Source organism: Citrobacter sp. Ce104 (assembly GCF_030334595.1).
GTDB lineage: Bacteria > Pseudomonadota > Gammaproteobacteria > Enterobacterales > Enterobacteriaceae > Citrobacter > Citrobacter europaeus.
In genome coordinates this window covers 117,712-174,692 of the sequence record NZ_JAOWDP010000068.1, presented here as the reverse complement: position 1 = coordinate 174,692, position 56,981 = coordinate 117,712, and the positions used below count along the sequence as shown (strand labels likewise).

Below are 56,981 nucleotides of genomic sequence, written 5' to 3'. Positions count from 1 at the left end.
AGCCAGCCTCGGTTGCTGGCTCAGCTATATCCAGGGGCGATGGCTGGGAAATACCCGCACCGTACAAAACTGGCTGTCCCATCTGCCAGCGCATTATCATCAGCGTGCGCATCATCTGTTCCATAAGCATGGCTTGTCTGCGCTGCTGGTCGGTCGCTTTATCGCATTTGTGAGAACACTACTGCCGACCATCGCAGGATTGTCCGGCCTGAACAATGCGCGCTTTCAGTTCTTTAACTGGATGAGCGGACTGCTTTGGGTTCTGATTCTCACAACGCTTGGCTATCTGCTGGGCAAAACGCCAGTGTTTCTCAAATATGAAGATCAGCTGATGTCTTGCCTGATGCTGCTTCCCGTGGTGTTACTGGTGTTTGGTCTGGCAGGTTCACTGGTTGTGCTTTGGAAAAAGAAATACGGGAACCGAGGGTAAATTATGCTGAAATCACGCATAACGCTCCGACGACTTGCCTGGACCACTACCTTTATGCTGTTTATCGGCGCGCTGCTCCTGACCTGGTCGGTCATCCGCCAGCAGGAGTCAACGCTTGCCATTCGTGCAGTAAATCAGGGAGCCACCATGCCTGATGGCTTCTCTATCTGGCATCACCTGGACGCCAACGGTATTCGCTTTAAAAGCATTACTCCGCAAAATGACGCGCTGCTAATCACCTTTGATTCCAGCGCGCAGAGCGCAGCCGCAAAGGTCGTGCTGGACCGAACGTTACCGCATGGTTTCGTTATTGCCCAGCAGGATGATGATAATCAGGCGGTACAGTGGTTATCCCGCTTACGTGATACCCCGCACCGTTTTGGTTAATCTCCAGGATTCTGAATTAGATCACTCACTTTGGTGATTTCATCATTTAACGCCTATGATTAATAAACTGGGTTTATGACTCAACGCTTTATTACTCTGGAGCATCGGCCTTAGCCACCAGGTCGAATCACAATGGAAGGTTCAAGAATGAAATACCGCATCGCTTTAGCAATTAGTCTTTTCGCTCTCAGTGCCGGCAGTTACGCCTCCACCCTCTGTCAGGAAAAAGAACAGGATATTCAGCGGGAGATTAGCTATGCCGAAAAGCACAACAATCAAAACCGCATCAATGGCCTGAACAAAGCACTCAGCGAAGTTAGGGCTAACTGCACTGACAGCAAACTGCGCGCCGACCATCAGAAAAAAATTGCTGAGCAGAAAGACGAGATAGCCGAGCGTCAACGTGACTTGGCCGAGGCGAAACAAAAAGGCGATGCGGATAAGATAGCAAAGCGCGAGCACAAGCTTGCTGAAGCTCAGAAAGAGCTGAAAGAACTCGAGACCCGCGATTACTAAGTACGGTAACTAGCCACTCAACTGGAGAAAACTATGTCGAAAGATAATGCTACGGAAAACCTGCGCGCTGAGCTGAAATCTCTTGCGGATACGCTTGAAGAAGTACTTAGCTCCTCTGGCGATAAGTCGAAGGAAGAGATGAGTAAAATTCGCAGCAAAGCCGAACACGCTTTGCGCGAGAGCCGCCATCGCCTGAGCGAAACCAGCGATGTGATTGCCAAACAGACCCGTGAGGCAGCGGCTAAAGCCGATAACTACGTGCGCGAAAACCCATGGACAGGCGTCGGCATTGGCGCTGCAGTCGGTGTGGTGCTTGGTGTACTGCTGTCGCGCCGTTAATAATGGCAGATTCTCAACACGCACAAGGTCCAGGCAAAGGCGTACTGGGTATTGGACAGCGGATCCTGACGATTCTCGTTGAGATCGTAGAGACGCGGCTGCGGCTGGCCGTCGTTGAGCTGGAAGAGGAAAAATCCAATCTCATCCAGATCCTGCTGATGCTTGGGCTTACCATGCTGTTCGCGGCGTTTGGACTGATGAGCCTGATGGTGCTTATCATCTGGGCTATAGATCCACAATATCGTCTGAACGCCATGATTGCCACCACCGTTGTGCTGTTGCTTTTAGCGCTTATCGGCGGGCTATGGACGCTGCGTAAGGCACGTAAAACAACGCTGCTGCGCCATACGCGCAATGAGCTCGCTAACGACAGGCGTGCCCTGGAGGATGATGCATAATGAGCAGTAAAGTCGAACGTCAACAACGTAAGGCGCAACTGCTTGGACAGATCCAGCAGCAACGGCTGGATCTGTCTGCCACTCGCCGCGACTGGCTGGAAGCCACCGAAGTTTACGATCGTGGCTGGAAAACGCTGTTGAACCTGCGTGGCTGGGTGTTAGTCGGGAGCAGCATTATGGCGGTTCGCACCATTCGTAACCCAAATCTGCTGGTACGCTGGGCCAAACGCGGTTTTAGCGTCTGGAGCATCTGGCGTCTGGTTAAATCCACCATCAGACAGCAGCAGCTGCGTGGCTAAAACCCCTCTTTCCCCCTAACCTCAAAATTTTTGAAAAATATTGACAGTTTTCCTTGCTAACAATTGTCACTAAGCACGTTTATGATTCTCTCCATCGACAGCAACGACGCGCTCTGAAGCGCCGATGCACAAAAAAACACAATAAGCCGCCTGAGTGGTTTCCTGGAGAGTATGATGAAGAAATTAGAAGATGTTGGTGTACTGGTAGCGCGCATTCTGATGCCAATCCTGTTTATTTCCGCAGGTTGGGGAAAAATCACCGGATATGCGGGTACCCAACAGTACATGGAAGCCATGGGCGTACCAGGATTTATGCTACCGCTGGTGATTCTGCTTGAGTTTGGCGGCGGTCTGGCAATTCTGTTCGGTTTCCTGACCCGTACGACCGCACTGTTCACCGCAGGCTTCACGCTGCTGACGGCGTTCCTCTTCCACAGCAACTTTGCGGAAGGTGTGAACTCTCTGATGTTCATGAAAAACCTGACTATCGCAGGCGGTTTCCTGCTGCTGGCTATCACCGGTCCGGGCGCCTTCAGCATCGACCGTGTACTGAATAAAAAGTGGTAAGCAAACTATACTGAACACATCAAAAAGCGAGGAGATATCTCCTCGCTTTTGCTATCTGAGGAGGCGAAAATCATGGGACAACTGATTGACGGCGTCTGGCATGACACCTGGTACGATACCAAATCAACCGGGGGAAAATTTCAACGTTCTGCATCGGCTTTCCGTAACTGGCTCACCGCGGATGGCGCGCCTGGCCCAACCGGTGAGGCTGGCTTTGCTGCCGAAAAAGATCGCTATCATCTGTACGTTTCGCTGGCCTGTCCGTGGGCGCATCGCACGCTGATTTTGCGAAAACTTAAAGGGCTGGAACCGTTCATTTCCGTTTCCGTAGTACATCCGTTGATGCTGGAAAACGGCTGGACCTTTGACGATAACTTCCCGGCGGCAACCGGTGATACCCTGTATCAGCACGACTTTCTTTATCAGCTCTATTTACACGCCGATCCTCACTACAGCGGACGGGTGACCGTTCCGGTGCTGTGGGATAAAAAGAACCACACCATTGTCAGCAATGAATCTGCAGAAATCATCCGCATGTTTAATACTGCGTTTGATGCGCTGGGCGCGAAAGCCGGGGATTACTATCCACCAGCCTTGCAAAGCAAAATCGATGAGCTGAACGGCTGGATTTATGACAACGTCAATAACGGCGTGTATAAAGCCGGATTTGCCACCAGTCAGGAAGCCTACGACGACGCAGTGGAAAAAGTCTTCCAATCGCTGGCGAGACTGGAACAAATCCTTGGACAACATCGCTACCTGACCGGCAACCAGTTAACCGAGGCCGATATTCGCCTGTGGACCACGCTGGTGCGTTTTGATCCCGTGTATGTAACCCACTTCAAATGCGACAAACACCGGATTAGCGACTATCTGAACCTTTACGGTTTCCTGCGCGATATCTACCAGATGCCAGGTATTGCGGAAACCGTCAATTTCGATCACATCCGCAATCACTACTTCCGTAGCCACAAAACCATTAACCCGACTGGTATTATTTCTATTGGGCCGTGGCAGGATCTAAGCGAACCTCATGGGCGTGACGAGCGTTTCGCATGATTTACACTGGCCCTCATCTGGGGGCCAAATAATTAATACCACAAATATTTACCATCATTTCATTCACGGCTATTCTTAATTTGATTGCTTTAAAAACAAGTAATTGAATGCAGAACGAGGCAAAAATGGATTGGTATTTAAACGTATTAAAGAACTACTTTGGTTTTGGTGGCCGCGCGCGTCGTAAAGAATACTGGATGTTTGTGTTGGTCAACATCATATTCACGTTCGTGCTGGGTATTCTGGACAGAATGCTTGGCTGGGAGCGCGCCGGGGGAGAAGGTATATTAACGACGATTTATGGGGTTCTGGTATTTATCCCCTGGTGGGCAGTGCAGTTCCGGCGTTTGCATGACACCGATCGTTCAGCCTGGTGGCTGCTGGTGCTGCTGATCCCGATCGTAGGCTGGTTGGTGATCATCATTTTCAACTGTCAAAACGGGACTCAGGGGAGTAACCGCTTTGGGCCCGATCCCAAACAGTTATCCTGACGTAGCATATGTAGATGCCTGATGGTGCTACGCTTATCAGGCCTACAACATACTCCGTCTTCCAGGCCGGATAAGGTGCTTAGCACCACATCCGGCGTAACAGTCCAGCTATTTACCTGCAAACAGCTTGGGGATTTCTCGCAGACACCAGGATTTCGCCTCGCCCATGCTGTCCCGACGCCAGGCCATAATAATATCAATTTCGCTTGTCGATTCCGGACTAACTACCCGCAGCCGACCAGCCGCAATATCCTCTTCCACCAGCGGGTACGGCATCGTCGCCACGCCAAGACCGGCCAACAGCGCCTGGCGTTTATCTTCTATCGTACTCACCGTCAGACGCGGCTGTTTATCCAGCAGTTGGACGGTCAGCACCGGACGTTCACGGGCGGTATCCGCCACCGCGATCCCGCGGTATTTCACGCGGGTGACTTCCGATAACGGTTCCGGCTCCTGATGGATGGGATGATCCGGGGCCGCTACATAGACGTTCATCAGCGAGTATAGCTTACGCGAGTTGATTTCTGAGGATGAGCGAAAATGCATATCCGGCGCAATCACGATATCCGCCCGCCCCTGCTCCAGACGCTCCCACGCCCCAGCCAGAACTTCGGTAATAACGGAAAGCTGGGTATTGGCCTTCCCGGCAAGCCTGTCAATCAACGGGAAAAATGCCGCCGTCGGCACCAGCGCTTCGGTGACGATGGTCAGATGCGTTTCCCAACCGCGAGCCAATGCTTCGGCATCGGTGGTCAGTTTATCCGCAGCTTCCAGCAGTACACGCCCACGCTCCAGCAGCATACGCCCGACGTTGGTGAATTTTGTGCGATGACCTGAACGGTCAAACAGCACCACGTCCAGCTCCTCCTCCAGCTTCTGCATGGTATAGCTGAGCGCAGAAGGAACACGCCCCAGTTCGTCCGCCGCTGCGGCAAAGCTGCCGCGTCGGTCTATTGCGTCCATGACGCGTAACGCTTCAAGCGTTAAAGCCCTTTCTTTGGCCATCTCGTTCTCATTCAGGAAATTTGAACATACCGGGCAGAATATCTGGCTAACAATGCAGCGTCTAGCCATTTAACATAAAAGGAAGTAAAGAGAGGTCAAGAACTATGATTACTACCCGTACAGCCAAACAATGCGGGCAAGCAGACTACGGCTGGCTGCAGGCCCGTTATACCTTCTCCTTTGGACACTATTTTGATCCTAAACTGCTGGGTTATGCCTCGCTGCGTGTTCTGAACCAGGAAGTTCTGGCACCGGGGGCCTCTTTCCAGCCACGGACCTATCCGAAGGTGGATATCGTCAATCTGATCCTCGAAGGGGAAGCGGAGTACCGCGACAGCGAAGGCAACCATATTCAGGCCAAAGCGGGAGAAGTTTTACTGCTCGCGACACAGCCAGGAATCAGCTACAGCGAACACAATATCAGCAAAGATAAACCATTAACCAGAATGCAGCTCTGGCTGGACGCCTGTCCGCAGCGCGAAAACGCCTGCGTACAGAAAGCCACGTTGAGCGCCGGTAAGCATCAGCTGTTGGCCTCGCCAGACGGTGAGCAAGGCAGCCTGCATCTGCGCCAACAGGTTTGGGTGCACCACGTTGAACTGCAACAGGGTGAATCGCTGAGTTTTCAGTTACATGGGCCGCGGGCTTACTTACAGTCGATTCACGGCAGATTCCATGCGGTAACATCTGGCGCCGAAAAAGAAGCGCTCACCTGCGGCGATGGCGCATTTATTCGTGACGAAACTAACATAACGTTAGTCGCTGATACCCCGCTGCGCGCTTTGCTGATAGATTTGCCCGTATAGTCAGGGAAAACAACGGAGTACGACTATTGGGCAAGAAATCATCAAAAAAACGCCAGCCGCAGACTGAGCCTAAAAAGCAGGAAACGGTTACCTTCGGTTATGAAGAAATGCTGACGGAGCTGGAAGCGATTGTGGCCGATGCCGAGCTACGGCTGGAAGACGAAGAAGCCGCCTGAGAAGGCGGCTCAGGCTGATGCCGGGTAGCGGCTGCGCCTTACCCGGCCTACAGATTAATGCGCTTTACTGGCCATGATCTCAATGATCTGCTTGTCGGTTTCCTGCATAGAACGACACGCCAGCGCGCACAGGTTACTGATAGATTGCTCCACGTTATGCGCCACAATCCCTTCATTGCCGGTTACAGCGGTATCATCCAGCGCCATCAGCACCGCTTTCCACGCCGCAGATGCACTGGTTGAGACTTTCATCGCACAGCTGTTCGAAGCGCCATCACAAATCATCCCGCTTACGTCGCCAATCATGCTGCTGATCGCCATCGCGATAGTGTTGTAGCGACCATCAACGATCCATGCCATCCCCGCCGCGGCGCCCATCGCCGCCGTGGTTGCCGCACACAGTGCAGACAAACGCGGGAGCTGATGATGGATGTAGATAGCACTCAGGTGAGACAACATCAGCGCACGCGCCAGTTTCTCTTCATCCGCGCCAAAGTGCTCGGCCACCACCATGACCGGAACGGTGGCGGTAATCCCCTGATTACCGGAGCCGGAGTTGCTCATGGCCGGCAGCGTCGCCCCGCCCATTCGCGCATCCGATGCCGCGCTAGTACGGATCAGAATAGAGGTGGAGAGATCGTTCGCCAGCAGGCCACGCGCACATTGCTTCTCAAGCGTGGTTCCGATGTGCAAGCCCCAGTTACCGCGCAGCCCTTCCTGAGACAGTGCACCGTTCAGTTTTGCCGCATCGAGAATGAAGCGGATTGACTCAAACGGTACCGCGTTCACGAACGCCAGAATCTCTTCCAGCGACGTGTGAGACAGTACCGCCAGCGGTGACTCCTGCTCCTCTTCCTCAGCGTTCTGTTCTGTGGTGAACACCACGCCTTTATTGGTCTCGATGCAGACAATGTTGGTATGACCGCCCACAATCGTTACGCACGCCCATCCTTCAGTGCCGTAAACCTTCGCGCGGGAAAAGAGGATATCCTCGCAAGGCTCCTGCAGCATCACAGCAACCTTCCCTGCGGTCAGCATCGCTTTCGCATCGGCGATCGCTTGTGGCGACGCGTCTTTCAGTACCTCTAAACCGGCGCGGGCATTTCCACCCAGCGCACCCAGCGCTGCCGCGACAGGCAACCCGACCATTCCGGTACCCGGCACGGTAACGCCCATGCCGTTTTTCATCAGGTTCGGTGAGACCCACGCATCAATGCGTTCAACCGCGCCGCCCAGCTCAGCGGCTGCGACCGCTGCCGCCAGAGCCAGAGAGATAGGTTCCGTACAACCCAGCGCAGGCTTAACTTCTTCCTGCACCGCGCGGATAAAACTATCCCATAATGGATTCAATGTAGTCTCAAACATAACAACAACCTTTGCTCAGATATCTCAGGAAAATGCCAGGAACGGAGAAATGCACAGCAGCAGGCCCGTGATAATAATCAGATACAGGGAAGCGCCTTTGTATTTGTGCAGTGCAGGAACTTTGTAAACCAGCCAGGCCGGGATCAGACAACCCACCATGCCGAAAATAGGGCTACAAATAGAGGTGAAGCTCAGTACCGGTGCATTCAGCACAATTGCGCTCCACGCCAACAGGATGGCGAAAACCATAATGCCGCGCTGAACCAGGGTCTCATTGATTTTCTCTGCTGGCATTTTACGACGCAGAATGTTCATCACGATCCCCTGAGTGGCTTCACGGAAACCTAAGTAAACGCCGAAGAAAGCGGTCATAACGGCGAAAATGTTCAGAATAACGCTAACAATTTTCACCCAGCCCGCACCCGCACCGTTGATAAACTGCGCGGCAATCGCCAGAGCGGAAATGTTCTGCTCGTAGGCTTTAACCGCTTCGTCATGGCCCATCGCCAGCGTGAAGGAAACGGCGTAGAAAAAGACGGTAACAAACAGGATACCGAACGCAATGTTCATAGCACGCAGGGCTTTATGGCGCGCCACTTCAATGGATTTATTGCGAGAACGGTATGAGATAACCATCGGGCTTAAGGTCTGAATAAACAGAATCGAGGTCAGCGTGAACGGCAGCGTGATGATCGCATTTTTGATCAGCAACGCCATCGGCGGCAGTGAACCTGCGTTATGCAGATGCCACATCCCCACCATTGATACGCCAAGCGCTGCAACCACCAGTAGCTTGGTCAGTACCATGCCAGTGGAGATTTTAAACAGCATTTGTTCACCGCGTGACGAGAGGGCAACCAGGATGCAAATCAGCACCAGTCCATAAAACGGGCTGTCGGACAGCAAACCTTCAGTAACGCCAAAAGTGTGCAGGTAGGAGGCGCTATCGTTGGTAATGGCGGTGGAATAAACAAACATCCAGATAACCAGCATCACAAAATACAACGCACCTAACAGGATGCCCCAGTTCTTACCCAGATAGCCGCTGATCACGCTCGGATAGTCTTTACACTCTGGGGACTCAGCCAGCGTATTAATAAACAGCCGCTGGAACAGATACATGGCTGGGTAGCCGATGATAGAGGAGAGCAAGAACACCCACAGCCCCATCAGCCCTACCTGGACAGGAAGAAAAACAATCCCCGCGCCAATTGCCATACCGATACTCATAATGACCCAGCCGGTGTCCGTGCTGTCGAATTTAATGGCTTCGCGCCATTCACTTTCGGTCATTCCCGCCCGGCGAGCCGGAGCAGACGCGTCGAGTATTACGCTGTTATTTGTTGTTGTTTCCATAATTTCCCGCTCAATGTGTAGGTAGAGGTTTTTATATTTTTTTGTACTGCCTCAATGCGATACGCAGTACTAAGGTGCAGGCGAGCTATTGGAGTAATGAGGAAATCATACGCGCAGGGTCAGAGAAAAACTTCACAAACAAACCCCTGTAATTTCTAAAAGTTAAGAAATATTTTCTCTTTTAAACTCACATAAAGAATTTAATTTCTAATTTTGAAGCCGATCACAACAAAAAAGGTGCACTAAAGTGCACCTTTTTATTCTACTATGTTGATTAATTCATTCATGGCCGGATGGCGGCGCTTACGCCTTATCCGGCCTACAAACGCACCCTTTCATCTCAGGTACAAACCACTTTAATCGCCAGGCCACCGCGCGACGTTTCACGGTATTTGTCGTTCATATCTTTGCCTGTTTCATACATGGTCTCGATCACCTTATCGAGCGACACGCGTGGCTCTGACGTCCGACGTAGCGCCATACGCGCGGCGTTGACGGCTTTTACCGCGTTGATCGCATTACGCTCAATGCACGGTATTTGCACCTGTCCGGCGACCGGGTCGCAGGTCAGCCCCAGGTTATGCTCCATGGCGATTTCAGCCGCAATACAAACCTGCGACGGGCTACCGCCAAGCAACTCTGTCAGCCCGGCTGCCGCCATTGAACAGGCCACGCCAATCTCACCCTGACAGCCCACCTCAGCACCAGAAATAGAGGCGTTCATCTTATACAGCGCGCCTATCGCCCCCGCGGCCAGCAAATAGCGGGCAATGGAGTTCGCATTCACCGGACGACGGAACTTGTCGTAATAGGCCAGGACAGCAGGGATAATCCCACATGCACCGTTGGTCGGTGCCGTGACAACCCGGCAACCGGCGGCGTTTTCTTCGCTCACGGCCAGCGCGAACATGTTGATCCAGTCAATCACGTTCATCGGGTCGCTGGACAAATTATCACTGGAAACCAGCAACCGACGTAATGCCACGGCGCGACGCGGAACGTTAAGCGGGCCCGGCAGGACGCCTTCGGTGTTCATACCGCGTTCGATCCCGGCGTGCATGACGTCCCAGATGGCGGCAAAGCCAGCATCGATTTCTTCTTTGCTGCGCATCGCCAGTTCGTTTTGCATCATCAAGCCGGAAACAGACAGCCCGTTGCGCTCACACAGTTTCAGCAGTTCGCTGGCGGAATGAAAATTGTAGGGCACGTGTGCTTCAACATCATGCGCCTGACCAAATTGCTCCTCTTCAACGATAAAACCACCGCCGACGGAGTAATAGATTTTGCTTAGCAGCGTCTCGGTGCCGTTCCACGCGGTGATACGCATGCCATTTTCATGGCGCGGCAGCGTTTCGCTATGAAAGAGAATATTTTTATCTGGAGAGAAATCGACAACATGCGTGCCCTCTGCAACCGGTAAACGTCCGGTACGGGCCACTTCCTGAATAAAACCAGCGATTGAATCTATATTAACGTTTTGCGGACTGTTACCGGCCAGTCCCATTATGATGGCGACATCTGTCGCATGACCTTTTCCGGTCAGGGAGAGCGAGCCGTAAAGATCGACCACAATATGCGTGGTTCTGGGAAGTTCTCCGCTGCTGACCAACAGATCGATAAAGCTTTTACCTGCGTTCATTGGCCCCACGGTATGGGAGCTGGAAGGTCCAATGCCAATCTTAAAAATATCGAATGCGCTAATCATATCCACACCCTCGGATTGCCGTTCAGTGAAGACCAGGTTTCACACTCATTAAGGATCGGGGCGATCCTGCGATCGCCCCGCAAGGGATTACAGCGTGTCGCCACGTACGGCGATGGCTTCAATCTCGAGCTTCACATCCTTGGGTAAGCGGGCGACCTGTACGCAGCTGCGCGTAGGGTAAATTGCCTTATGCTCATCAAAGAACTGCTGGTACACCTGGTTAATGGTGGCGAAATCGTTCAGGTCGGATACGAAAACGGTCGTCTTCACGATATCGCTCACTTTCAAACCTGCGGACTCGACGATCGCTTTCACGTTTTCCAGGCTTTGACGCGCCTGATCGGCCACGTTTTCTGCCACTTCACCGGTCTGTGGACATACCGGGATTTGACCTGACGTCAACACCATACTGCCCAGATCCACACCCTGTACGTAAGGCCCGATGGCCCCTGGCGCACATTCGGTTGCAATAACTTTTCTCATAGTCCCTCCGGCGTCAGAGCGCCTGGGTGAAAGTACGTGAAATAACATCCTGCTGCTGTTCGCGGGTCAGCGCGTTGAAGCGCACCGCATAGCCAGACACGCGGATCGTCAGGTTCGGATAGTTTTCCGGGTGCTCAATGGCATCCATCAACATTTCACGGTTCATAACGTTAACGTTCAGATGCTGCCCGCCTTCCACATGCGCTTCATGGTGGAAGTAACCGTCCAGCAGACCGACCAGGTTGGTTTTACGCACCCCATCCTCTTTGCCCAGTGCAGCCGGCACAATGGAGAAGGTGTATGAGATACCGTCTTTGGCATAGGTAAACGGCAGTTTGGCGACCGACGTTAACGACGCCACCGCACCTTTACGATCGCGGCCGTGCATCGGGTTAGCCCCTGGCGCAAACGGCGTACCAGCGCGACGTCCGTCCGGCGTGTTACCGGTTTTCTGTCCGTACACCACGTTGGAGGTGATGGTCAGAATAGACTGCGTTGGCACCGCGTTACGGTAGGTTGGCAACACCTTAATTTTCTTCATAAAGCGTTCGACCAGGTCGCAGGCAATACTGTCTACGCGCTCGTCGTTGTTGCCGTATTGCGGATAGTCGCCTTCGATTTCGAAATCAACGGCCAGACCATTTTCATCGCGAATCGGTTTCACGCGAGCATATTTGATAGCCGACAGAGAATCCGCCGCCACGGACAGACCCGCCATACCGCAGGCCATCGTGCGATAGACATCGCGATCGTGCAGCGCCATCAGCGAAGCTTCGTAGCTGTACTTGTCGTGCATGTAGTGGATGATGTTCAGCGCGCTGATGTACTGCACGGCCAGCCAGTCCATAAAGTGGTCCAGGCTCTCCATCACCGTGTCGTAGTCCAGCACGTCATCCATCAGCGGAGCCGTTTTCGGGCCGACCTGGATTTTCAGTTTCTCATCCACGCCGCCGTTGATTGCGTACAGCAACGTTTTGGCGAGGTTTGCACGCGCACCGAAGAACTGCATTTGTTTGCCGATAACCATCGGGCTGACGCAGCAGGCAATGGCATAGTCATCGCTGTCAAAGTCGGCGCGCATCAAATCGTCGTTTTCATACTGTAAAGACGAGGTGATGATAGACACCTGGGCGGCGTACTTTTTGAAGGCAATCGGTAGCTGCTCAGACCACAGTACAGTCAGGTTCGGCTCAGGCGCCGGGCCCATGGTGTGCAGCGTATGCAGGTAACGGAACGAGTTTTTCGTCACCAGCGTGCGGCCATCCAGCCCCATGCCGCCGATAACTTCGGTCGCCCAGATAGGGTCGCCTGAGAACAACGTGTCGAATTCCGGCGTACGCAGGAAGCGCACCATACGGATCTTCATAATGAAGTGGTCGATCAGTTCCTGCGCCTGCTGCTCGTTTAAGATACCCGCTTTGAAATCGCGCTCAATGTAGATGTCGAGGAACGATGCGGTACGGCCCAGCGACATAGCGCCGCCGTTCTGCGATTTCACCGCAGCCAGGTAAGCAAAGTACACCCACTGCACCGCTTCCTGCGCATTACGCGCCGGACGGGAGATATCGCAGCCGTATTTCGCCGCCATTTCCTGCATTTGCAGCAGAGCGCGGCGGTGCTCAGACAGTTCTTCGCGCAGACGAATCGTGGCTTCAAGATTCTGGCCCCACTCCAGGTTAGACTGGAGATCGGCAAACTGCAGTTCACGCTCGCGCACCAGGTAGCGGATACCGTACAGCGCGACGCGGCGATAATCACCGATGATACGACCACGACCGTAACCATCCGGCAGGCCGGTCAGCACGCCGGATTTACGGCAGCGCAGCATATCCGGAGAGTAGGCGTCGAATACGCCCTGGTTATGGGTTTTACGCAGTTCAGTAAACTGGTATTCAAAATCAGCATCCATCTCACGACCATAAGCATCAAAAGAGCTTTTGATCATGTTGATGCCGCCAAACGGATGCAGAGCACGCTTGAGCGGCTTATCCGTTTGCAAACCGACGATTTTTTCCAGTTCTTGTTCAATATAACCCGCATCATGAGCGGTTATCGTGGTGGCAATATTGGTATCGAAATCAACCGGCGCGTGCGTCGAGTTTTCAATACGGATGCCCGCCATGACTTTTTCCCACAACGCAGTGGTCGCAGGCGTAGCTTCGGCGAGGAAAGATTCATCCCCTTCATAAGGCGTATAGTTGTGCTGAATAAAATCACGGACATTAATTTCTTCTTTCCAGTCCGTACCTTTAAAGCCATTCCAGGCTTCGGCATACAGCATATCGCTGGTATCGATATTTACCTTCATGAAAAATAATCTCTCTGCTGAAAATTAATTATGCAAATTCTACTGGTGTATTAATTTTGCCTAACGCAATGGCATCACGCGCAATCATTTTCTCTTCATTTGTGGGAATTACCGCACAAATAACACGAGCATCTTTATTAGAGATAATTCTTTCGCCATGGGAATTTGGCAGGCTATTCATCTCGCTGTCGATATTCACCCCTAAAACGGCGAGGTGTTCAATAACCAGACGACGAATTAATACCGAGTTCTCACCGATTCCACCGGTGAAAATAATCCCATCAAGACGATGCAGTGATGCGGCATGTCCAGCGATATGACGTGCAATACGATGCACAAACGTTTTAATCGCCAACTGCGCACGCTCATGTCCCTCGTGCCAGGCTTTTTCTAACGTACGTAAGTCAGAGGACAAACCGGAAATACCCAGTAAACCGGACTCTTTATTCACTACACGCTCAAGGTCGCTCAGCGTCTGGTTGGTTTCGCTGGCAATCCACGCCATCGCGCCGAAATCGACGTCGCCGCTGCGTGTGCCCATCATCAGCCCTTCCAGCGGCGTCATGCCCATTGAGGTATCAACGCTCTGTCCGTTACGTACCGCACAAATTGACGCGCCGTTCCCCAGATGCGCCACAACCAGACCTGAGTCATCGTGTTGCAGCTCGAGAAGCTCATGCGCTCGCTGAGAAACATAGCGGTGCGACGTGCCGTGGAAACCGTAACGACGAACGCCCAACTCCTCAAAATATTTCCACGGTAAACCGTACAGATAGGCCTCAGGAGCCATCGTCTGGTGGAAGCTGGTATCAAATACCGCGACCTGCTGCACGCCTGGGAAAAGGTGCTGAGCGGACTCGATCCCACTGAGGTTCGCATAATTATGTAACGGCGCTAAAGGCGATACCCGGCGAATATTGTCGATAACTTCCTCAGTAATAATTGCTGATTCGGTAAAGATATTTCCGCCGTGGGCAATGCGGTGGCCAATTAAGGCCACGCTGTCCATTAAATTACGTTTCTCCAGTTCAACGGCAATTGCTTTTAATGCGTCTTCGTAGCTGTGGTGAGCCAGCTTAGCTGGCTCTCCTCCATTAATTGCTATGAACGCATTTTCAGAGTTAATACCGTCTGCAATTCCCGCCATTAAAACGTCACAGTTTGCTGCATCCAGCACTGAGAATTTAATGGAGGATGAACCACAGTTAATAACCAGTACTACCGGAAACTCATTCATTTCACTACTCCGCTCATCCTGAGCTTAAGGATTAAAACAGTTTGTAGACGATGTTCAGGATGGTCAGCAGACCAATCGCGGTAACAAACACGTTATCCAGACGGCCACGGTATTTCGCCAGTGATGGCGCTTTACGGATGGCGTACATCGGCAGCAGGCAGAGCAGAGAGGCAATAATCGGCGCGCCCATTGCTTCAATCAGGTCCAGGATGTTCGGGTTGGCGTAAGCCACAACCCAGGTGGAACCCATGATGAAGATCATGCTGATGGTATTAAGTTTGCCGGCAGAAACTTTTGTTTTATCGCCTTTGTAACCAAACTTCAGCACCAGACCGTTCAGTCCTTCCAGCGTGCCCAGATAGTGGCCGAAGAAAGATTTGAAGATAGCAACCAGTGCGATGATTGAAGCACCGTATTCCAGAACGGTCGCGAAGGTGGACTTCGTACCGGACAGTGAAGCGAAGTGGTTCGCCAGGTAAGAAAGTACCGGAATGTTTTGCGCTTTCGCATCCGCCATGTTTGCCGGAGACAGCGTGAACAGGCAGCTAAAGGCGAAGAACATAACCACGGCAACCATCAACATACTGGCGCGGGAGATGATTTTGGAACATTTCTGCTCGGTGAACTCGCGACCAAAATCTTTCTCATACTCTTCGCGTTTAGACACCACGAAGGAAGAAACGATAGGTGAGAAGTTGAAAGAGAACACCATGATGGAAATACCCAGCCACACGGTAACCAGGATGCCGTCATGGCCAGTCAGTGCGATATTGCTGAGATCAACCTGATCGATAACCGCAGAGTTCCAGTAAGGGATCAGAGACAGAGAAATAAGCACCAGGCTGGCAATAAACGGCCATACCAGGAAGCTCATCACTTTAACCATCAGATCTTTACCGAACCAGATGACGAATGCCATCAGCAGCAGCAGGAACAGTGCCACGAAGCCACGGTTTAACGCGGGCATCTGCAACTGGTTTTCCCAGAAGGTCATAAAGGTGTTGGTAATGGTGACGCCATAAATCCACAGCAGCGGACAAATTGCAAAGAAGTAGAGGAACGTGATAACCACGCCGCCCGTTTTACCAAAGTGCTCTTCAACCGTTTCTGTGATGTTACCGGAAGGATTAGAACCGGAAAGACACAGGCGTGCCAGCGCACGGTGGCAATAGAAGGCAATGGGGTATGCCAGCACCAGCATGATCAGAATGGGGATCAGTCCGCCAAAACCTGCGCGGATAGGGAAGAACAGCACCCCTGCGCCGATGGCTGTACCAAATAAACCCAGTGTCCAGGTGGTGTCCGATTTGCGCCAGGACGACTGTTTTGTCTGGCTGGATACAATGCTATCAGTAGTACTCATATCCTATCCTCAACGAAGTATATTAAGCGTCAACTAAACCAGTAATTTGAGATACACGAGAAAGGTCGATATTACCGCCAGAAATAATGCTGACTGTTTTTCTGTTCTGGATATAGCTATCTAATTTCCCGCTTAATAATGCTGCGCATGCCAGCGCGCCGGCACCTTCAGTCACAACTTTATTTCGCTGAATTAATGCCACCATGCTGTTGCGAATTTCATCTTCGCTGACCAGGACAATGTCATCCACCAACTCACGAACAATTTCATACGTTAAAGTACCCGGGCGGGAAACGTCACAACCATCCGCCAGGGTGCCGGTCGTTCGGTGCGTGGTTATTTCTCCAGCGTGGAAAGAAGCCGCCATGCCGTGAACGTTTTCAGACTGCACGCCAATAATTTTAATGGTCGGGTTAATAGACTTAATTGCCACCGCAATACCAGCAATCAGTCCGCCACCGCCAATTGGCACAATCACGTTATCGACATCGTACAGATCTTCCAGAATTTCCAGACCAATAGTCCCCTGACCAGCGATGACTTTCGGATCATCATATGGCGGAATAAAGATACGGCCTTCCGTTTCCACAATCTCGCTAACCTTAGCGATGGTGTCGTTGAAGTTGTCGCCGTGCAGCACAACTTCTGCGGAATAATCACAGGTTGCAGCAACTTTAGACTTCGGCGCGCCTTTCGGCATCACCACTTTGCCGTCGATTCCGAGCATAGCGCAGGAGAGAGAAACGCCTTGCGCATGGTTACCTGCAGAGCAAGCCACCACACCCTTACATCTTTCAGCTTCGGTTAATGAACTGAGCTTGTTAAACGCGCCACGGATTTTAAATGAACCGGTACGCTGCATGTTTTCAAACTTGAGGAAAATTTCCCCTTTGCAACGTTCACTAAAATAGTTAGAGCGAGGCATTCCCGTTTTATAAATTTTCCCCGCCAGTCTTTTTTTCGCTTCGAGGATATCTTCAATTGCAACTGGGAGATCGTATGTAATGTGCATTAGAACCTCTTACTAGGGTATTAAAGTAAATAGATAGCCGTGACCATTGTCAGATATAGACAGATGGCGTTGATTTCGTGTTAAAACAAATTCAATCTTTAATCAATTTCAATTAATTGCCTTCGTCTCCGACAATTATATGATGAATATTCTTTGGCTAATTCCACCAAAATAGATGCTGCTTTTTTAATTCGATAATTTTTCGACCATACGGCGGCATAACGTGCGACGGGTAAGGTTTCTTCTACCGGGATAGTAATAAACTGGTTTGAGCCAAACGGTGTGGTCATATCGCAGGGAATTACTGTTAAGAAATCAGCACTGAGAACAAGATTATAAATCGTAACGACGGAGTCTGTATTAACGATGTTTTCACTGCTGATGCCATTATTCTGTAACGTGGTAAGAAGTTCGCTGTAGTAACCCATATTCGTTTGTGGCAACACCCACTGTTCGTTTTTCAACGCGCTCAGCGAGGTGATGCCGGTGCATGTTCGGGACTTGCTGGCGACCAGGATAAAGTCTGACTCAAAGAGCGGCTCAACGTGCAGATCGTGCAGTTTCATCTCATCACTCAGCGTACCGATAGCGAAGTCCAGACGTCCGTCACGAATCGCCGGTAAGAAGGAGGAGAGCTGAGCTTCATACATAGAAACCTGCGCTTTCGGAAACACTTCTTTGAATTTTTTAATCATGCCGGACATGATGGTGAAGGCAATCAGTGAAGGAAAGCCAAACGACACATCAACGACCGCGTTGCTCGTCATGCTGTTCATCTCATCAACCATGTTTTTCATTTCACGGGTAATAGATTCAGACCATGAGAGCATCACCTGACCTGCCTGAGTTAATGTCACACCAGTATTTTTACGTACAACTAACTCAATACCGAAATAAGCTTCTACATCATTAATGATTTTGCTGACAGCCGGTTGAGTTAAACCTAATTCTTTTGCAGCTGAGCCGATAGAACCACTTCTAATGACTTCCTGAAAGACCACTAAGTGCTGTGTTTTAGGGAGTGTAATAGTATTCATATCGACCTACGCTAATTACTTTGTTGACGGCAGGAAGTGTACCAAATTAAGCGAACAAGGATATGTGCTACCACTCACAAATCCCCTTGACTTACATTTTGTAAGACTATTATGAAAATTGAAATCACTTAATAATCATATAGATATGAAATATTGATCTCACTTTATCCTGACTTTAATCAAAAAAAGATGGGGGGATAACGATTTTTTATGGCTATAACGACATCATTTTCCCTGCTATTTCTTAAATCCATGAAAGGCTATATTTCAATCAATTACAGAGTAATTATCAGGCAAAACGGTGCTTAAATTTAATAAGCAATTTATCAAAAATAATTTGATTTTATTGTTTATAGTGATTAAATAACGTTATGCATCACGTTTTTCGACCTTATTTGTTTGTAAAGAAACATTACATTTATCAATATTTAAAACAATGAAAACAAACCATCACCATACGTAACATTATTATAACACTTGTTTTGCGCACTTTGTCAGCAACTAATTTTGTGATAGCGATCGATTGCGCGTGATTATTCTCGGAAAAAACGTATCGCATAGCGTTTTGTGTTGTCCATCACAAAACAAGAAATATCCCGAGAGACATTTCCTCTTATAAAAGAAGCCAGCAACATAAATAAGAACTAAATAAAGATTAGATGAATGGAAAATAAAACGCCAGATTCGGGGTAAACCAATCGCAATACTATCAGGAAAATATTTGCCGGATGGCGGTGTAAACACCTTATCCGGCCTACCAAACCAGTTCCACCCATCCCAGTAGGCCTGATAAGCGTAGCGCCATCAGGCATGACAACCAGCTCATACAGCAAAAAACCCGCCGAAGCGGGGTTTTATAAAGAGTGAAGCTGATCGATAAGCCGCGTTCTTTTGAGCATAGCGTCGTGGACAGTCATTCATCCAACCTGCCCAGAAAGCAAAAACCCCGCCGAAGCGGGGTTTTATAAAGAGTGAAGCTGACCGATAAGCCGGGTTCTGTCGTGGACAGTCATTCATCTAGGCCAGCAATCGCTCACTGGCTCAAGCAGCCTACCCGGGTTCAGTACGGGCCGTACCTTGTGAACCCCTATTTGGCCTTGCTCCGGGTGGAGTTTACCGTGCCACGGACTGTTACCAGCCGCGCGGTGCGCTCTTACCGCACCCTTTCACCCTTACCTGATCCCACTTACGTGGGCCATCGGCGGTTTGCTCTCTGTTGCACTGGTCGTGGGTTTCCCCCCCAGGCGTTACCTGGCACCCTGCCCTATGGAGCCCGGACTTTCCTCCCCTCCGCCCGTCTCCCCCGAAGAGGACGACGACGAAGCGGCGACTGTCTGGTCAGCTTCGGCGCGCAGTATAGAGGGTTTGCGGAGCAATGTCACCCCGCACTGCGTATTCCTATCGCCAACGTGGCGGCGATGTTTCTTGAAGCGCGATAAATATTATCAAATGCCCCACGGAAGGCCTCTTCCAGCGTGCCGATGCTGGTCAATACGCTAAACACCGCATCGATACCATATTGATGCACCACCTCTACATCGCGCGTCAGGCTGCCGCCAATACCAATGACTGGCTTGTGGTACTTCTTCGCGACGTTCGCCACACCCACCGGTACTTTGCCGTGAATGCTCTGGCTGTCGATCCGCCCTTCGCCGGTCACCACCAGCGTACAGTCGTGAATATGCTCTTCCAGATTGAGCGCCTGGGTCACAATCTCGATACCGCTGCGCAGCTCCGCGCCTAAAAAAGCCATTAACGCTGCGCCCATTCCGCCAGCAGCACCGGAGCCGGGCACGTCTTTCACATCAACTCGCAGAGACTTTTTAATAATGTCAGCATAGTGAGACAGATTACGGTCCAGTTCGAGAATGCGTTCTTCCGTCGCCCCTTTCTGCGGTCCAAAAATGCGCGAAGCGCCAGAATCGCCAATGAGTGGATTAGTCACATCGCAGGCCACGCGAATGGAACAGGTTTTTAAGCGCGGATCCAGACCCGAGATATCGATAGTATTCAGACTCATCAGGCTTCCGCCACCGTAGCCAATCTCTGTCCCGTTGGCATCGCAAAGTTTCGCCCCCAGCGCCTGCACCATACCCGCGCCACCGTCGTTAGTCGCACTGCCGCCAATGCCTATAATGATGCTCTGCGCACCGCTATCCAACGCCTGCAAAATCAACTCCCCGGTGCCACGCGACGTAGTGACTAAAGGGTTGCGCTTTTCAGGAGGAACCAACGCCAGACCACTGGCTGCCGCCATTTCGATAAACGCGGTTTTACCGTCCCCGGACATGCCCCAGCAGGCATTCACTTTTTCGCCCAGCGGCCCCGTCACCCACGCTGAATGTTCACTCCCTTGCGTCGCGGCAATCATAGCTTCGACCGTTCCTTCACCGCCATCGGCAACCGGAACAGAAACATATTGCGCATCGGGGAAAATTTCCCGAAATCCTTTTTCTATCGCCTGAGCTACCTCGGTGGCAGAAAGGCTTTCTTTATAAGAGTCTGGGGCAATTACGATTTTCATAGTTATGTAGCCTGACTGTGCCGCGCAAGGCAAGAAATACAGGGCGCGCATCCGCGCCCTTCTTGTTAGCGAGTGACTTCCACTTTCGCCAGTTTTTCGTAGTAGCATGCGAGTGCGCTGTGATCGGCTGTCCCCAATCCATCTGCGCGGAGCGCCTGCATCATCTCCATAACTGCAGCAGTCAGCGGCAACTGGGCGCCAACGCCATGAGAGGTATCCAGCGCATTCGCCAGATCTTTGATATGCAGGTCAATACGGAAGCCTGGTTTAAAGTTGCGGTCCATCACCATCGGTGCTTTCGCGTCGAGCACGGTGCTTCCCGCCAGCCCGCCACGGATCGCCTGATACACCAGATCCGGGTTCACACCCGCTTTGGTCGCCAACGTCAGCGCTTCAGACATCGCGGCAATGTTCAGCGCCACAATGACCTGATTCGCCAGCTTGGTGACGTTACCCGCGCCAATTTCACCGGTATGCACCACGGAGCCTGCCATCGCTTTCAGCAGATCGTAGTACTTGTCGAAGATCGCTTTATCACCACCAACCATCACCGACAACGTGCCGTCAATCGCTTTTGGCTCGCCGCCGCTGACCGGCGCATCCAGCATATCCACGCCTTTCGCTTTCAGCGCATCGCTAATTTCACGGCTGGCTAACGGCGCGATGGAGCTCATGTCGATAAGCACTGTGCCCGGCTTCGCCCCTTCAATAATGCCGCCTTCACCCAGCGCCACTTCTTTCACATGCGGAGAGTTCGGCAGCATGGTGATGATCACGTCGCACTGCTCGGCAATTTCTTTCGCCGTGGCGGCAGTTTCAGCGCCTGCGGCAATCACTTGTGCAATGGATTCCGGGTTACGGTCAGCAACCACCAGCGAGTAACCTGCCTTGAGGAGGTTTTTACTCATTGGTTTACCCATGATACCGAGGCCAATAAAACCAACTTTCATTGTCATGTCTTTATCTCTCTCTACTGTCGATGGTGGTTATTTCTTAAAAGAATCAGCCAGTTTCTGCGTGGCTGAACGGAACACGCCAAGGTCGCTGCCAACGGCAACAAACGTCGCGCCCCACTCCAGATAACGACGTGCATCCGCCTCTACCGGGGCCAGAATGCCGCTTGGTTTGCCATGTGCTTTCGCGCGGGCAAAAATGTGCTGGATAGCTTTCTGCACATCAGGATGTGACGCATTGCCAAGGTGGCCTAGCGCCGCAGCCAGATCGCTTGGGCCGACGAAGACACCGTCAACGCCTTCTGTCGCCGCGATTGCGTCAACGTTATCAACGCCCTGCTGACTTTCGATCTGCACGATGATCGTGATGTTCTTATTCGATTGCGCAAAGTAGTCCGGTACGGTGCCAAACATATTGGCGCGATGGGATACGGACACGCCGCGAATACCTTCCGGCGGATAGCGGGTCGATGCCACGGCGTTTACCGCCTCTTCTTCCGTCTCAACGAACGGGATCAGGAAGTTGTAAAACCCGATATCCAGCAGGCGCTTGATGATTACCGGCTCGTTGGTCGGTACGCGCACTACCGGTGCGCTGGCGCTGCCTTTCAGCGCCATCAATTGCGGGATAAACGTCGAGATATCGTTCGGCGCGTGTTCGCCGTCCAGCACCAGCCAGTCAAACCCCGCCAGGCCTAAAACTTCAGTGCTGATTGGGCTGGCTAATGCAGACCAGCAGCCAATCTGAATCTGTTGCGCCGCGAGGGCCGCTTTAAACTTATTCGGGAAAATCGTGTTATTCATCGCCTATACCTTTGTTTATTTCTGCAATTCCATACGTTTAATGTCACCGACAATAAACAGGTAGCAAACCATTGCCATCAGCGCCGAACACCCTACAAACATCAGCGCAGCATTAAATGAGTGCAGCTCGCTCACCAGATACCCAATCACCAGCGGAGTGACGATGGAAGCCACGTTACCAAATACGTTAAATACCCCACCGCACAGACCGACAATCTCTTTCGGCGCGGTATCGGAAATTACCGGCCATCCCAGCGCCCCGAAGCCTTTGCCGAAGAACGCCAGCGCCATCAGTGCGACCACCAGGGTGGTGTTATCGGTGTAGTTACACAGAATAATGGTCGACGCGAGCAGCATGCCGAGCACAATCGGCAGCTTACGCGCCAGTGTGATACTGAAGCCACGTTTAATCAGATAATCAGAGAACACGCCGCCAAGCACACCACCGGCGAATCCGCACAACGCCGGAATCGAAGCTACCAGGCCAACTTTGAGGATCGACATGCCTTTTTCCTGTACCAGGTAAATCGGGAACCAGGTGAGGAAAAACCAGGTAATTGTGTTGATAAAATACTGGCCGAAGAACACGCCAAGCATCATACGGTTAGTGAGCAACTGCTTGATATAATGCAGTTTAGGGCCACCTGACTTCACATCGCCCGGCTTTTTGTGGTCCATATCCACGACCGCGCCGTTTTCCGAGATAAACTTCAGTTCTTCTTGCGACATACGCGGATGATCGGTTGGGTTATGAATAAACTTTACCCACAGCCCGGTGAGCACAAAACCAATCACGCCCATTACGGTAAACACGTGCTCCCAGCCCCAGGCGAAGGTCAGCCAGCCGAGCAACGGAGAAAACAGCGCCAGGGAAAAATACTGCGCGGAATTAAAAATTGCGGATGCCGTACCGCGCTCTTTCGTCGGGAACCAGGCCGCCACGATACGAGCATTCGCCGGAAAGGACGGCGCTTCCGAGAAGCCCAGCATAAAGCGCATGATGAACATTGAAATACCCGCCCAGGCCAGCGGGAACATGTCCACAAAGCCTTGCAGGAAGGTGAACAGTGACCAGAAGAACAGACTGTATGTGTAGACTTTCTTCGAGCCGAATTTATCCAACAGCCAGCCACCGGGGATTTGCATCAACAGGTAAGCCCAGCCGAAGGCGGAGAAAATGTAACCCATAGAGATAGCGCTGAGCTGCAACTCTTTCGCTACTTCCGTGCCGGCAATAGATAGCGTCGCACGGTCCGCATAGTTAACGGCGGTAACGATAAATATTATCAGCAATATTAAATAACGGGTGTGCGTACCTTTCTTTTTCTCGACAACTGTATCCAGAATCATTCTAATTACCTCGGGTACATTAAATTTTTATTATTATTGAGTAGATATTCCTGGTGATAAATTACTGATAATTAGAACGCATAATAATTTATCAGACGCTATAAAACCGTGATTCAGTATAATCAGCAGCGTAACGTTAATCATTGTGCAAGCGCTCATTTATAACGCGTTATTAAATTAATGTTTTGGGCATATGCCCACACGCATGGGCGCTAATGCACACATTTACGTATTGCTGCCCCTGGTAGCCCGGCCTTGCTGAGTTTAAGTGATCATCGTCACATTCTTGGCATTAAACTCCTGACATTCTTATTTCACGATATCGAATCTTTATTACTTACAATTAGATTCAAAATATAAATATTCACACTATTATCACCACCTTGTTGGAGAATACTGGACAATGGCCGACATCGAAATCAGACAAGAATCGCCAACGGCGTTTTATATTAAAGTTCACGAAACAGATAATGTGGCGATAATTGTCAATGACAATGGTCTGAAAGCCGGGACGCGTTTTCCGGACGGACTGGAACTCATTGAACATATTCCCCAGGGCCATAAAGTGGCGCTACTGGATATTCCTGTTCACGGCGAAATTGTGCGTTATGGCGAAGTGATAGGCTATGCCATTCGCGATATCCCACGCGGCAGCTGGATTGATGAATCAATGGTTGAACTGCCCAAAGCTCCACCGCTGGAGACGCTGCCGCTGGCAACCAAAGTGCCAGAGCCGCTGCCGCCTCTGGAGGGCTATACCTTCGAAGGTTACCGCAATGCTGACGGTAGCATCGGCACCAAGAATCTGCTCGGCATCTCGACCAGTGTGCACTGCGTGGCGGGTGTGGTGGATTATGTGGTGAAAATCATTGAGCGCGATCTGTTGCCCAAATACCCGAACGTTGACGGCGTGGTGGGGCTCAATCACTTGTACGGCTGCGGCGTGGCGATCAATGCCCCAGCCGCCATTGTGCCGATTCGCACCATTCACAATATTGCGCTTAACCCGAATTTTGGCGGTGAAGTGATGGTCATCGGCCTCGGTTGTGAAAAACTACAGCCAGAGCGCCTGCTCGAAGGTACGCACGATGTGAAAAGTATTCCGGTCGACAGCGCCAGCGTCGTCAGCCTGCAGGATGAAAAGCACATTGGCTTTCAATCGATGGTTGCCGATATTTTGCAGGTGGCCGAACGCCATCTGGCAAAACTCAATCAGCGACAGCGTGAAACCTGCCCGGCATCAGAACTGGTGGTCGGCATGCAGTGCGGCGGCAGCGATGCATTTTCTGGCGTGACGGCCAACCCGGCGGTGGGTTATGCCTCCGACCTGTTAGTACGCTGCGGCGCGACTGTGATGTTCTCTGAAGTTACCGAAGTGCGCGATGCCATCCACCTTCTGACCCCAAGGGCGATTAACGAAGAAGTAGGTAAACGCCTGCTCGAAGAGATGGCCTGGTACGATAACTACCTGGATATGGGCAAAACGGATCGCAGCGCCAACCCTTCTCCGGGCAATAAGAAAGGCGGTCTGGCAAATGTGGTGGAAAAAGCGCTGGGCTCTATTGCCAAGTCCGGCAAGAGCGCCATTGTCGAAGTATTGTCGCCGGGTCAGCGTCCAACCAAACGTGGTCTGATTTACGCCGCAACCCCCGCCAGTGATTTTGTATGCGGTACGCAGCAGGTCGCTTCCGGGATCACCGTACAGGTGTTCACCACCGGTCGCGGTACGCCGTACGGCCTGATGGCCGTGCCGGTGATAAAAATGGCGACGCGTACTGAGCTGGCCAACCGTTGGTTTGACCTGATGGACATCAACGCAGGCACCATCGCCACCGGAGAAGAAACCATTGAAGACGTGGGTCTGAAACTGTTCGAGTTTATTCTCGACGTCGCCAGCGGACGTAAGAAAACCTTCTCAGATCAGTGGGGGCTGCACAACCAACTGGCGGTGTTTAACCCAGCGCCAGTGACTTGATTCCTGAAAGTTAAATTCGATTACAGGTCGGGGAAGTTCGCAAACTTCCCGGCCTTTTTTATCAGATACTCACCAGAACCACCTCAATCCCATGCTTACGTAATCCTTCCAGACTCTCCTCTGGAATACCTTCATCGACAATAATCATATCAATCCGCTGAGTATCAATGATCTTATGCAGGCTCGAGCGGTTAAATTTCGTCGAGTCGGTAACAACGATTATGCGCTCAGCCACTTCACACATCCGGCGGTTGAGGCGCGCTTCATCTTCATTATGAGTGCTCACACCACGTTCTAAATCGATTGCATCAACGCCAAGAAACAGCATGTCGAAGTGATAATTTTGTAGCGATTGCTCAGCCTGATCGCCATAAAACGATTGCGACTGACGACGCAAATGGCCACCAGTCATCAACAGCTCAACTCCTTCGGCTTCCAGTAACGCATTGGCGACATTCATACCGTTGGTCATAGCAATAACATTGGAATGCTGGCGCATCAGGCGGGCAATTTCATAGGTGGTGGTGCCGGAGTCAAGGATCACGCGGTGTCCCGGTTGAATCAACTCCGCGGCAGCTCTGGCAATACTGCGTTTGACCGCCGTATTGAGCGAACTCTTATCTTCAACAGAAGGCTCCGCAACCGGCGCATTACCTTCGCAAATCAGCGCTCCACCATAGGCGCGTACCGCAATTCCCTGCTTTTCCAGAAAAGCGAGGTCATTGCGAATAGTGACCGTGGAGACGCCAAAAAATAAGGAAAGATCGTTAACCTGAACGCTTCCCTGCTGCCGTAACCGCTGGATGATCTGCTCACGTCTTTCGCTGGTACCGATAACGCGCTTGTCTGCAGAAGACTCGGTGTTACTCATAAGAAATCCTTTAGTTGAATCTTTCGTTTTATTTCGTTTTGTCTATTAACGCCTTTCTTTTGTACGAATGCAAGCCCCGCAAGCAGGGAGGAGCCGGATGGACTTATGCTGAAACCTTTCATTGTGTTTCTTTTGTGAAACAGATCGGAAATCCATTATCTTTCGTTTTATTTTTATACCACCATCATGCAGTATTAAATGAAACAAAACGAAAGATTGATGTCGAAGTTATCTGACCTGGAGAGGAAAGTGAAACATCTAACTAAAATGGTCGAGCAGCATAAACGGGGGAAAGCAAACGGGATTTATGCCGTTTGTTCTGCGCATCCAGTCGTACTGGAAGCCGCAATACGCTACGCCCATGCCAATCATACACCGCTGTTGATCGAAGCAACCTCTAACCAGGTTGATCAGTTTGGCGGCTATACGGGTATGACACCAGCCGATTTTCGCGGTTTTGTCTGCCATTTAGCCGGCTCGCTTAATTTTTCTCAGGATATGCTGATTCTCGGCGGAGACCATCTTGGGCCAAACCGTTGGCAAAATTTGCCAGCAGAAGAGGCAATGGCCAACGCTGACGATTTGATTAAAAGCTATGTCATCGCAGGCTTTAAAAAAATCCACCTCGATTGCAGCATGTCTTGTGCTAACGACCCGGTTCCACTGACGGATGACATCGTCGCCGAGCGTGCTGCGCGCCTGGCAAAAATTGCCGAAGAAACCTGTATGGCACATTTTGGTGAGTCTGACCTGGTCTATGTGATTGGCACAGAGGTTCCGGTTCCTGGCGGCGCCCACGAAACGTTAACCGAGTTGGCGGTAACAACGCCGGATGCTGCACGCGCAACATTACAGGCCCACTATCACGCCTTTGAAAAGCGCGGGTTGGAAGGTATCTGGCCACGTATTATTGCCCTGGTGGTGCAACCTGGCGTTGAATTCGACCACACACACATCATTGATTATCAACCACAGAAAGCCGTGGCGCTCAGCAAAATGGTGGAAGACTACGACACGCTGGTTTTTGAAGCGCATTCTACCGATTACCAAACGCCACAGTCCTTGCGCCAACTGGTGATAGACCACTTCGCTATTCTGAAAGTGGGGCCTGCGCTGACCTTCGCCCTGCGCGAAGCGCTGTTTTCGTTAGCTGCCATTGAAGAAGAATTGCTGCCTGCAAAAGCCTGCTCAGGCCTGCGACACGTGCTGGAAAGCGTGATGCTTGATCGACCAGAGTACTGGCAGAGCCACTATCACGGCGATGGCAACGCACGCCGTCTGGCCCGCGGATATAGCTACTCCGATCGGGTTCGTTACTACTGGCCGGACAGCCAGATTGATGAGGCATTCGAACGTCTGGTGCGTAACCTGGCGGATGATCCCATTCCACTGCCGCTGATAAGCCAGTATTTACCTTTGCAATACGTAAAAGTACGCGAGGGAGATCTCAGCGCTACGCCGCGAGAACTCATCATTAACCATATTCAGGACATACTGCAGCAATATCACTGCGCCTGCCTGGGTGCTCCAGATCGTAACGCATAACAAAAAAGAGAAAAATACCATGCCAAACATTGTATTAAGTCGCATTGATGAACGTCTGATTCACGGTCAGGTTGGTGTGCAATGGGTTGGGTTTGCGGGGGCAAACCTGGTGCTGGTCGCTAATGATGAGGTAGCAGAAGATCCAGTGCAGCAAAACCTGATGGAAATGGTACTGGCAGAAGGGATCGCGGTACGCTTCTGGTCACTACAAAAAGTGATCGACAATATTCACCGTGCCGCCGATCGCCAGAAAATTCTGCTGGTCTGCAAATCGCCAGCGGATTTCTTTCGTCTGGTCGAAGGGGGTGTTCCTGTTAACCGCATCAACGTTGGCAATATGCACTACGCCAACGGCAAGCAACAAATCGCCAAAACGGTTTCTGTAGACGCTGCCGATATTACCGCGTTCAACGGACTTAAAGCCGCTGGGGTGGAATGCTTCGTTCAGGGCGTTCCAACAGAACCCGCCCAGGACCTCTATAAACTTCTCTGAGGGATTCACAATGGAAATCAGTCTGTTGCAGGCTTTTGCGTTGGGTATTCTCGCCTTTATTGCAGGGCTGGATATGTTCAACGGGTTAACGCACATGCACCGCCCGGTTGTTCTCGGGCCGCTAGTCGGTCTGATTCTGGGCGACTTGCATACCGGTATTTTAACAGGTGGTACGCTGGAACTGGTGTGGATGGGTCTGGCCCCGCTGGCTGGAGCTCAACCGCCAAACGTGATTATCGGTACTATCGTAGGAACCACGTTTGCCATAACAACCGGAGTGAAACCCGAAGTTGCCGTGGGTGTGGCGGTACCGTTCGCCGTAGCGGTACAGATGGGAATTACCTTCCTGTTCTCAGTGATGTCAGGGGTGATGGCTCGGTGCGATCGCATGGCAGCGAATGCCGATACTGCAGGGATTGAGCGGGTCAACTATCTGGCGTTGCTGGCGCTGGGGACCTTCTATTTTTTATGCGCGTTCCTGCCGATTTACTTTGGTGCAGAACATGCCAAAACCGCTATAGATGTTCTGCCGACGCGTCTGATTGACGGCCTCGGGGTGGCAGGCGGCATCATGCCAGCTATCGGCTTCGCCGTACTGCTGAAAATCATGATGAAAAACGTCTATATCCCCTACTTCATCCTGGGTTTTGTTGCCGCAGCCTGGCTCAAACTCCCCGTGCTGGCTATTGCCGCAGCAGCACTGGCAATGGCGCTGATCGACTTTCTGCGTAAATCACCTGAACCTACAGATCCTGCAGCACAAAAAGAGGAATTCGAAGATGGCATCTAATCAAACGGCTCTGCCGAACGTTTCCGAAACCGAAGAAACACTGCTGTCCGGCACCAATGAAAACGTCTACGAAGACCAGAATATCGGTGCCGAGCTGACGAAAAAAGATATCAACCGTGTTGCCTGGCGTTCAATGTTATTACAAGCCTCTTTTAACTACGAACGTATGCAGGCATCAGGATGGTTGTATGGCCTGTTACCTGCACTGAAAAAGATCCATACCAACAAACGCGATCTGGCGCGTTCGATGAAAGGCCACATGGGCTTCTTCAACACGCACCCGTTCCTGGTCACGTTTGTTATCGGGATTATCCTGGCGATGGAACGCTCCAAGCAGGATGTGAACAGTATTCAAAGCACCAAGATTGCTGTAGGTGCGCCACTTGGCGGTATCGGTGATGCCATGTTCTGGTTAACTTTATTGCCTATTTGCGGCGGTATCGGGGCCAGTCTGGCGTTGCAAGGCTCTATTCTTGGCGCAGTTGTCTTTATTGTTATGTTTAACGTGGTTCATCTTGGACTGCGCTTTGGGTTGGCACACTATGCTTATCGAATGGGTGTTGCTGCCATCCCGCTAATTAAAGCTAACACCAAAAAGGTTGGGCATGCAGCATCCATCGTTGGGATGACGGTGATCGGCGCGCTGGTAGCAACCTATGTTCGTCTGAACACTACGCTGGAAATTACTGCTGGCGATGCGGTTGTGAAACTGCAAACAGACGTGATAGACAAGCTGATGCCTGCATTTTTGCCGCTGGTCTACACGTTGACTATGTTCTGGCTGGTCCGTCGTGGCTGGAGTCCTCTGCGCCTTATCGCCATTACCGTGGTGCTCGGCGTCGTAGGTAAGTTCTGTCACTTCCTGTAAACATAAGGGGTTGTAGATGTTAGGTATTATTTTGACGGGCCATGGCGGGTTTGCCAGCGGAATGGAAAAAGCGATGAAACAGATTTTGGGTGAGCAAACTCAGTTCATTGCCATCGACTTTCCTGAAACCTCAACCACTGCCTTACTCACCTCGCAACTTGAACAGGCGGTGAGTGAACTGGATGCTCAGCAAGACATCGTGTTTCTGACAGATCTGTTGGGCGGGACGCCATTTCGCGTCGCTTCCACGCTGGCGATGCAAAGGCAAGGCACTGAAGTGATCACCGGTACCAATCTGCAACTGCTCCTGGAGATGGTGCTGGAGCGTGACGGCCTGAGCAGCGAAGCGTTTCGTTTACAGGCGCTGGAGTGCGGACACCGGGGTTTAACCAGCCTGGTGGATGAACTGGGACGCTGTCGCGAGGAAAAACCCGTTGAGGAAGGGATATGACACAGCAACTGCGTGCCAGACGTCTACTGACCGAACAGGGCTGGCTGGACGATCATCAATTACACATTGAAGACGGTATTATTGCTGCCATAGAGCCAATTCCTTCCGGCGTTATGGAACGCGACGCTGAACTGCTTTGTCCGGCTTACATTGATACCCACGTGCACGGTGGTGCGGGCGTCGATGTGATGGATGAGTCACCAGATACGCTCGACAAACTGGCGATGCACAAAGCGCGTGAAGGGGTAGCCAACTGGCTACCCACCACCGTCACCGCTCCACTATCGGATATTCACAAAGCGCTGGAACGTATCGCCCGTCGCTACCATTCTGGTGGGCCTGGCGCACAGGTGCTGGGCAGTTATCTTGAAGGCCCGTACTTTACGCCACAGAACAAAGGTGCGCATCCGCCTGAGCTTTTCAGGGAACTGGAACTCAGTGAACTGGATGAACTGATTACGATTTCCCAGCAAACATTGCGCGTCGTTGCGCTGGCGCCAGAAAAAACCGGTGCATTGCAGGCTATCGAACATCTGAAGCGGCGCAACGTACGGGTAATGCTGGGCCACAGCGCAGCCACCTGGGAACAAACCCGCGCGGCCTTTGACGCCGGTGCTGACGGATTGGTTCACTGCTATAACGGTATGACTGGCTTACATCACCGGGAGCCCGGAATGGTTGGCGCAGGGTTAACCGACCCTCGTGCCTGGCTGGAGCTTATTGCTGACGGACACCACGTCCACCCGGCGGCCATGAAACTGTGCTGCTGCTGCGCGAAAGACAGACTGGTGCTGATCACCGATGCCATGCAGGCTGCAGGAATGCCAGACGGGCGCTATACGCTCTGCGGCGAGGAAGTGGAAATGCGCAGCGGAATTGTGCGTACCGCGTCCGGTGGACTGGCTGGCAGCACGCTCTCGGTTGATACAGCAGTACGTAATATGGTCGAGTTGACCGGGGTAACGGCAGAAGAAGCAATTCATATGGCCTCTCTCCACCCCGCACGTCTATTGGGCATCGATCGCCTACTGGGGTCGTTAGCGGTGGGCAAACGTGCCGACGCGATCGCGCTAAATAGCGGGCTGCATTTACAACAGATTTGGATTCAGGGTCAGGCTCTCCCCCTTTGACCTTTCATTATATCTTCTATTGGCCTGCGGTCTTCGATCGCAAGGCCTTTCTTTTCCTTTCGCTTGAGTAAATGCCTGGCCACCTTTCAACAAATCTCATCCATATAGATCAATAAGATAATCGCATCCTTCGTTCTCACGATCACAAATTTCGTTTTATTTCATTTCGAATCATTGCTCTTTCGATTTCTTTCCTATAGATTTTAATCAATCAACATGATGAACAAATGAAACGAAACGAAAGATGGCGATAAATCGCCAGTGTCTTAAGTGGAGTTTACGAGACTAAGGACTTAAGTTATGCCAGAAACCTATACCCCTGTTACTGCGGTAACAGGCACCTGGACCGAAGAAGAGATCCGTCAACAACCTGCCAGTTGGATCCGTTCTCTCACCAATATCGACAATATTCGATCCACCATTGATAGCTTTCTTGCGCCATTGTTGCGCAAAAACGATCTGCGGATCGTACTGACCGGGGCCGGGACCTCAGCGTTCATTGGCGACATCATCGCTCCGTGGCTGGCAAGCTATACCGGAAAAAATATCAGTGCTGTGCCGACCACAGACCTGGTCACCAATCCGATGGATTACCTGAGTCCCGCACATCCGCTGTTACTAGTTTCTTTCGCTCGCTCAGGTAACAGCCCAGAAAGCGTTGCGGCAGTGGAACTGGCTAATCAGTTTGTGCCTGAGTGTTATCACCTGCCGATCACCTGCAACGAAGCAGGTAGCCTGTATCAAAACGCAGTCGCAAGCGACAACGCCTTTGCTCTGTTAATGCCCGCAGAAACGCATGACCGCGGTTTTGCCATGACCAGCAGCATTACCACCATGATGGCCAGTTGCCTGGCAGTATTCGCCCCAGAGAAATTCAACAGTCAGACCTTCCGCGACGTGGCCGATCGGTGCCAAACGATCCTGACTTCCTTGGGCGATTTCAGCGACGGTGTATTTGGCAATGAGCCCTGGAAACGGATCGTCTATCTCGGTAGCGGTGGATTACAGGGGGCGGCACGAGAATCTGCACTGAAAGTCCTGGAGCTGACAGCGGGCAAACTTACTGCATTCTATGACTCTCCGACCGGTTTTCGTCACGGTCCAAAATCGTTGGTTGATAACGAAACGCTGGTAGTGGTCTTTGTTTCCAGCCACCCCTATACACGCCAATATGATCTCGATCTGTTAGCAGAGTTACGCCGCGATCGGCAGGCGCTGCGGGTTGTCGCGATTTCTGCACAAACCCATGAGGTGATTGAAGCTGGTCCACATATTTTGCTGCCGCCAGCACGCTCTTTCATCGATATGGAATTGGCGTTCTGCTTCCTGATCTATGCCCAGGTTTTTGCTTTGACGCAATCCATCAATATCGGCAATACACCAGATACACCTTCTGCCAGCGGCACTGTTAACCGCGTTGTACAGGGCGTTGTTATTCATCCCTGGAACGCCTAAAAGGATCGTTTTATGAGCATTATTTCTACTAAATATCTCCTGCTGGATGCACAAAAAAAAGGCTACGCCGTACCCGCCTTCAACATTCATAACGCTGAGACTATCCAGGCGATCCTTGAAGTGTGCTATGAAATGCAATCGCCGGTTATCCTTGCCGGAACTCCGGGTACCTTTAAACATATCGCACTGGAAGAGATCTATGCGCTGTGCAGCGCTTATTCCATCAGCTACGGTATACCGCTGGCGCTGCACCTCGATCACCATGAGTCGCTGGACGATATCCTCCGTAAAGTAAATGCTGGTGTACGCAGCGCAATGATTGACGGCAGCCACTTTCCGTTTGAAGAAAACGTGAAACTGGTGAAATCCGTTGTGGATTTTTGCCATGCCAAAGATTGCAGCGTGGAAGCTGAGCTGGGCCGCCTCGGTGGCGTAGAAGATGATATGAGCGTGGATGCGGAAAGCGCCTTCCTTACCGATCCACAAGAAGCCAAACAGTTTGTTGAGCGTACCGGCGTAGACAGCCTTGCCGTTGCCATCGGCACTGCACACGGGTTGTATACCAAAACGCCCAAAATCGATTTCCAGCGACTGGGTGAAATTCGTGAAGTGGTGGATATTCCGCTGGTACTACATGGTGCAAGCGATGTCCCTGACGAATACGTTCGTCGCACGATCGAGCTTGGCGTGTGCAAAGTTAACGTTGCTACCGAACTGAAAATTGCCTTTGCCGATGCGGTCAAAGCGTGGTTTGCGGAAAATCCACAAGGTAATGATCCTCGTTATTACATGCGGGTCGGTATGGATGCGATGAAAGAGGTGGTGCGTAGCAAAATCAATGTATGTGGTTCTGCAAACAAATTGATGGCTACCTGCGAATTATCGTGATTATCATTATATTTCTTCGCGAGTGCTATCTGCATGATGTCAGGTAGCGCTCATCGTTAGAATAGTAGAGGATAATTATACTTTAATATCACATTGAATGAATTTATATATTTGATACTGCAATAATAATATATTTCAATAATCTATGTTATTCAATCTTTTTATGGCGAGGATTTAAATATGACTAGTCCAAATATTCTATTAACCCGCATTGATAATCGATTAGTACATGGACAGGTTGGCGTCACATGGACATCCACGATTGGCGCTAACCTGTTGGTCGTTGTTGATGATGACGTTGCTCAAGATGAGATCCAGCAGAAATTAATGGGCATCACTGCTGAAACTTACGATTTTGGCATCCGTTTTTTTTCCATAGATAAAACCATAAACGTCATCGGTAAAGCCGCGCCACATCAGAAAATTTTTCTTATTTGTCGGACTCCGCAAACGGTAAGACGATTGCTTGAAGGCGGCATAAAACTTGACGACGTCAACGTGGGCAATATGCATTTTTCTGAAGGAAAAAAACAGATCAGCAGCAAAGTTTACGTTAACGGGCAAGATCTTGATGACCTTCAGTTTATAAAAAAACAGGGCGTTAACATTTTTATTCAGGATGTCCCTGGAGATCAAAAAGAACAGATTCCTGATTAAAAGACCATACAACTTTTTCATAATAAAAGGATTTATTTACTTGAGGTGATCTATATGCATGAAATAACCCTTATTCAGGGTATATCCCTGGCTGCATTAGTCTTCTTTTTAGGAATTGATTTTTGGCTGGAAGCCTTATTTTTATTCAGGCCGATTATTGTATGTACTTTAACTGGCGCGATTCTGGGTGATATTCATATTGGCCTGATAACGGGTGGTTTGACCGAATTGGCTTTTGCTGGCCTGACCCCCGCAGGAGGTGTACAGCCACCCAATCCAATCATGGCCGGTTTAATGACCACGGTTATCGCATGGTCTACTGGCGTGGATGCCAAAACGGCCATCGGCCTTGGTTTGCCCTTCAGCCTTCTAATGCAATACGTAATATTATTCTTTTACTCAGCATTCTCTCTGTTCATGGCAAAAGCTGATAACTGTGCAAAAGAAGCAAACACAAGCGCATTTTCGCGTCTGAATTGGCTGACAACGCTGATTGTTGCTTCTTCATACGCCATCATCGCCTTCTTATGTACATATCTGGCCCAGGGCGCTATGCAGTCTCTGGTAAAAGCCATGCCCGCCTGGTTAACACATGGATTTGAAGTGGCCGGAGGCATTTTGCCCGCAGTCGGTTTTGGTTTGTTGCTCCGTGTGATGTTCAAAGCACAGTACATACCTTATCTGATTGCTGGCTTCCTCTTCGTTTGCTACATCCAGGTTAATAACCTTCTGCCCGTCGCGGTATTGGGCGCAGGCTTCGCCGTATATGAGTTTTTCAATGCGAAAGCCAAACAGCAGGCTCTACCTCAGCCTGTCACTAATAAAAACAATGAAGAAGAGGACTATAGCAATGGGATCTGAAATCAGTAAAAAAGACATTACTCGCCTTGGCTTTCGCTCGTCACTTCTTCAGGCCAGCTTTAACTATGAAAGGATGCAGGCAGGTGGTTTTACCTGGGCTATGCTCCCGGTACTGAAAAAAATCTATAAGGGTGATAAAGCCGGTCTCAGCGCGGCGATGAAAGATCATTTAGAATTTATCAATACCCACCCTAACCTGGTCGGTTTTCTGATGGGATTGTTAATCTCAATGGAAGAAAAGGGAGAAAACCGAGATACCATTAAAGGCTTGAAAGTGGCGCTTTTTGGACCTATCGCCGGGATCGGCGATGCCATTTTCTGGTTCACCTTACTGCCTATTATGGCGGGGATCTGTTCCTCTTTCGCCAGCCAGGGAAACATACTGGGTCCCATTTTGTTTTTCGCCGTTTATTTGATGATCTTTTTCCTGCGCGTCGGCTGGACGCATGTCGGTTATTCAGTAGGAATAAAGGCCATCGATAAAGTACGTGAAAATTCGCAGATGATAGCCCGCTCAGCAACGATCCTCGGGATCACTGTTATTGGCGGACTTATCGCATCCTATGTGCACATTAACGTTGTAACTTCTTTTGCGATCGATAGCACCCACAGCGTGGCATTACAGCAGGATTTCTTCGATAAAGTATTCCCGAATATTTTACCGATGGGCTACACGTTGCTGATGTACTACCTGTTAAGAGTGAAAAAAGCACATCCAGTACTGTTAATCGGCGTGACGTTTGTACTGTCTATTATCTCGTCAGCACTTGGCATTCTTTAAACGAAAAGAGGATGAAGCGGCCTGCAACATCCTCCTTCAAAAGGACTCGAAAAATGCAATATACCCAGTACTGCGACAATTATGACGTATTAAGCGATCGCGCCAGCGAACTGTTAATTACGCTGATACAGAACAAACCTGATGCAACCATCTGTCTGGCAACAGGAGGCACGCCGCTTCTCACCTATCGCTACTTTGTCGAGAAAATTAACCAACGTAAGATCGATCATGAGCAGGTGGTTTTCGTGAAACTGGACGAGTGGGTCGGTATTCCGTTGAACTCACCTGCAACGTGTGAATCTTTCCTGCAACAACACATCGTTCAACCATTGGGTTTACGAGCAGAACAGTTGGTCGGTTTTCAATCTGAAAATGTTAACGAGCAGGAATGCGAACGCGTCACAGAGATTATTGCCAGCCGGGGCGGCCTCGATTTATGTCTGCTCGGAATCGGAAAAAATGGTCATTTGGGGTTGAATGAACCGGCAGAGTCCCTGGAACCGTTTTGCCATATCAGCGTCCTTGACGAAGAAACGCGCCATCACGACATGTTAAAAACGGCGGCTAATCGCGTAACTCACGGTATTACGCTGGGTTTGAAGGACATCCTGAATGCAAAAGAGATCTTGCTGCTGATAGCAGGTGAAGGGAAGCACGACGCGGTAGAAAATTACCTGGCCGCCACCGTTACTACGACTATTCCTGCTTCATTTTTATGGTTACACCGCAATGTGAGTTGCCTGATTGACGGCTCACAATATCCTGATAAATAGAATTTACAACACTTGCCACATCCCCCCTTTTGTCGCGCCAACGCGTTGCAGTTTGCCTTTTAGCTGCAACGCTTTCAGCGAGTTCTTCCGACATTTCTTCCGACAAGCCGGCAATTAATACAGGCCCTCTTACTCCCCCTGCTGTTCCAGCGCGTGCTTGTACAATGCATTCTTCTTCACGCCATGGATTTCAGCAGCCAGCGCGGCGGCCTTTTTAAGCGGCAGTTCTGCCTGCAATAAGGCCAATGTACGGAGCGCATCGGCAGGAAGGTCGTCTTCTTGCGCTTTATGCCCTTCGACGATCAGCACCATTTCGCCTTTACGACGGTTTTCATCTTCCCTGACCCACGCCAGCAGTTCGCCAACCGGTGCGCCGTGAATAGTTTCCCAGGTTTTGGTCAACTCACGCGCCAACACCACGTAGCGGGATTCGCCCCAGACGGCAACCATGTCCTCCAGGCTATCCAGCAAACGGTGGGTAGATTCATAAAAAATAAGCGTACGTGGTTCAGCCTCAATGGCTTTCATCGCATCACGACGCCCTTTCGATTTGGCAGGCAGAAAACCTTCATAGCAAAAGCGGTCTGAAGGCAGACCAGCAGCGCTCAGGGCAGCAATCGCCGCGCAAGGGCCTGGTAGGGGAACAACGCGGATCCCCGCTTCGCGACAGGTGCGCACCAGATGGTAGCCGGGATCGTTAATCAGCGGCGTTCCGGCATCGGAAACCAGCGCAATGTTTTGCCCTTCTTTGAGCTTTGCCACCAGCGTTTCGGCCTTTTGCTGCTCGTTGTGGTCATGCAGGGCGAACAATCGCGCGTTAATCGCGAAGTGTTGTAACAATAGTCCTGTATGACGAGTATCTTCAGCGGCAATCAAATCAACGGCTTGTAAAACTTCGAGCGCTCGTTGGGTAATATCAGCCAAATTTCCTATAGGAGTAGGTACAATAAAGAGTTGGCCTTGAGAATTATCCGCCGATTCGTGTTGTTTCATTGTGTCGTCCGTATTGCCGATTTAATATTGAGCATTGAGTAAAAAAATATCACTGGATACAGTATGGTACCCTCAACATTTTCTCGTTTGAAAGCCGCACGCGCGCTGCCAGTCATTCTGGCAGCACTGATTTTCGCAGGCTGTGGCACCCAGGCGCCAGACCAGAGTGCAGCCCATATGCAGGGCACTGCGCAGGCTGATTCCGGCTTTTATCTGCAACAAATGCAGCAAAGCTCAGATGATAGCAAGACCAACTGGCAATTACTCGCCATTCGTGCACTGCTGAAAGAAGGCAAGAGCCAGCAGGCCATCGAGCTGTTCAACCTGCTACCGCAGAAACTAAGCGATACCCAGCGTCGTGAGCAGTCACTGCTGGCCGTCGAGATTAAGCTTGCGCAGAAAGATGTCGCTGGCGCACAGGCTCTGCTGGACAAACTCACCCCTGCCGATTTCGATCAAAACCAGCAGGCACGGTACTGGCAGGCGCAAATCGACGTCAACCAGGGTCGCCCGTCGTTGACACTACTGCGCGCCCTGATCGCCCAGGAGCCGTTGCTGGCCGCAAATGCTAAGCAGAAAAACATGGACGCCACCTGGCAGGCGCTGTCATCCATGACCCAGGAGCAAGCGCAGGCGCTGGTCATCAATGCGGATGAAAACGTGCTGCAAGGCTGGCTGGATCTCCAGCGCGTCTGGTTCGATAACCGTAACGATCCGGACATGATGAAAGCCGGCATTGCTGACTGGCAAAAACGTTATCCACAGAACCCGGGGGCAAAACTGTTGCCAACGCAGTTGGTTAACGTGCAGAGCTTTAAGCCCGCCTCCACCAGCAAAATTGCGCTGCTGCTGCCGCTGAACGGTCAGGCCGCTGTATTTGGCCGTACTATCCAGCAAGGCTTTGAAGCTGCGAAAAACATGGGCACTCAACCCGTAGCAGCCCCAGCTGTTGCCGCGCCTGCTGCAGATACAGCAGCCATGGCGACCACGGAACAGCCGCAAACGACTGACGGTGTTGCCAGCCCTTCTCAGGCGTCAGTAAGCGATCTAACCAACGAGACGTCAGCGCAACCAGAAGCTGCAGCCCCGCAGCCAACAGTGCCTGCACAGCCAACGACCGCCAGCGCGCCGGCGAATCCGTCCGCTGAGCTGAAAATCTATGACACCTCATCACAGCCGCTGAATCAGATCCTGGCTCAGGTTCAGCAGGATGGCGCCAGCATCGTGGTTGGCCCGCTGTTGAAGAATAATGTTGAAGAGCTGATGAAAAGCAACACGCCATTAAACGTCCTGGCGCTTAATCAGCCGGAGGCGGTGAAAAACCTGCCGAACGTCTGCTACTTCGCCCTGTCGCCAGAAGATGAAGCGCGCGACGCCGCGCGTCACATCCGCGATCAAGGAAAACAGACGCCGCTGCTTTTGACCCCGCGGAGTGCGTTAGGCGATCGCGTTGCCAACGCCTTTGCGCAGGAGTGGCAAAAGCTGGGTGGCGGCGTAGTGCTGCAGCAGAAGTTCGGCTCCACTGCTGAGCTAAAAATGGGCGTCAACGGCGGCTCGGGGATTTCCCTGACGGGCAGCCCGGTGGCCTCCTCTGTACCCACGCAGCCTGGTGTAACCATTGGCGGTCTGACGATACCGGCAGCGCCAACCGATGCGCAAATCACCGGCGGTGGTCGTGTTGATGCCGTGTATATTCTGGCGACGCCGGAAGAAATTGCATTTATTAAGCCGATGATCGCTATGCGCAACGGCAGCCAGAGCGGTGCCACGTTGTACGCCAGCTCCCGCAGCGCGCAGGGAACTGCCGGCCCGGATTTCCGTCTGGAGATGGAAGGCTTGCAGTACAGCGAAATTCCGATGCTGGCAGGCGCTAATGCGCCTCTTATGCAGCAGGCGCTTGGCGCGGTGCGTAACGACTACTCGCTGGCGCGTATGTACGCCATGGGCGTCGATGCCTGGTCGCTTGCCAACCACTTCTCGCAAATGCGTCAGGTGCAGGGTTTCGAAATTAACGGCAACACCGGGGCCTTAACCGCAACGCAGGATTGTGTGATTAACAGGAAGTTATCATGGCTCAAATACCAGCAAGGACAAGTCGTCCCCGCCAGTTAACGAGTAAACAGACCGGTGACGCGTGGGAATCCACCGCGCGTGACTGGCTGCAGAGCAAAGGACTGCATTTTATCGCCGCCAACGTGCGTGAACGTGGCGGCGAAATTGACCTGATAATGCGTGAAGGCAACACCACCGTATTTGTTGAGGTTCGCTACCGACGCTCAACCTTGTTTGGCGGTGCGGCGGCGAGTGTGACCCGGAGCAAACAACACAAATTATTACAGACCGCCCGCTTGTGGCTTGCGCGCCACAATGGGAGTTTTGATACTGTGGATTGCCGGTTCGATGTGTTAGCCTTCACCGGAAATGATGTTGAGTGGTTTAAGGACGCGTTCAACGACCGCTCATAGTTGAAGATTCAGAGCCTGGTTCTTAAGGATTAGCGTGTTAGATAGAATTAAAGTCTGCTTTACAGAAAGCATTCAAACTCAGATAGCTGCGGCTGAAGCTCTTCCGGATGCGATCTCCCGTGCAGCCATGACGCTGGTTCAGTCCCTGCTCAATGGCAACAAAATTCTCTGTTGTGGTAATGGGACGTCCGCTGCCAATGCACAGCATTTTGCTGCCAGTATGATCAATCGTTTTGAAACAGAACGGCCAAGTTTACCTGCGATTGCACTAAACACTGATAATGTGGTCTTAACTGCGATTGCCAACGATCGCCTGCACGACGAAGTTTATGCAAAACAAGTCCGTGCGCTGGGACATGCAGGTGATGTTCTGCTGGCAATCTCTACGCGTGGTAATAGCCGCGATATCGTAAAAGCCGTTGAAGCCGCCGTAACACGCGACATGACAATCGTCGCGCTGACCGGGTATGACGGAGGGGAGCTGGCCGGATTACTGGGGCCGCAGGATGTTGAAATCCGTATTCCCTCACACCACAGTGCCCGCGTTCAGGAAATGCACATGCTGACGGTCAACTGCCTTTGCGATCTCATCGATAACACGCTTTTCCCTCACCAGGATGATTAAGGAGTACACATGAAGGCATTTTCGCCGCTTGCTGTGATTATCGCTGCACTGCTGCTGCAAGGCTGTGTCGCTGCTGCCGTTGTCGGAACTGCTGCTGTCGGCACCAAAGCCGCGACGGATCCCCGCAGCGTCGGCACCCAGGTAGATGATGGAACCCTGGAATTACGCGTCAATACGGCGTTGTCGAAAGATGCCCAAATCAAGAAGGAAACGCGAATCAACGTGAGCGCGTATCAGGGTAAAGTGCTGCTGGTTGGTCAGTCGCCGAATAGCGAACTGTCTGCGCGGGCAAAACAGATTGCGATGGGCGTAGAAGGTACGACTGAGGTCTTTAATGAGATCCGTCAGGGCCAGCCAATTGGCCTGGGCGATGCGTCCAACGATACCTGGATCACCACCAAAGTACGTTCCCAGTTGCTGACCAGCGATCAGGTGAAATCCTCTAATGTGAAAGTCACCACCGAAAACGGGGAAGTGTTCCTGTTGGGTCTGGTAACTGAGCGTGAAGCGAAGGCGGCGGCGGACATCGCCAGCCGGGTAAGCGGCGTGAAACGCGTCACTACGGCCTTTACGTTTATTAAGTAATACAGATGCCGGATAGCGACGCATGGGCGTCTTATCCGGCCTACAGGCATAATCGTTTGTAGGTCAGATAAACACCAGCGCCATCCGGCATTTTATTTGGCCCTTTCGCGTAGCTCGGAAGAGGTCAGGATCGAAACCCCTTCATGCCCAGGTGCCAGTGCCTCCGCCAGCATTGCCCGCGCAACATCGCGCGCTTCAATCGACTTCCAGTTACCCGGCAGCAGCCTGAACAACGGCGCTAAAAACATCTCATTCGTCCGCTGTTTGTCCCTATCCCCCAGTAGCATTGAAGGTCGGACAATCGTCAGCCGTGGCCAATTCTGCGCGATCAGCGCCTGCTCCATTTCACCTTTCACCCGGTTATAGAAAAACGGTGAATTCGCATTGGCGCCCATCGAACTCACCACCAGCATATGCTGGGCGCCTAACCGGCGTCCCGTCAGGGCCGTATCCACCACCAGCGTATAGTCAGCATGGATAAACGCCTCTTTGCTGCCCGCTTCACGTCGGGTGGTCCCCAGGCAACAAAAGACAATATCGACCGGTTCGGTAACCTGCGCCAGAGCATCGGTTAGCTGCGGATCATGGGGGTTATAGATGCCAACCGTATCAGCCAGCGGTCGACGCGTTGGTGCCGTGATGGCATTGATCCGGGGTTCATTGAGCAGCATACGCAGCAAATTTCCGCCTACCAGCCCCGTTGCGCCCGTTATTAACACCTGACTCATCCTCGCTCCTTTACAGATTTGTCCGTCTTGCGCTCTCAGCCTCAGCGACCAGACTTAATAGTTCGTGAGGTAATTATCCATCAACATGGAAATTCTGCCTCATCCGCATGCCACTCAACGGAGGAAACATGAGCAAGAAAATTGCCGTTTTAATCACTGATGAGTTTGAAGATTCAGAATTTACATCGCCAGCTGCAGAATTTCGTCAGGCCGGGCATGAAGTCATCACCATTGAAAAACAGGCGGGCAAAACGGTGAAGGGGAAAAAAGGAGAGGCCAGCGTAACCATCGACAAAGCGATCGAAGATGTACGCCCTTCTGATTTTGACGCCCTGCTGTTGCCTGGCGGTCACTCACCGGATTACCTGCGCGGTGACGAGCGTTTCGTGACCTTTACCCGGGATTTTGTTAACAGCGGCAAACCGGTGTTTGCTATCTGCCACGGTCCACAGCTGCTTATCAGCGCGGATGTCATTCGCGGACGTAAGCTTACCGCTGTGAAGCCTATCATCATCGATGTGAAAAACGCCGGCGCCGAATTTTACGATCAGGAAATGGTGAATGATAACGATCAGTTGGTAACCAGCCGTACCCCAGACGATCTCCCGGCGTTTAACCGTGAGGCATTACGTATTCTCGGCGCGTGAGTCACGTAGCCAGAGCATCTTTTTACCGAAGCCCAGCGTGTTGTCCGTGAATTTGACTTCATCCAGTCGAATCTCCCACACGGGCGCAGGCAGCATTCTGGCGACGGGGAAACGGCGGTTGTAGGCCTTACGCGCAACTTCGCTCTCCTGCCCTTCAAGACGCCGGATTTCCCCTTTGAACTGTACGCCACGAATCAGGGCGACCGTTTTGGGCTGACCATTTACCGTGCCGGCAATCGGTGCTCGGGGTCCGGACATCTGCGCATGGCGCGTTTTCTCTTCAGTCAGCACATAGAACACCATCTTCTGCGCATCAAACAGGTAAAACGCATTGGCGCACCATAATTCACCTTCATGATGTACGCACCAGGTCACGACGTGCTGCTTTGCCAGCCAGCGGGTCACCGCAGTCAGTGTTTCCATTTCTGTTCTCTTTTATACTGTAGGCCTGAAAATTATCACGTCGATGGTGACAATGACACCCTGGTATCTGTACCTGATCCGTACCGCGGACAACGCCTTATACACCGGAATAACCACCGATGTGCAACGCCGCTATAAGCAGCATCAAAGTGGGAAAGGCGCGAAGGCGCTACGCGGAAAGGGGGAACTCACGTTGGCATTTGCGGCGCAGGTTGGCGACCGTTCGCTAGCCCTGCGCATAGAGTATCGCGTCAAACAGCTCACCAAGCGGCAGAAAGAGCGCCTTGTCGAAGGCGAAGGGTTTGAGGCGCTACTGAGCAGCCTGCAAACCCCGGAGCTTAAAAACGATTGAAGTGGTCGTGGTATTCCACAAGGCCCGTCACGCCTTCCAGCGCATCGTCCGCCAGGCGATGAACCTGGAACGCGCTTTCGGTGCCCGGCCAGCGGCAGCGCAGGTCATGATGTGCTGCCAGCTCAAAGCCAAAGCGGCTGTACAGTGCTGGATCCCCCAGTGTGACCACCGCGGCGTAGCCAAACTCGTTCAGTGAATCGAGTCCTTCATAGACCAGCTGACGCGCCAGCCCCTGCCCCCGGTAGTTTTCATCCACCGCGAGCGGCGCCATGCCGACCCATTGCAGATCTTCGCCCTGAACATCGACAGGACTAAACGCGACGTAACCCACTACCTGACCTTCGTCATCGGTCGCAACCAGACCCAGCGTTAAGAAGCCATCTTCACGCAGGTCGTGCACTAATTTCGCTTCCGCATCGCTCTCAAATGAACGGCGCAGCAGCGCATCAATACCAGGGGCATCAATGGGAATTTCAACTCGAATCAGCATGGCTCACCTACCGAAGTCTGTTTGGTTTCTGGCGGCGTTTTCATCCCCGCCTCAACAAAATCCGCCAACTGCATCAGCATGACGCGCAACGCTTTAGGCATCTGATCCAGTTCGATGGCGTCCATCAGATTTTTTACATACAGCCCTAATTCTGTATCACCTTCAATCACCAGGCGACGCTGGAAGAAAAGCGTATCCGGATCCTGCTTGCGCGCCGCGATCATCAGCAGATCGCTGGCATCGGCGCTAAAACTTACATCCGCATCTGCATTCTGGCTGACAATAAGTTTATCGTTCTCAACAGAGGTATACCATTTGAGGCCAATGTCACGCACATGAATGCTCAGCCAGCGGCCGTCGAGAAACTCCAGCTCCCCATCGGCCAGCGCCTGACTAAACTGCCAGCTCAGGACCTGTTCCAGAACCTGGCGCTTTAGCGCAAAGGGCGTCAGTTTAACCGGTACACTCATCAGAGAAGGACCAAAATGTACTAAGCGTGAACGCAGTTTATCCAACACGAGCTTTACTCCCTGTTTCAATAGTCCTGCTATTTTGCCATATCAAATAAACGACATAGCGGCATAAATCAACAATTCGCTACGAAATTGTTACCTCTTTATTGGTGTCACCAATACGACTTTAACTGCCTCAAATCAAAAATTGTCTCAGCAAGGTTAACTAAAATCCCTCTTCGTTAACATTTCTGCGCCCTTCACGGCGCAACGTTCAGGATAAATTATGGAGCTGCTCTGCCCTGCCGGAAACCTCCCGGCGCTTAAGGCGGCCATCGAGAACGGCGCTGATGCTGTCTACATCGGGCTGAAAGATGATACCAACGCCCGTCATTTCGCCGGCCTTAATTTTACCGAGAAAAAATTGCAGGAAGCGGTGAGTTTTGTTCATCAGCACCGCCGTAAGCTGCACATCGCGATTAACACCTTTGCGCATCCGGATGGTTACGCGCGCTGGCAACGTGCCGTGGATATGGCGGCGCAACTGGGTGCAGATGCGCTAATCCTCGCCGACCTCGCCATGCTTGAGTATGCCGCAGAGCGCTACCCGCATATTGAGCGCCATGTCTCTGTTCAGGCATCTGCAACCAATGAAGAGGCGATTAATTTCTATCATCGCAACTTTGACGTCGCCCGCGTGGTGTTGCCGCGCGTGCTGTCTATTCATCAGGTGAAGCAGCTCGCTCGCGTCACGCCAGTTCCCCTGGAAGTGTTCGCCTTTGGCAGCCTGTGCATTATGGCGGAAGGTCGTTGCTATCTTTCGTCCTATCTGACGGGCGAGTCGCCTAACACGGTTGGCGCCTGTTCTCCAGCCCGTTTTGTACGCTGGCAGCAAACCCAGCAAGGGCTGGAATCCCGCCTTAATGAAGTGCTGATCGACCGCTATCAGGACGGAGAAAACGCGGGTTATCCCACGCTGTGTAAAGGCCGTTATCTGGTTGACGGCGAGCGCTATCATGCGCTGGAAGAACCCACCAGCCTGAATACGCTGGAGCTGCTGCCGGAGCTGCTGGCGGCCAATATTGCCTCGGTAAAAATCGAGGGACGCCAGCGTAGCCCGGCCTATGTTAGCCAGGTGGCGAAAGTGTGGCGTCAGGCGATCGACCGCTGTATGGCCGACCCGCAAAACTACGCCCCACAGGCCGCGTGGATGGAAACGCTCGGTTCAATGTCCGAAGGCACGCAGACCACGCTTGGCGCGTATCACCGTAAATGGCAGTGAGAGAAGCAATGAAATATTCCTTAGGGCCGGTGCTGTGGTACTGGCCAAAAGAAACGCTGGAAGATTTTTATCAGCAGGCCGCCGTAAGCCAGGCCGACGTTATCTATCTTGGCGAAGCGGTATGCAGTAAACGCCGCGCCACCAAAGTGGGCGACTGGCTGGATATGGCGAAATCATTGGCCGGTAGCGGTAAGCAGGTGGTGCTTTCGACCCTCGCGCTGGTGCAGGCATCGTCGGAGCTGGGCGAACTCAAACGCTATGTTGAAAACGGCGATTTTCTGGTGGAAGCTAGCGATCTTGGCGTGGTAAACATGTGCGCCGAGCGTAAGCTGCCGTTTGTCGCCGGACATGCGCTCAACTGCTACAACGCGGTAACCCTGCGTTTGCTGCTCAAACAAGGTATGGTGCGCTGGTGTATGCCGGTAGAACTGTCCCGCGACTGGCTGGTAAATCTGCTCGACCAGTGTGATGAGCTGGGTATTCGCAATCAGTTTGAAGTAGAGGTGCTGAGCTACGGGCATCTGCCGCTGGCGTACTCTGCACGCTGCTTTACCGCACGCTCTGAAGACCGTCCAAAGGACGAGTGTGAAACCTGCTGCATCAAGTACCCGAACGGGCGCGATGTACTGTCGCAGGAGAATCAGCAGGTCTTTGTCCTCAACGGGATCCAGACCATGAGCGGCTATGTTTACAACCTTGGCAACGAGCTGACGTCGATGCAGGGGCTGGTTGATATTGTGCGTCTGTCCCCTTCAGGAACCGAAACTTTCGCCATGCTCGATGCCTTCCGCGCCAATGAAAATGGTACGGCCCCATTACCGCTTGCCGCCCACAGTGACTGCAACGGCTACTGGAAACGACTGGCAGGGCTGGAGTTACTAACTTAAATTCAACAAGTTGCTGATAATTTAATAGTGCCGGATATTTAACATCTCAATATTTGGCACTATTTTAGTAAGCGTTATAAATACTTTCCTGCATATTATTTTAATTAATTAGCTCCTCTATTAATAACATTCTGACATTATTTTTTATTAACCATCACCACGTAAATACATTCTAATAAAACATATAGCCCCCCACAGCCATCCACTCAACAAATACAACCGAAGCTATGCACTACCTTTATTGCGAGAAAAAGACAATATATAACAACAACATAAGACATCCAATTAACACAAAAAAAATGAAATGTACAACCATTATTTTGACAATCGATATTAAGTTTAAATACGTTTATAAATATTACCATGCAAATAAAATCACCCAGCTTGAGATGTAATCTTAAACTTAAATTAGATTATTTAAGATTCTCGAACAGGAATGGAAAAGAATATTTAAATGGAAATACATATAATATTCAATCCTGGATGTATTTAATTCGTAGTCAGGAAATATCTATGAACAAGAAGTTAATTGCGACCGTATTTGCTACCTCTTTGAGTCTTTTTGGAATGACCTCTGCGCAAGCAGAAGAAACAGCGACAGATGTCACTGCACCGGGTGGTACTGTACATTTTGTTGGGCAGGTAGTGAATGCGGGCTGCTCTGTAGCCTCTGATTCTCTCGATTTTACCGTTTACCTTGACCAGGTTCGTGCAACGCATTTAGCCACAGCAGGCACCGCTGCCGGTCAGCCAAAAAGCTTTGAAATTCACCTGGTAGATTGCGACGCCAGCATTGTTAAAACTGCGGCCGTCACCTTCACCGGCCAGACTGACGCTGATGTACCGGCTGCACTGGCGAATACCGCAGGCGCAGGCGCGGCTAAACACGTTGCACTGCAACTGTACGGACCGGACAGCAAAGCCGTTGATATGGGCGTAAAATCAAGCTCTATCGCCGTACTGGATGGTGAAAACACCATTCCGATGAGCGTTGACTACATTGCCACCGACGCCGCAGGCGAAGCGGGTAGCGTAGAAGCCACCGCAACATTCCACATGAACTACGCGTAATGTAGTTCAGCCTTTGCCGCTTTGCGCAATGATGGCGCAGAGTGGCACTGGCTCTCCCCATGGACCGAAGCGTTTTCTGTTATAGCGCCCCCGGATTTATTTAATCCATTAGCTTATACAGGCTTCGCGTCCATTTATATTGCACTTCTGAATGTTATTTTTGATATAAAGGAATATGTCATGGTTACCTCATTTGCTAATAGAAAGCAGACCGTTAAAATAGGTTTAGTCCACATGACCGTGGGCGCGTTATCAATAATTTCTTTTGCCGCCAACGCCGGGGGCGTTTCACTTGGCGCAACGCGCATTGTCTACCCCTTGACTGCGCAACAGGTTTCGCTGCCCGTCAGAAACTCTGATAGCCAAAATACGTTTTTAATTAAGTCATGGGTGTCCAATCCGGATGACACTAAATCTGATGAATTTGTCGTAACGCCACCGCTTTTTTCCATTTCGGCAAAACATGAAAATATCGTACGGATCATGTATATCGGTAAACCACTACCGACCGATCGCGAAACAGTATTCTATTTTAACAGTAAAGCCATACCACCGGTTGCCAAAGAAAAGATTAAGCAAAATACCTTACAGATTGCCACTCAAAGCACAATCAAACTGTTTATGCGCCCGGAAAATTTAGCCAGCGCGTCGGTAGATGCCCCGCGCACTCTGCGTTGTAGTATTGCAGGCGGAAAAGCCAGCATGAACAACCCTTCCCCCTATTACGTTACGCTGGTTAATTTCCGTATCGGCGAAAATAAAATCAAAAATACGATGTTGGCGCCGATGTCCACCAGCAGCGTCGACTTTTCCGGCAAGGGTGGCAGCATAAAATTTCAGACGGTAAATGATTTTGGCGCACTGACGCCAGAACAAACATGTAGCAGTTAAAAATAATATAACTATTTATAATGATGTGGCTGATATAAATGCAAACAAACTTTTATATTAATAAATTTAAAATCGCACCTCTGACGACAGCACTCATCGCTGTCTTCACGTCATTCTTTACAGGGGCAGAGAATTATTTCAACCCGGCATTTTTTTCAGACGATCCGGACGCGGTAGCCGATCTCTCGCGTTTTACAAACAACGGCGCGCAAACACCTGGCACCTATCGGGTAGATATCTATCTTAATGAAACGTTTATCGGCACCCGCGACGTCGAGTTTAGAGAATCAAGTGATCCACAAAGCCATCAGCTACAGCCTTGTCTGTCGGTCGACTACTTGCAAAAAATTGGCATCAATAACAAATCACCCGGGTTTGCGTCGATAAAAGATGAGTCGTGCGTTGACCTCAGTATCGCTATCCCCGATGCTGTAAGCGAATTTGAGTTTGAAAAACTCCGCCTCAATCTTTCTATTCCGCAAATCGCACTAAGTAATAATGCCAGAGGATACATCCCGCCGGAGCAATGGGACGAAGGGATTAACGCCCTGCTGGTCAACTACAATTTTTCAGGCTCAAACAGTCGCGACGGCAGCGGAGAAAGCAGCGGCGCCAACAGTAACTATTTTCTGGCGCTAAACAGCGGAGCCAACATTGGCCCGTGGCGCTTACGCGATAACTCAACGTGGAGTAAATCGACCACCAGCAGCAAGTGGCAACATATTAATACCTACCTTCAACGTACCGTGATTCCCTTAAAAAGCGAACTCACTATTGGGGATGGTTACACATCATCAGAGCTCTTCGACAGTCTGAACTTTCGTGGCGCACAACTCTCTTCCGATGAGAATATGTTACCCGACAGCCTGAAAGGCTTTGCGCCAACAATACGCGGGATCGCGCAAAGTAACGCCCAGGTTACCGTCAGGCAAAATAATTACATTATTTATCAAACTTACGTCGCGCCAGGGGCTTTTGAAATTACCGATCTCTACCCTACTTCATCGGGCGGTGATTTGGTCGTAGAAGTGAAAGAATCGGATGGCAGAATATCCAGCTACAGCGTACCGTATTCAGCGGTGCCGCTTTTACAGCGCGAAGGCAGGATCAAATATTCGGCGATTGTCGGACGCTCAAGAACAAACAGTTCGCAACAGGAAGAAACGGATTTCGGCCAGTTTTCTCTCAGTTGGGGATTGCCGCACGGTTGGACGTTATACGGCGGCGGTCAGCTATCCTCCACTTACACCGCGTCGGCACTGGGTTTCGGCGTCAATATGGGCGATTTTGGCGCTGTCTCGCTGGATCTGACGCATGCGCAAAGCGAACTGGCTGATAACAGTCGCCATACCGGGCAATCGCTGCGTTTTCTCTACGCAAAATCACTCAACAACATCGGCACTAACTTCCAGCTGTTAGGCTATCGCTACTCCACCTCTGGGTTTTATACCTTTAGCGATACCACCTATAAAAAGATGGATGGATACACATCCGACCCTGATGACGAAGATGACGATCAGCCTGTATGGGTAAATTACTATAACCTCTATTATTCAAAGCGAGGAAAGGTACAGGTTAATATCTCTCAGCAGCTAAACGGCTATGGCTCCCTTTATTTGTCCGGTAGCAAACAGAGCTACTGGCATACCGATGAAACCAACTCATTATTCCAGATTGGCTACAATACCCAATGGCATAATATGAACATCGGCCTGAGTTATAATTATACCCAATCGCCAGGCCAGCCAAATGCCGATCAAATTGTTGCGCTGAATATTTCCCTGCCGCTTGGCTGGTGGTTGAGCCCCGGCGGCGTTTCACCGACCCAGCGCACGAACTCCATGTTCGCCACACTTAGCACCAGTACCGATAAAGACGGACATACCACGCAAAACGCGGGGGTCAGTGGGTCGCTGCTTGAGGCCAACAACCTGAACTATAACCTGCAGCAAGGGTATGGCAACCAGGGAACCGGCGCCAGTGGAATGGCCAGCCTGGATTACAAAGGCGCGTATGGCGACGTTAATGTGGGATATAACTATAGCGATAACGGAAACTACCAACAGGTTAACTATGGGCTTTCAGGGGGCATTGTGGCGCATGCCGCAGGCATTACGCTCAGCCAGCCGTTGGGCAACACCAATATTCTGGTCGCTATTCCGGGCGCAGAAAATGTTCCGGTAGAAAACAACGAGGGCATAAAAACCGACTGGCGCGGCTATACGGTTATTCCGTATGCCAACGTCTATCGTCAGAACCGAATCGCCCTGGATATTAACGCTCTTGGCGATGATATGGATATCGATGATGCCGTCGTACAGGTTATTCCAACCCATGGCGCCTTAGTCAGAGCTGATTTTAAAGCGCGGATCGGACATCGGGTCTTGGTTACGCTGAAATACCACAATAAACCCGTTCCATTTGGCGCGACCGTGACTCACGACGACACTGAAAGCAGCAGTATCGTTGGCGATGACGGCGTCGTGTATCTTGCCGGGCTGCCGCCGCAAGGGGAGTTAAATGTGCAATGGGGAACCGGTAGCGATGCCCGGTGCCATGCAACCTATGCGCTTGATGTTAACGCTATTCGCCCCGTTAATAAAATTACCGCTCGGTGTATATAATGAAAAAATATCCTCTTCATCTCTTTCTAAAAATAACCGCAACGTTGTTATTTCTCGGCACCATCTCCGAATGCTACGCCGCATATCCAAACAATGCCTGCGGCCCGGCAAACGATAGCGCGACAAAAAGTTACGTCTTTAATGTCAACTCAACCATCACCAATCCAGAGGACAACAGAGCGGGTGCCTTGCCACCTGTCACTGAATCCAGCAGCGGTCAATTCTCACTATATTGCCAATGTGATCCAACGCTGTATCCCAATGGGGTAGTCACGCATCAATGGACAACCAGCCCGTTGGATATCTATACCACAGCAAATGGATTAACTTTTTACAATATCAATGAATACATTGCGGCCGCGATAGAGATAAAGGATGAAGGTAATGGTACTTACTACCCTGTTCCATGGAACAACCATTATATTCCCAAAGATGACGGGACATATCCCTGTAACACAGCAGGCGATGAATATCATACCGGGAACCATGTCCGGGTAACGTTTTATATGAAGCGATCCTTTGTCGGCCAGGTCAATATACCCTCAACCATTATGGCCCAGCTCTGGTATACCGTGACAGATACCTTTATTCCCGGTGAGGCAACAGCAAGCCTGTCAATAAATGGTACGGTGACCGTACCTGAAAGCTGCGAAATTAACGCCGGACAGATGCTTACCGTCGAGTTGGGTCAAACGTGGGCCGGTAGCTTTAAAACGCCGGGACAAAAGCCCAAGGGTTATACACCGAAAACCCTTTCCATCCCGGTGCAGTGTAATGATATGGCCTCAACGGCGAATCTGGAATGGCGTATGGTCGCCACCCCTTCGGCAGAATACCCGGATGCCATCCAGTCCAGTAACAGCGGGATAGCCGTGGTTGTGGCGGATATGCAGGGAACCACAATCCCACCGGAAACCGGCAAGATCCTGCTGACGCTGAATGATACCTACGCGACGACCATTAACGTGCAGGCCTGGCCGGTGAAAACCATTGAGGGCACCCCTGAAGCGGGCAGCTATAACGCGGTGGCCACCATGCGTATTGATTTTCAGTAACCCGCTACGGATAAGCAGAAATGAAAAAATGGATGATCTTTCTGGTCGCCGGTTTGGCCAGTACCGCGCAGGCGGAAAACGAAGTGCCAAACTTAACGTTTAACGGCTCGATTATTGCCGAAGGCTGCGATGTGGCGGTAGCCAGCGAAAATCAGACGGTACATATCGGCGACTTCTCAGTTGCCGTATTTTCCGGTACAGGCAGCGTAAGTTCAGCGAAGAATTTTGAGATTAATCTGGAAAACTGCGTTGGTAAAGGCAGTATTACTTTTTCAGGTGAGTCCAATACGGATAACGGCGCGCTCCTCGCACTCACCAACGCAACTGGTGAAGGCGACACGGCTTCAGGTGTGGCAATTGAAATATTGGATCTAAATTCAGGTGCACCGCAACCCCTGCCTCTTGGGCAAGCCAGCAGTTTATATACATTGAAGTCCGGTGATAACACCCTCCGCTATCAGTTGCGCTATAAGGCCACTCAGAATGTGGTAACGCCGGGTAGTGCCAATGCGGTGATGTATTTCGATATGCTCTATCAGTGAGGCAGAGGAATGACAAAATATCTTTTTATCCTGTTTTCTGCTTTAGCGCTGGGCCACATTTCAATTGCTTTCGCCGACGATCACAGCGGAACCATCAATATCACGGGTTCGATTAACGCCCATACCTGTGAAGTCGCTGCCGCATCGAAAGATTTTACCGTTGCCCTTGGGCAGTTTCATCCGCAAGATTTTCTTCAGACGGGTGCCGTAACCTCCATGCAGGCATTTATCATCACCCTGGAAAAATGTGCATATGAAGTCACGACGGCGACGGTCACATTCAATGGTGAATCCGACACTGACCGTCCGGAGCTGCTAAAAGTGGATGCTTCAGCCGAAAGCGCTACCGGGCTTGCTGTGGCAATTTTAGACAGCAACAGAGCGATTATCCCATTAAAAACCGAGAGCCCCGCTTATACGTTAAGTTCTAATTCGGTACAAATCTTTGACCTGCAATTTTATGCCCAGTATATCTCCACCCGCACGATTGTAACGCCGGGCGATGCCGGTGCCACCGCCACCTTCCAACTGCACTATGAATAATTATTACGTCGTTATTGCTTTGCTACTGTTCGGGAGTAGCTGCGGTGGCCATGCTGGCGTCGTTGCTGGTGGCACACGGTTTATTTTTGATGCCGATGCTGGCAGTCTGTCCATCACCTTAAAAAATACCGACAGCGCAACCTGGCTGGTCAAAAGCAGCATTAATAACACGCTACAATGGCCCGGGGCCGAACCGATCCACGGGATGACGCCTTTTACTGTAACGCCGCCCCTTTTTGCGCTTGCGGGAGAAAAAGAAAATAAAATTCGGATAGTTAAAACCGCAGAGGATTTACCCGTCGACCGTGAAAGCCTGTATGAATTGCTGATCACCGCCATTCCTTCTGGAAAAATGGAAAAGAACTCGGTACAGGTCGCCCTGCGCTCACGTTATAAACTCATTTATCGTCCTCCTGGGCTATCTGGGATCCCAGAGCAAGCATACCAGCAGATTCACTGGCAGTGGCGACAGGACGGGTCGTTGGAGATCGGCAATCCGACCCCTTATTATGTGACGCTGACATCGGTGCGAGTGAATGGGCATATTGAAGAGAATGCCGGGGTTATCGCCCCATTTAGTCAGCGTTCTGTTTCCTGGTGCCAAAATACAACCCTATGCAAAGTACAGTGGCGAACGCTGGATGATGTGGGTAAAGAACTCACCGCAATGAATATCACATTGACACAAGCGCCATGATTAATCCCCAATGATAAACAGCTCACTTTGTTAACAACATTCGCTAATCTTTAATGCAGTATTAAAAGATTAACCGGTAACAAAGTGAGCCGTTATGACTGACAAAACTATTCCGTTCTCGGTGCTGGATCTGGCGCCGATCCCTGAAGGATCTTCGGCAAAAGAGGCCTTCACGCACTCGCTTGATCTCGCTCAACTGGCCGAAAAACGCGGTTACTACCGTTATTGGCTGGCAGAGCATCACAACATGACCGGCATCGCCAGCGCCGCTACCTCAGTGCTGATTGGCTATCTGGCTGCTAATACCACCACGCTGCATCTCGGGTCTGGCGGCGTTATGCTGCCCAACCATTCGCCGCTGGTGATCGCCGAGCAGTTTGGCACCCTGAACACGCTGTATCCGGGACGCATCGATCTCGGGCTTGGCCGTGCGCCAGGGAGCGATCAGCCGACGATGCGCGCACTGCGCCGCCATATGAGTGGTGATATTGATAACTTCCCACGCGACGTAGCTGAACTGGTGGACTGGTTCGACGCCCGCGATCCGAATCCGCATGTACGCCCGGTTCCAGGCTATGGCGAGCAGATCCCGGTCTGGTTATTAGGTTCCAGCCTGTACAGCGCACAGCTGGCGGCTCAACTGGGTTTGCCGTTTGCCTTCGCCTCGCACTTTGCTCCGGATATGCTGCACCAGGCACTGCATCTGTATCGCAGCCAATTCAAGCCCTCAGCGCGGCTGGCAAAGCCGTATGCGATGGTGTGCATCAACATCATAGCCGCCGACAGCAATCGCGACGCCGAGTTTCTTTTCACCTCCATGCAGCAGGCGTTTGTGAAACTGCGTCGTGGCGAAACCGGCCAGCTACCGCCGCCGGTAGAGAATATACATCAGCTGTGGTCCGCTTCTGAGCAGTACGGCGTACAACAGGCGCTGAGTATGTCGCTGGTCGGTGATAAGGCAAAAGTGCGGCATGGTCTCGAGGCGATTTTGCGTGAAACCCAGGCTGATGAGATTATGGTTAACGGCCAGATTTTTGATCATCAGGCACGTCTACATTCGTTTGATTTGGCGATGGACGTGAAAGAAGAGTTGCTGGGGTAGCGCGGTTTGTGCCGGATGGCGGCTGCGCCTTATCCGGCCGACTCAATCTCTGTAGGCCCGGTAAGCGTAGCGCCACCGGGCAATTGTTCTACTGGTACACCGGCAGCAGGTTAACGCTCGACAGAATATGGATAACCGCGTTACCGATACCGAACACCAGGATCAGCGCAATCATCGGCTTGCCGCCCCAGACGCGGAATTTCGGGCTACCGAAACGCTCGCGGGATTTACGTGCCAGCAGCGCCGGAACAATAGCGGCCCAGATGGTTGCCGCGAGTCCTGCATAGCCAATGGCGTACAGAAAACCGTTCGGCCACAGCAGGCCACCGATAATTGGCGGGACAAACGTCAGCAATGCCGTTTTAAAACGTCCCATTGCCGAGTCATCAAAGCCAAACAGATCCGCCAGATAGTCAAACAGACCGAGCGTAACGCCGAGGAATGAACTCGCCACCGCAAAGTTGGAGAACACTACCAGCAGCAGATCCAGACTGCGGCTGTTTAGTACGCCGCTCAGCGCCTGTACCAGCACATCAATGTTACCGCCTTGCTGTGCAATACCAATAAATTCCGGACGCGGAATATTACCCATCGTCCCCAGCAACCATACGGTATACAGCACCAGCGCCAGCAGCGTGCCGTACACCAGACACTTAACGATGGTCTTCGGATCTTTGCCGTAGTACTTCATCAGGCTCGGGACGTTGCCGTGATAGCCGAATGAGGCCAGACAGAACGGCAGCGTCATTAGCAGGTACGGCGTATACGAAGCGTTGCTCTGCGCCACATTAAACAGTGTTGCGGGCTGCACGTGCCCCAGCAGACTGCCGAAGGTCAGGAAAAAGGTAATCACCTTCGCGCCCAGCACAATTGCCGTCATGCGGCTAACCGCTTTGGTACTTAACCACACCACAAACGCCACCAGCAGCGCGAAGCCAAGACCTGCCGCACGCGCCGGAACGTTCAACGACAGCTCCGAGAAGGTGTGGTGCAGAATCGATCCGCTCGCCGAGATATAC

Annotated in this window: 61 protein-coding genes and 1 other RNA gene (2 of these 62 only partly in view); 40 read left to right on the top strand and 22 right to left on the bottom strand. The window is 51.3% G+C overall.

Going from position 1 to position 56,981, the window contains the following annotated elements:
* The 9 genes from yqjA to OGW16_RS19330 form a co-directional block, all read left to right on the top strand.
* On the top strand, positions 1–430 hold the 3' portion of the coding sequence (yqjA, locus tag OGW16_RS19370) for a DedA family general envelope maintenance protein YqjA (protein WP_003024820.1). The gene continues 233 nt to the left of window position 1, outside the view; the window shows 430 of its 663 coding nt (coding positions 234–663); its start codon lies off the left edge, out of view; the stop codon is at positions 428–430.
* A gap of 18 nt (positions 431–448) precedes the next feature.
* Positions 449–817 carry an EnvZ/OmpR regulon moderator MzrA gene (gene mzrA, locus OGW16_RS19365; RefSeq protein ID WP_029139667.1) on the top strand — a complete coding sequence of 123 codons (369 nt, stop codon included), beginning with the start codon at positions 449–451 and terminating at the stop codon, positions 815–817.
* 147 nt (positions 818–964) lie between these two features.
* Positions 965–1,333, top strand: a complete 369-nt coding sequence (locus OGW16_RS19360; protein ID WP_043017740.1) for a DUF1090 domain-containing protein — start codon at positions 965–967, stop codon at positions 1,331–1,333.
* A gap of 33 nt (positions 1,334–1,366) precedes the next feature.
* Positions 1,367–1,672: an ElaB/YgaM/YqjD family protein gene (locus OGW16_RS19355; protein ID WP_003024832.1), complete on the top strand. Its 306-nt coding sequence runs from the start codon at positions 1,367–1,369 to the stop codon at positions 1,670–1,672.
* A gap of 2 nt (positions 1,673–1,674) precedes the next feature.
* On the top strand, positions 1,675–2,070 hold the full coding sequence (locus OGW16_RS19350; protein ID WP_043017741.1) for a phage holin family protein: 396 nt from the start codon (positions 1,675–1,677) through the stop codon (positions 2,068–2,070).
* Positions 2,070–2,369 carry a YqjK-like family protein gene (locus OGW16_RS19345; RefSeq protein ID WP_003024845.1) on the top strand — a complete coding sequence of 100 codons (300 nt, stop codon included), beginning with the start codon at positions 2,070–2,072 and terminating at the stop codon, positions 2,367–2,369. Before OGW16_RS19350 ends, OGW16_RS19345 begins: the two co-directional genes overlap by 1 nt.
* Before the next feature lie 174 nt (positions 2,370–2,543).
* Positions 2,544–2,936: a DoxX family protein gene (locus OGW16_RS19340; RefSeq protein WP_047408436.1), complete on the top strand. Its 393-nt coding sequence runs from the start codon at positions 2,544–2,546 to the stop codon at positions 2,934–2,936.
* A gap of 72 nt (positions 2,937–3,008) precedes the next feature.
* A complete protein-coding gene (gene yqjG, locus OGW16_RS19335) occupies positions 3,009–3,995 on the top strand; it encodes a glutathionyl-hydroquinone reductase YqjG (protein WP_172862419.1) in 987 nt (328 codons plus the stop codon).
* 125 nt (positions 3,996–4,120) lie between these two features.
* Positions 4,121–4,486, top strand: coding sequence for a DUF805 domain-containing protein (locus OGW16_RS19330; RefSeq protein ID WP_043017744.1), 366 nt, complete (start codon positions 4,121–4,123; stop codon positions 4,484–4,486).
* 108 nt (positions 4,487–4,594) lie between these two features.
* On the opposite strand, the gene yhaJ is transcribed toward OGW16_RS19330, so the two are convergent.
* Complete coding sequence (gene yhaJ, locus OGW16_RS19325) at positions 4,595–5,491, bottom strand: DNA-binding transcriptional regulator YhaJ (RefSeq protein ID WP_003024855.1); 897 nt, start codon at positions 5,489–5,491, stop codon at positions 4,595–4,597.
* 104 nt (positions 5,492–5,595) lie between these two features.
* Here yhaJ and OGW16_RS19320 point away from each other — a divergent pair, with 104 nt between their 5' ends.
* Together OGW16_RS19320 and OGW16_RS19315 are read left to right on the top strand one after the other, a co-directional pair.
* A complete protein-coding gene (locus tag OGW16_RS19320; protein WP_043017746.1) occupies positions 5,596–6,297 on the top strand; it encodes a pirin family protein in 702 nt (233 codons plus the stop codon).
* 26 nt (positions 6,298–6,323) lie between these two features.
* Positions 6,324–6,473 (top strand): protein YhaL, encoded by a 150-nt coding sequence (locus OGW16_RS19315; RefSeq protein ID WP_286518701.1) that lies wholly within the window; start codon positions 6,324–6,326, stop codon positions 6,471–6,473.
* A 54-nt stretch (positions 6,474–6,527) separates the two neighbouring features.
* Here OGW16_RS19315 and OGW16_RS19310 read toward each other — a convergent pair whose 3' ends face one another.
* From OGW16_RS19310 to garP, 14 genes are all read right to left on the bottom strand, one after another.
* Positions 6,528–7,838: an L-cysteine desulfidase family protein gene (locus OGW16_RS19310; RefSeq protein WP_286518700.1), complete on the bottom strand. Its 1,311-nt coding sequence runs from the start codon at positions 7,836–7,838 to the stop codon at positions 6,528–6,530.
* A gap of 24 nt (positions 7,839–7,862) precedes the next feature.
* Positions 7,863–9,194 (bottom strand): SLC5/6 family protein, encoded by a 1,332-nt coding sequence (locus tag OGW16_RS19305; protein WP_087052410.1) that lies wholly within the window; start codon positions 9,192–9,194, stop codon positions 7,863–7,865.
* A gap of 340 nt (positions 9,195–9,534) precedes the next feature.
* A complete protein-coding gene (gene tdcG / locus OGW16_RS19300; protein ID WP_172862421.1) occupies positions 9,535–10,899 on the bottom strand; it encodes an L-serine ammonia-lyase in 1,365 nt (454 codons plus the stop codon).
* 87 nt (positions 10,900–10,986) lie between these two features.
* Complete coding sequence (locus tag OGW16_RS19295) at positions 10,987–11,382, bottom strand: enamine/imine deaminase (protein WP_003828585.1); 396 nt, start codon at positions 11,380–11,382, stop codon at positions 10,987–10,989.
* A gap of 13 nt (positions 11,383–11,395) precedes the next feature.
* On the bottom strand, positions 11,396–13,690 hold the full coding sequence (pflB, locus tag OGW16_RS19290) for a formate C-acetyltransferase (protein WP_043017750.1): 2,295 nt from the start codon (positions 13,688–13,690) through the stop codon (positions 11,396–11,398).
* 28 nt (positions 13,691–13,718) lie between these two features.
* A complete protein-coding gene (tdcD, locus tag OGW16_RS19285) occupies positions 13,719–14,927 on the bottom strand; it encodes a propionate kinase (protein WP_043017751.1) in 1,209 nt (402 codons plus the stop codon).
* 31 nt (positions 14,928–14,958) lie between these two features.
* Entirely contained in the window at positions 14,959–16,290 is a 1,332-nt protein-coding gene (gene tdcC, locus OGW16_RS19280) for a threonine/serine transporter TdcC (RefSeq protein WP_043017752.1), read from the bottom strand.
* Between the two features lie 22 nt (positions 16,291–16,312).
* Complete coding sequence (tdcB, locus tag OGW16_RS19275) at positions 16,313–17,302, bottom strand: bifunctional threonine ammonia-lyase/L-serine ammonia-lyase TdcB (protein ID WP_003828594.1); 990 nt, start codon at positions 17,300–17,302, stop codon at positions 16,313–16,315.
* 98 nt (positions 17,303–17,400) lie between these two features.
* Positions 17,401–18,339, bottom strand: coding sequence for a transcriptional regulator TdcA (gene tdcA / locus OGW16_RS19270; protein WP_047408417.1), 939 nt, complete (start codon positions 18,337–18,339; stop codon positions 17,401–17,403).
* A gap of 969 nt (positions 18,340–19,308) precedes the next feature.
* An RNA gene (rnpB, locus tag OGW16_RS19265) (RNase P RNA component class A) lies at positions 19,309–19,685 on the bottom strand.
* Between the two features lie 32 nt (positions 19,686–19,717).
* The gene (gene garK, locus OGW16_RS19260) at positions 19,718–20,863 is read right to left on the bottom strand and encodes a glycerate 2-kinase (protein ID WP_043018011.1); all 1,146 of its coding nucleotides are present in this window, start codon (positions 20,861–20,863) and stop codon (positions 19,718–19,720) included.
* Positions 20,864–20,928: 65 nt separating this feature from the next.
* On the bottom strand, positions 20,929–21,819 hold the full coding sequence (gene garR, locus OGW16_RS19255) for a 2-hydroxy-3-oxopropionate reductase (RefSeq protein WP_043017754.1): 891 nt from the start codon (positions 21,817–21,819) through the stop codon (positions 20,929–20,931).
* 30 nt (positions 21,820–21,849) lie between these two features.
* Positions 21,850–22,620: a 2-dehydro-3-deoxyglucarate aldolase gene (gene garL, locus OGW16_RS19250; RefSeq protein WP_005131731.1), complete on the bottom strand. Its 771-nt coding sequence runs from the start codon at positions 22,618–22,620 to the stop codon at positions 21,850–21,852.
* A gap of 15 nt (positions 22,621–22,635) precedes the next feature.
* Positions 22,636–23,970 carry a galactarate/glucarate/glycerate transporter GarP gene (gene garP / locus OGW16_RS19245; protein ID WP_003024898.1) on the bottom strand — a complete coding sequence of 445 codons (1,335 nt, stop codon included), beginning with the start codon at positions 23,968–23,970 and terminating at the stop codon, positions 22,636–22,638.
* A 403-nt stretch (positions 23,971–24,373) separates the two neighbouring features.
* Between garP and garD the strand changes: the two genes are divergently transcribed.
* Positions 24,374–25,945, top strand: coding sequence for a galactarate dehydratase (gene garD, locus OGW16_RS19240; RefSeq protein WP_227093491.1), 1,572 nt, complete (start codon positions 24,374–24,376; stop codon positions 25,943–25,945).
* Between the two features lie 61 nt (positions 25,946–26,006).
* Here the strand turns inward: garD and OGW16_RS19235 are convergent, their stop codons facing one another.
* A complete protein-coding gene (locus OGW16_RS19235) occupies positions 26,007–26,816 on the bottom strand; it encodes a DeoR family transcriptional regulator (RefSeq protein WP_043017756.1) in 810 nt (269 codons plus the stop codon).
* A gap of 219 nt (positions 26,817–27,035) precedes the next feature.
* Between OGW16_RS19235 and kbaZ the strand changes: the two genes are divergently transcribed.
* From kbaZ to OGW16_RS19175, 12 genes are all read left to right on the top strand, one after another.
* Positions 27,036–28,361, top strand: coding sequence for a tagatose-bisphosphate aldolase subunit KbaZ (gene kbaZ, locus OGW16_RS19230; RefSeq protein ID WP_100194890.1), 1,326 nt, complete (start codon positions 27,036–27,038; stop codon positions 28,359–28,361).
* A gap of 19 nt (positions 28,362–28,380) precedes the next feature.
* On the top strand, positions 28,381–28,854 hold the full coding sequence (agaV, locus tag OGW16_RS19225; protein WP_003024925.1) for a PTS N-acetylgalactosamine transporter subunit IIB: 474 nt from the start codon (positions 28,381–28,383) through the stop codon (positions 28,852–28,854).
* Between the two features lie 10 nt (positions 28,855–28,864).
* A complete protein-coding gene (agaW, locus tag OGW16_RS19220; RefSeq protein WP_286518699.1) occupies positions 28,865–29,644 on the top strand; it encodes a PTS N-acetylgalactosamine transporter subunit IIC in 780 nt (259 codons plus the stop codon).
* On the top strand, positions 29,634–30,512 hold the full coding sequence (agaE, locus tag OGW16_RS19215; RefSeq protein WP_043017758.1) for a PTS N-acetylgalactosamine transporter subunit IID: 879 nt from the start codon (positions 29,634–29,636) through the stop codon (positions 30,510–30,512). The genes agaW and agaE overlap by 11 nt, the downstream gene beginning before the upstream one ends.
* 16 nt (positions 30,513–30,528) lie before the next feature.
* A complete protein-coding gene (gene agaF / locus OGW16_RS19210) occupies positions 30,529–30,963 on the top strand; it encodes a PTS galactosamine/N-acetylgalactosamine transporter subunit IIA (RefSeq protein WP_038634146.1) in 435 nt (144 codons plus the stop codon).
* Entirely contained in the window at positions 30,960–32,093 is a 1,134-nt protein-coding gene (gene nagA, locus OGW16_RS19205) for an N-acetylglucosamine-6-phosphate deacetylase (RefSeq protein WP_286518698.1), read from the top strand. The genes agaF and nagA overlap by 4 nt, the downstream gene beginning before the upstream one ends.
* A 300-nt stretch (positions 32,094–32,393) precedes the next feature.
* The gene (locus OGW16_RS19200) at positions 32,394–33,548 is read left to right on the top strand and encodes an AgaS family sugar isomerase (protein WP_075145587.1); all 1,155 of its coding nucleotides are present in this window, start codon (positions 32,394–32,396) and stop codon (positions 33,546–33,548) included.
* A 12-nt stretch (positions 33,549–33,560) separates the two neighbouring features.
* Positions 33,561–34,436: a tagatose-bisphosphate aldolase subunit KbaY gene (gene kbaY / locus OGW16_RS19195; protein ID WP_286518697.1), complete on the top strand. Its 876-nt coding sequence runs from the start codon at positions 33,561–33,563 to the stop codon at positions 34,434–34,436.
* Between the two features lie 180 nt (positions 34,437–34,616).
* The gene (agaB, locus tag OGW16_RS19190) at positions 34,617–35,093 is read left to right on the top strand and encodes a PTS galactosamine transporter subunit IIB (protein WP_286518696.1); all 477 of its coding nucleotides are present in this window, start codon (positions 34,617–34,619) and stop codon (positions 35,091–35,093) included.
* A 54-nt stretch (positions 35,094–35,147) separates the two neighbouring features.
* Positions 35,148–35,954, top strand: a complete 807-nt coding sequence (gene agaC / locus OGW16_RS19185) for a PTS galactosamine transporter subunit IIC (protein WP_286518695.1) — start codon at positions 35,148–35,150, stop codon at positions 35,952–35,954.
* Positions 35,944–36,735: a PTS galactosamine transporter subunit IID gene (agaD, locus tag OGW16_RS19180; RefSeq protein ID WP_047408388.1), complete on the top strand. Its 792-nt coding sequence runs from the start codon at positions 35,944–35,946 to the stop codon at positions 36,733–36,735. The genes agaC and agaD overlap by 11 nt, the downstream gene beginning before the upstream one ends.
* Positions 36,736–36,788: 53 nt before the next feature.
* A complete protein-coding gene (locus tag OGW16_RS19175) occupies positions 36,789–37,508 on the top strand; it encodes a galactosamine-6-phosphate isomerase (protein ID WP_043017765.1) in 720 nt (239 codons plus the stop codon).
* A 129-nt stretch (positions 37,509–37,637) separates the two neighbouring features.
* Here OGW16_RS19175 and rsmI read toward each other — a convergent pair whose 3' ends face one another.
* Entirely contained in the window at positions 37,638–38,501 is an 864-nt protein-coding gene (gene rsmI, locus OGW16_RS19170) for a 16S rRNA (cytidine(1402)-2'-O)-methyltransferase (RefSeq protein ID WP_043017766.1), read from the bottom strand.
* Between the two features lie 63 nt (positions 38,502–38,564).
* On the opposite strand from rsmI, the gene OGW16_RS19165 reads away from it, so the two are divergent.
* From OGW16_RS19165 to dolP, 4 genes are read left to right on the top strand one after another with little or no spacing between them, the layout of a single operon-like run.
* A complete protein-coding gene (locus OGW16_RS19165) occupies positions 38,565–40,613 on the top strand; it encodes a penicillin-binding protein activator (protein ID WP_286518694.1) in 2,049 nt (682 codons plus the stop codon).
* Positions 40,571–40,966: a YraN family protein gene (locus tag OGW16_RS19160; RefSeq protein WP_220771780.1), complete on the top strand. Its 396-nt coding sequence runs from the start codon at positions 40,571–40,573 to the stop codon at positions 40,964–40,966. Before OGW16_RS19165 ends, OGW16_RS19160 begins: the two co-directional genes overlap by 43 nt.
* A 34-nt stretch (positions 40,967–41,000) precedes the next feature.
* Positions 41,001–41,591, top strand: a complete 591-nt coding sequence (gene diaA / locus OGW16_RS19155) for a DnaA initiator-associating protein DiaA (RefSeq protein WP_003024948.1) — start codon at positions 41,001–41,003, stop codon at positions 41,589–41,591.
* A gap of 9 nt (positions 41,592–41,600) precedes the next feature.
* Entirely contained in the window at positions 41,601–42,176 is a 576-nt protein-coding gene (gene dolP / locus OGW16_RS19150; protein ID WP_043017769.1) for a division/outer membrane stress-associated lipid-binding lipoprotein, read from the top strand.
* A gap of 92 nt (positions 42,177–42,268) precedes the next feature.
* Here the strand turns inward: dolP and OGW16_RS19145 are convergent, their stop codons facing one another.
* Positions 42,269–42,904 (bottom strand): NAD(P)H-binding protein, encoded by a 636-nt coding sequence (locus OGW16_RS19145; protein ID WP_047408375.1) that lies wholly within the window; start codon positions 42,902–42,904, stop codon positions 42,269–42,271.
* 128 nt (positions 42,905–43,032) lie between these two features.
* Here OGW16_RS19145 and OGW16_RS19140 point away from each other — a divergent pair, with 128 nt between their 5' ends.
* A complete protein-coding gene (locus OGW16_RS19140; protein WP_047408372.1) occupies positions 43,033–43,551 on the top strand; it encodes a type 1 glutamine amidotransferase domain-containing protein in 519 nt (172 codons plus the stop codon).
* Here the strand turns inward: OGW16_RS19140 and OGW16_RS19135 are convergent.
* Entirely contained in the window at positions 43,531–43,974 is a 444-nt protein-coding gene (locus OGW16_RS19135; RefSeq protein WP_047408370.1) for a YhbP family protein, read from the bottom strand. The two genes, OGW16_RS19140 and OGW16_RS19135, sit on opposite strands and share 21 nt — an antisense overlap.
* Positions 43,975–44,026: 52 nt before the next feature.
* Between OGW16_RS19135 and OGW16_RS19130 the strand changes: the two genes are divergently transcribed.
* Positions 44,027–44,326, top strand: a complete 300-nt coding sequence (locus OGW16_RS19130) for a GIY-YIG nuclease family protein (protein WP_043017773.1) — start codon at positions 44,027–44,029, stop codon at positions 44,324–44,326.
* Here the strand turns inward: OGW16_RS19130 and OGW16_RS19125 are convergent.
* A complete protein-coding gene (locus tag OGW16_RS19125; protein WP_003024966.1) occupies positions 44,313–44,816 on the bottom strand; it encodes a GNAT family N-acetyltransferase in 504 nt (167 codons plus the stop codon). The genes OGW16_RS19130 and OGW16_RS19125 overlap by 14 nt on opposite strands.
* Positions 44,810–45,334, bottom strand: coding sequence for a ubiquinone anaerobic biosynthesis accessory factor UbiT (ubiT, locus tag OGW16_RS19120; RefSeq protein WP_043017774.1), 525 nt, complete (start codon positions 45,332–45,334; stop codon positions 44,810–44,812). The genes OGW16_RS19125 and ubiT overlap by 7 nt, the downstream gene beginning before the upstream one ends.
* Positions 45,335–45,554: 220 nt before the next feature.
* Here ubiT and ubiU point away from each other — a divergent pair, with 220 nt between their 5' ends.
* The 10 genes from ubiU to OGW16_RS19070 all read left to right on the top strand — a co-directional run bounded on the left by ubiU (position 45,555) and on the right by OGW16_RS19070 (position 55,962).
* On the top strand, positions 45,555–46,550 hold the full coding sequence (gene ubiU, locus OGW16_RS19115) for a ubiquinone anaerobic biosynthesis protein UbiU (RefSeq protein WP_016154661.1): 996 nt from the start codon (positions 45,555–45,557) through the stop codon (positions 46,548–46,550).
* Positions 46,551–46,558: 8 nt separating this feature from the next.
* Entirely contained in the window at positions 46,559–47,437 is an 879-nt protein-coding gene (locus tag OGW16_RS19110; protein ID WP_100194891.1) for a U32 family peptidase, read from the top strand.
* Between the two features lie 513 nt (positions 47,438–47,950).
* A complete protein-coding gene (locus tag OGW16_RS19105; protein WP_043017776.1) occupies positions 47,951–48,508 on the top strand; it encodes a fimbrial protein in 558 nt (185 codons plus the stop codon).
* Between the two features lie 180 nt (positions 48,509–48,688).
* Positions 48,689–49,399 (top strand): fimbria/pilus periplasmic chaperone, encoded by a 711-nt coding sequence (locus tag OGW16_RS19100; protein WP_181231029.1) that lies wholly within the window; start codon positions 48,689–48,691, stop codon positions 49,397–49,399.
* Positions 49,400–49,437: 38 nt separating this feature from the next.
* Positions 49,438–52,023, top strand: coding sequence for a fimbrial biogenesis usher protein (locus OGW16_RS19095; protein WP_181231028.1), 2,586 nt, complete (start codon positions 49,438–49,440; stop codon positions 52,021–52,023).
* Positions 52,023–53,078, top strand: coding sequence for a fimbrial protein (locus OGW16_RS19090; RefSeq protein WP_181231027.1), 1,056 nt, complete (start codon positions 52,023–52,025; stop codon positions 53,076–53,078). The genes OGW16_RS19095 and OGW16_RS19090 overlap by 1 nt, the downstream gene beginning before the upstream one ends.
* 20 nt (positions 53,079–53,098) lie before the next feature.
* Positions 53,099–53,620, top strand: a complete 522-nt coding sequence (locus OGW16_RS19085) for a fimbrial protein (protein WP_051642752.1) — start codon at positions 53,099–53,101, stop codon at positions 53,618–53,620.
* 9 nt (positions 53,621–53,629) lie between these two features.
* Entirely contained in the window at positions 53,630–54,163 is a 534-nt protein-coding gene (locus OGW16_RS19080) for a fimbrial protein (protein WP_172862431.1), read from the top strand.
* Complete coding sequence (locus OGW16_RS19075) at positions 54,156–54,860, top strand: fimbria/pilus periplasmic chaperone (protein WP_286518693.1); 705 nt, start codon at positions 54,156–54,158, stop codon at positions 54,858–54,860. The genes OGW16_RS19080 and OGW16_RS19075 overlap by 8 nt, the downstream gene beginning before the upstream one ends.
* Positions 54,861–54,954: 94 nt before the next feature.
* A complete protein-coding gene (locus OGW16_RS19070; RefSeq protein WP_199994666.1) occupies positions 54,955–55,962 on the top strand; it encodes a luciferase-like monooxygenase in 1,008 nt (335 codons plus the stop codon).
* Positions 55,963–56,050: 88 nt separating this feature from the next.
* Here the strand turns inward: OGW16_RS19070 and mtr are convergent, their stop codons facing one another.
* Positions 56,051–56,981 carry the 3' portion of a tryptophan permease gene (gene mtr / locus OGW16_RS19065; RefSeq protein WP_043017782.1) on the bottom strand. It continues 314 nt past the right edge of the window, so the window shows 931 of its 1,245 coding nt (coding positions 315–1,245); its start codon lies off the right edge, out of view; its stop codon occupies positions 56,051–56,053.

Bases quoted from the DNA above. Each gene is read 5' to 3' on its own strand.
- OGW16_RS19360 (WP_043017740.1), top strand. From the start codon at position 965: ATGAAATACCGCATCGCTTTAGCAATTAGTCTTTTCGCTCTCAGTGCC.
- OGW16_RS19355 (WP_003024832.1), top strand. From the start codon at position 1,367: ATGTCGAAAGATAATGCTACGGAAAACCTGCGCGCTGAGCTGAAATCT.
- OGW16_RS19350 (WP_043017741.1), top strand. From the start codon at position 1,675: ATGGCAGATTCTCAACACGCACAAGGTCCAGGCAAAGGCGTACTGGGT.
- OGW16_RS19345 (WP_003024845.1), top strand. From the start codon at position 2,070: ATGAGCAGTAAAGTCGAACGTCAACAACGTAAGGCGCAACTGCTTGGA.
- OGW16_RS19340 (WP_047408436.1), top strand. From the start codon at position 2,544: ATGAAGAAATTAGAAGATGTTGGTGTACTGGTAGCGCGCATTCTGATG.
- yqjG (WP_172862419.1), top strand. From the start codon at position 3,009: ATGGGACAACTGATTGACGGCGTCTGGCATGACACCTGGTACGATACC.
- OGW16_RS19330 (WP_043017744.1), top strand. From the start codon at position 4,121: ATGGATTGGTATTTAAACGTATTAAAGAACTACTTTGGTTTTGGTGGC.
- yhaJ (WP_003024855.1), bottom strand. From the start codon at position 5,491: ATGGCCAAAGAAAGGGCTTTAACGCTTGAAGCGTTACGCGTCATGGAC.
- OGW16_RS19320 (WP_043017746.1), top strand. From the start codon at position 5,596: ATGATTACTACCCGTACAGCCAAACAATGCGGGCAAGCAGACTACGGC.
- OGW16_RS19310 (WP_286518700.1), bottom strand. From the start codon at position 7,838: ATGTTTGAGACTACATTGAATCCATTATGGGATAGTTTTATCCGCGCG.
- OGW16_RS19305 (WP_087052410.1), bottom strand. From the start codon at position 9,194: ATGGAAACAACAACAAATAACAGCGTAATACTCGACGCGTCTGCTCCG.
- tdcG (WP_172862421.1), bottom strand. From the start codon at position 10,899: ATGATTAGCGCATTCGATATTTTTAAGATTGGCATTGGACCTTCCAGC.
- OGW16_RS19295 (WP_003828585.1), bottom strand. From the start codon at position 11,382: ATGAGAAAAGTTATTGCAACCGAATGTGCGCCAGGGGCCATCGGGCCT.
- pflB (WP_043017750.1), bottom strand. From the start codon at position 13,690: ATGAAGGTAAATATCGATACCAGCGATATGCTGTATGCCGAAGCCTGG.
- tdcD (WP_043017751.1), bottom strand. From the start codon at position 14,927: ATGAATGAGTTTCCGGTAGTACTGGTTATTAACTGTGGTTCATCCTCC.
- tdcC (WP_043017752.1), bottom strand. From the start codon at position 16,290: ATGAGTACTACTGATAGCATTGTATCCAGCCAGACAAAACAGTCGTCC.
- tdcB (WP_003828594.1), bottom strand. From the start codon at position 17,302: ATGCACATTACATACGATCTCCCAGTTGCAATTGAAGATATCCTCGAA.
- tdcA (WP_047408417.1), bottom strand. From the start codon at position 18,339: ATGAATACTATTACACTCCCTAAAACACAGCACTTAGTGGTCTTTCAG.
- garK (WP_043018011.1), bottom strand. From the start codon at position 20,863: ATGAAAATCGTAATTGCCCCAGACTCTTATAAAGAAAGCCTTTCTGCC.
- garR (WP_043017754.1), bottom strand. From the start codon at position 21,819: ATGACAATGAAAGTTGGTTTTATTGGCCTCGGTATCATGGGTAAACCA.
- garL (WP_005131731.1), bottom strand. From the start codon at position 22,620: ATGAATAACACGATTTTCCCGAATAAGTTTAAAGCGGCCCTCGCGGCG.
- garP (WP_003024898.1), bottom strand. From the start codon at position 23,970: ATGATTCTGGATACAGTTGTCGAGAAAAAGAAAGGTACGCACACCCGT.
- garD (WP_227093491.1), top strand. From the start codon at position 24,374: ATGGCCGACATCGAAATCAGACAAGAATCGCCAACGGCGTTTTATATT.
- OGW16_RS19235 (WP_043017756.1), bottom strand. From the start codon at position 26,816: ATGAGTAACACCGAGTCTTCTGCAGACAAGCGCGTTATCGGTACCAGC.
- kbaZ (WP_100194890.1), top strand. From the start codon at position 27,036: ATGTCGAAGTTATCTGACCTGGAGAGGAAAGTGAAACATCTAACTAAA.
- agaV (WP_003024925.1), top strand. From the start codon at position 28,381: ATGCCAAACATTGTATTAAGTCGCATTGATGAACGTCTGATTCACGGT.
- agaW (WP_286518699.1), top strand. From the start codon at position 28,865: ATGGAAATCAGTCTGTTGCAGGCTTTTGCGTTGGGTATTCTCGCCTTT.
- agaE (WP_043017758.1), top strand. From the start codon at position 29,634: ATGGCATCTAATCAAACGGCTCTGCCGAACGTTTCCGAAACCGAAGAA.
- agaF (WP_038634146.1), top strand. From the start codon at position 30,529: ATGTTAGGTATTATTTTGACGGGCCATGGCGGGTTTGCCAGCGGAATG.
- nagA (WP_286518698.1), top strand. From the start codon at position 30,960: ATGACACAGCAACTGCGTGCCAGACGTCTACTGACCGAACAGGGCTGG.
- OGW16_RS19200 (WP_075145587.1), top strand. From the start codon at position 32,394: ATGCCAGAAACCTATACCCCTGTTACTGCGGTAACAGGCACCTGGACC.
- kbaY (WP_286518697.1), top strand. From the start codon at position 33,561: ATGAGCATTATTTCTACTAAATATCTCCTGCTGGATGCACAAAAAAAA.
- agaB (WP_286518696.1), top strand. From the start codon at position 34,617: ATGACTAGTCCAAATATTCTATTAACCCGCATTGATAATCGATTAGTA.
- agaC (WP_286518695.1), top strand. From the start codon at position 35,148: ATGCATGAAATAACCCTTATTCAGGGTATATCCCTGGCTGCATTAGTC.
- agaD (WP_047408388.1), top strand. From the start codon at position 35,944: ATGGGATCTGAAATCAGTAAAAAAGACATTACTCGCCTTGGCTTTCGC.
- OGW16_RS19175 (WP_043017765.1), top strand. From the start codon at position 36,789: ATGCAATATACCCAGTACTGCGACAATTATGACGTATTAAGCGATCGC.
- rsmI (WP_043017766.1), bottom strand. From the start codon at position 38,501: ATGAAACAACACGAATCGGCGGATAATTCTCAAGGCCAACTCTTTATT.
- OGW16_RS19165 (WP_286518694.1), top strand. From the start codon at position 38,565: ATGGTACCCTCAACATTTTCTCGTTTGAAAGCCGCACGCGCGCTGCCA.
- OGW16_RS19160 (WP_220771780.1), top strand. From the start codon at position 40,571: ATGGCTCAAATACCAGCAAGGACAAGTCGTCCCCGCCAGTTAACGAGT.
- dolP (WP_043017769.1), top strand. From the start codon at position 41,601: ATGAAGGCATTTTCGCCGCTTGCTGTGATTATCGCTGCACTGCTGCTG.
- OGW16_RS19145 (WP_047408375.1), bottom strand. From the start codon at position 42,904: ATGAGTCAGGTGTTAATAACGGGCGCAACGGGGCTGGTAGGCGGAAAT.
- OGW16_RS19140 (WP_047408372.1), top strand. From the start codon at position 43,033: ATGAGCAAGAAAATTGCCGTTTTAATCACTGATGAGTTTGAAGATTCA.
- OGW16_RS19135 (WP_047408370.1), bottom strand. From the start codon at position 43,974: ATGGAAACACTGACTGCGGTGACCCGCTGGCTGGCAAAGCAGCACGTC.
- OGW16_RS19130 (WP_043017773.1), top strand. From the start codon at position 44,027: ATGACACCCTGGTATCTGTACCTGATCCGTACCGCGGACAACGCCTTA.
- OGW16_RS19125 (WP_003024966.1), bottom strand. From the start codon at position 44,816: ATGCTGATTCGAGTTGAAATTCCCATTGATGCCCCTGGTATTGATGCG.
- ubiU (WP_016154661.1), top strand. From the start codon at position 45,555: ATGGAGCTGCTCTGCCCTGCCGGAAACCTCCCGGCGCTTAAGGCGGCC.
- OGW16_RS19110 (WP_100194891.1), top strand. From the start codon at position 46,559: ATGAAATATTCCTTAGGGCCGGTGCTGTGGTACTGGCCAAAAGAAACG.
- OGW16_RS19105 (WP_043017776.1), top strand. From the start codon at position 47,951: ATGAACAAGAAGTTAATTGCGACCGTATTTGCTACCTCTTTGAGTCTT.
- OGW16_RS19100 (WP_181231029.1), top strand. From the start codon at position 48,689: ATGGTTACCTCATTTGCTAATAGAAAGCAGACCGTTAAAATAGGTTTA.
- OGW16_RS19095 (WP_181231028.1), top strand. From the start codon at position 49,438: ATGCAAACAAACTTTTATATTAATAAATTTAAAATCGCACCTCTGACG.
- OGW16_RS19090 (WP_181231027.1), top strand. From the start codon at position 52,023: ATGAAAAAATATCCTCTTCATCTCTTTCTAAAAATAACCGCAACGTTG.
- OGW16_RS19085 (WP_051642752.1), top strand. From the start codon at position 53,099: ATGAAAAAATGGATGATCTTTCTGGTCGCCGGTTTGGCCAGTACCGCG.
- OGW16_RS19080 (WP_172862431.1), top strand. From the start codon at position 53,630: ATGACAAAATATCTTTTTATCCTGTTTTCTGCTTTAGCGCTGGGCCAC.
- OGW16_RS19075 (WP_286518693.1), top strand. From the start codon at position 54,156: ATGAATAATTATTACGTCGTTATTGCTTTGCTACTGTTCGGGAGTAGC.
- OGW16_RS19070 (WP_199994666.1), top strand. From the start codon at position 54,955: ATGACTGACAAAACTATTCCGTTCTCGGTGCTGGATCTGGCGCCGATC.